This window comes from Amycolatopsis sp. FU40, assembly GCF_021903635.1.
Classification (GTDB): Bacteria; Actinomycetota; Actinomycetes; order Mycobacteriales; family Pseudonocardiaceae; genus Amycolatopsis; species Amycolatopsis dendrobii.
Window position 1 is genome coordinate 282,884 of the sequence record NZ_CP091381.1, and the last position, 55,604, is coordinate 338,487.

Sequence of the window (55,604 nt, forward strand, 5' to 3'; positions counted from 1 at the left end):
CCGGGAGCGCGCCGCGCCCCGGGAGCGGACGAAGCCGCGGGGACCGCCGACGGGCCGCCACGACGCCGGACAGGGAGTCACTTTCGTGACCGTTGCAGGAGAAGGCCAAGTGCCTGTGGAGAAGCTGCTCGGCCGCCCGCCCAAGCGGCCGCGCTGGTCGTCGGGCTGGCGGGCGGCGTTGCGCTGGCGGGACTGGAGCCTGCCGGTCAAGCTGTCCGCGGTCACGATCGTCCCCATCGTGCTCGCGCTCGTCCTCGGCATCACCGCCATCGCGGGCCAGGTCTCGCGGTCGAGCGACTACCAGCGGATCGACCGGCTCGTCGCGCTGAGCACCCAGTTGCGCGCGCTCACCGACGGGCTGCAGCGCGAACGCACCCAGACCGCCGTCCAGCTCATCGCGGGCACCTCGGGCGTCACCCCGGAACTGAAGTCCGCCCGCGCGGCCACCGACGCCGCGGTCGCGCCGTTCACCGAGGCGGCCGCCCGCGTCGGGGCCGACGGCTCCAGCGTCTCCGGCGCGGTGAACTCGGCGACCGCGCAGGTCAACGAGATCGCGGTGATCCGCCAGCAGGTCGGGGCAGGCCTGCTGAACGCGGCCGAGGCGGTCGGCGACTACAACGCCGTCACCACGGCGCTGATCGGAGCCGACACCGCGGTGTCGGCGGGCGCGAGCGCCGACGCGCTCGGCAGCACCCCGAGCGCGCTGCACGACCTCGAAGCGGCCAAGGAACAGGTGTCGGTCACCCAGTCCCTGGTGGGCTACGGCATTTCCGCGGGCACGCTGACGCCGCAGCAGCTGAGCGACGTGCGCGACGCGGAACTGCGCTACGACGACCGCGTCGCCGACTTCAACGCGGCCGCCACCGCGCCGCAGCGCCTCGACTTCGAGAGCACGATCAAGCCGGACACCTCCTACGACCGCAAGCGGATGCTCGGCACCGTGCTCGGCGGGCAGGGCATCTCCACCGACGACGCGCTCAAGCGGATTTCGGCGCAGGAGTGGAACAACGCCTCGAACGCGGTGACCTCGCAGCTGACCGAGGTCTCCGGCCGGATGAGCGCCGACCTCACCGCCGCGTCGTCCCAGCTGGTCGAGGACGCCGGCAGCAGCGCCGGTCTGCTGGCCGTGCTGCTGTTCGCGGCGCTCGCCGCGGCGGCCGCGGTCGTGTTCGTCATCGCCCGCCAGCTGCTGCGCTCGCTGAAAGTCCTGCGGCGCTCGGCGCTGGAGGTCGCGGAGAAGGACCTGCCCGAGGCGGTCCGCAACATCCAGGAGGGCCGCGCGCAGAGCGTCGAGGTCGAGCCGGTGCCCCTCCAGGTGCAGGACGAGGTCGGCGAGGTCGCGCGGGCGTTCGAGAAGGTGCACAGCCAGGCGCTGAAGCTGGCGACCGAACAGGCCGCCATGCGCGCCGGCTACTCCAGCGTGTTCGTCAACCTGTCGCGGCGCAGCCAGAGCCTCGTGCAGCGGCAGCTGCAGCTGATCGAGCGGCTGGAGCGCGACGAGGAGGACGCCGACCAGCTCGCCACGCTGTTCCAGCTCGACCACCTCGCCACCCGGATGCGGCGCAACAACGAGAACCTGATGGTCCTCTCCGGCGCCGAGCCGGGCCGCCGCTCCGGCCAGCCGGTCGCCACGCACGACGTGCTGCGCGCCGCGGTGTCGGAAATCGAGCAGTACCAACGGGTTTCGGTGCAGCACCCGCCCGCGGTGAAGATCGTCGGGTTCGCCGCGAGCGACGTCCAGCGGCTCATCGCGGAACTGCTCGACAACGCGACCGCGTTCTCCGCGCCGGAAACGCAGGTGACGGTCGCGACGCGGCTCGCCGAGGACGGTTCGCTCAACGTCGACATCCTCGACAAGGGCATCGGCATGAACGAGTACGAGGTGGTGGAGGCCAACGGCCGCCTCACCGACTCGGGCTCGGTCGACCTCGCGACCTCGCGCCGGATGGGCCTGTTCGTGGTCGGCCGCCTCGCCGGCCGCCACCGCATCGGCGTTTCGCTGCACGGCGGCAAGGACATCGTCGGCGTGCGGGCCACCGTGGTGGTGCCGCCGGAGCTGGTGATGACCGGGCTGGCCACGGCGCCGGGCGACCGCGCCGAACCCGGGCAGCTGCCCGGCCCCAAGGCGAGCCTCGCAGCACCGCCCGCGGCTCCCGGCGGACTGCCGCGGCGCCAGCGTCCGGCTTCCAACGGTTCGGCCGTGCCGGGTCTCGTTCCGCAGCAGGGCAGCAACTCCGAGGAAACGCAGCGGTGGCCCTCGGCCGGCGACCTCGCCGGTTTCTCCGGGGACAAGGTCGCGCGTCCGCCGTCCGACCTCGAGGTGTCCGGCACCGCGCTGTTCAGCCCGATCCCGCGAGACGACGACACGCCCGCCCCGCCGCCGCCCGCGCCGAAGCTGCCGCAGACCTTCGACGTCCCGCCGCCGCGTCCGGAACCGGAACCGGCCGCGGAAACCCGCGACGAGCGCGACGGCGAACTGCCCTCGGGCAAGGACCTCTTCTCCGCGGCCAACGCGACGACGCTGAGCGACTGGTGGAACCAGGCCGCGCAGCAGGTGCCGGAGGTCCCGCCGCCGTCCGCGGCCGAGACGACGATCGAGAACACGCCGATCTTCGACGAGATGCTGTCGGCCTGGTTCCGTTCGCCCGCGCAGCCGCCGCCCGCGGCCGCTTCCCCGGCTGCTTCGCCCGCGTCCGGCAAAGCCGCCGCGGAACCGGAGGCGGACGAGGAACAGCAGCAGCGCAACTGGGATTTCGCGAGCGACGAAAACTGGCGGACGGTGCAGGCACTGTCCCAAGTGGAGCCGACCGCGTTCACCAAGTCGGGCCTGCCCCGGCGCCGTCGCGGCGAACAGCTCATGCCGGGCAGCGCCACGCCGGAACCGGCGGCTCCCTCGGCCGAGACGCCGAGCAGCGAGCTCCCGGTCCGCGACCCAGCGGACGTGCGGGGACGGCTGAACAGCTTCCAGCGCGGGGTGACGCGCGGACGTCAGGAAGTCCGCGGCACCGCGCCGGAAACCACTGGCACCGCGGCGGATTCCGGAGCTGCGGACGCTTCGAACGCCACGACCTCGCCGGAGCGGGCTCGTGCCCACGACGCGGCGGTCCGGCGGCGGCAGACGGTCGCGGGCGCGTTCGGCGTTCCCGCTGACCCGAACCGTCCGGGCGGGATGCCGCAGCGCACCCCGGGCGCGACGTCCCAGCCCGGTTCCGGTGCGCCGGACGCGCCCGCCGGGTTCGGCGAACGGCCCGCGGACGCGGACTCGTCGAACGAGACGGCGCCCGTGCAGGCCGTGCCCCCGGCGTTCGACCCGGACGGCGGCTGGCCGCGCCAGGAACCCGCCGCGCGCACGGAACTGCCCGCGCCGCAGCCGAACCGGACCGTCCGGCCGGACAAGCCCGACAGCCTGCCGACCCGTCGCAAGGGCGCGAGCAGCCTGCCGCCCGCTCCGCCGACCGCCGACCCGAACCAGGTCCCGGCGGCCGTGGCCGGGCTCGAAGCCGCGGTCTCCGGCACGGGGCAGACTCCCGCGTCGCAGGCGGCACAGGCTTCGGCCAACGGCCAGACCGCCGCGCCGGAGAAGACGGACAGCCCGGCTTCGGCGAACGGACAGGCTTCCGCGCCCGCCGAGTCCCCGGGCACGGAGCAGACCTCCTTGTGGGGCAAGCCCGCCGAGAACCCTGGCCAGGCTTCGCCGTTGACGACGTGGCGTGCCGCGCAGGCTCCGGCCGCCGCACCGGGCAAGCCCGCGGAGAACGCGGAGCAGTCCGGCACGACGGCGGACCCGGCCTCGGCTCCGGCTGCTCCGGCTCCGGCGGCTTCGGCTCCGGCGCAGGGGCTGGCCGGGGGACTGGGCCAGACCCGGGTGCCCGGACAGAACGTCCCGGGCCAGTCCGGAACGCCGGGCCAGACCGCGGCGCCGGGGCAGACCGGGCTGTGGGGTCAGCCGCTGGTGCCGGGACAGGCTCCGTCGCGGCAGTCCTCCGCCGGACAGGACGCCCCGCAAGCCCCGCAGGCTCCGGCCGCGCCCGCCGGTTCCGACGGGCCGGCCAGCCCCTCCACGACTCCTGCCGAAACCACCACTGAGTGGAACTTCGGTTCCGACGAAGGGTGGCGGACGGTCCAGTCGGTGTCCCAGTCGACACCCGCTTCCTTCACTTCGGCAGGATTGCCTCGGCGCCGCCGAGGAGAACAGCTTCTTCCCGGCAGCGCACCGCCGCCCGCCGGGTCGGCGAGCCCCCGTCCGTCCCGCGATGCGCACGACGTGCGCGGTCGCCTGAGCAGTTTCCAGCAGGGGATCCAGCGCGGCAGGCACCGCACCGCGCAGGCCGCTGAGAAGAACCACGAAACATTGGAGGGTGAATGACCTCGCCGAATGCGGCCCAGCCGCAGCAGAACCAGTTCGGCTGGCTGGTGAACGACTTCGCCGACCGCGTCCCGGGCGTCGCGCACGCGGTCGTCGTGTCGGCAGACGGTCTCCTGCTGACGGCCTCCAACCGGCTGCCGCTCGACCGCGCCGACCAGCTCGCCGCCGTGGCGTCCGGGCTCGTCAGCCTCACCCAGGGGGCCGCCCGCTGTTTCGAGGCGGGCTCGGTGCGCGAGACCGTCGTCGAGATGGAACTCGGCATCATGGTGCTGATGTCCATCAGCGACGGCTCCTGCCTGGCGATCCTCGCCGCGCCCAACTGCGACATCGGGCAGGTCGCCTACGAGATGACGATGCTCGTCGACCGCGTCGGCCAGATCCTGACCCCGGAGCTGCGCGCGCAGCTGCAGGGCGCCGGGGGCTCGCTGATCGGCGAACCGGTGGGATGATGGCGCGATGAGCCAGGGGTCCGGATTGTTCGGCGAAGAGCCCGGTACCGGCGGCGAACCCCCGCGCGGGGAGGAGCCCGCCGCCGGGGACGACGGCACGTTCGCCGACGTCCTCAACGGGTTCAGCCTTGATTCGGGCCGCTCGCGCAAAAAACGGAAGAAGAGCGGCAAAGAAAAGAAGGAATCCCAGTCCCCAGTGCCGCCCGCCGCGGGAGCGCACGCGGCAGCGGACCCGCCTGCGGCACCCGTGCCGCAGGCCGACCAAGGAGATGGTGTGACCTCTCTCGTCTCTCCACCGGGCAGTACGGACTCCGACGGCCCCAGACCAGGCGGGCTCTTCGACCCGGGACCGCCGAGCGGCGAGTTCTCGATGCCGTCGGCGATCGTCCGGCCCGAGCGCCACGATCGGGTGGACCCGGCCGAGGAGACGTCGATCGTGCGCCCGTACGCTCTCACCGGCGGGCGCACCCGGGCGAACTACGCGCTCGAACTGGAGACGCTGATCTCCACCAAGGACCATGTCGCCGCGGGGGGCTTCCCCCAGGCGGCGGCGGAGCAGATCGAGAGCATCTCGATCATGGAAGCGTGCCGGACCCCGCGTTCGGTGGCGGAGATCGCCGCGGTGCTGTCGGTGCCGCTGGGGGTGGCACGGGTGCTGATCAGCGACGCGGCCGACGCCGGCCTCGTCACCGTGCACCGGACGATCTCGGGCCAGGACGGCGCCGAAGCACACTTGATGTTGATGGAAAGGGTTTTGAGTGGACTCCGTCGGCTTTAAGGCACCGCGGGAAACCGCGCCCCCGACCATGACATCGGCGAAGATCGTGGTGGCGGGCGGCTTCGGAGCGGGCAAGACGACCTTCGTGGGCTCGGTGTCGGAAATCGTTCCGCTCACCACCGAGGCGATGATGACCGACGCCAGCCGCGGCATCGACAACCTCGACCAGACCCCGTACAAGACGACCACCACGGTCGCCATGGACTTCGGCCGCGTCTCGCTCGACGCGGACCTGATCCTCTACCTGTTCGGCACGCCCGGCCAGCAGCGGTTCTGGTTCATGTGGGACGACCTGGTGCGCGGCGCCATCGGAGCGGTCGTGCTCGCCGACACCCGCCGCCTCGCGGACTCGTTCGCGCCGATCGACTTCTTCGAGGACCGCGGCCTGCCCTACATCGTCGGCGTGAACACGTTCGACGGCGTGCTGGAACACGACATCAATGATGTGCGCGAGGCGCTGTCGATCGATGCGAGCATCCCGATCGTCCGGTGCGACGCCCGGGAGCGGGAATCGACGAAGCAGACGCTGATCACGCTGGTCGAGTACGCGATGCGGCAGTGGATCGCGTTGCGCGCGGCGAAAGCGCACCAGTAAGCGAAAACCGGGTCACGCTTGGGTGACCCGGTTTTTCTCTGCCTTCAGCGCTTCGTGCGGTAGCGCAGCAGGACGACCGTGTTGTCGAAGGTGCGGGTTTCGACCAGCTGCAATTCCGTGCGGTCGGCGCCTTCGGCGAAGGGGCGTTTGTCTCCGCCCAGGACTACCGGGTGGACGCAGACGAGGTACTCGTCGATGAGCCCGCGGCGGCCCAGTTCGGCGGCCAGCGCGTAGCCGCCCATCAGGACGATGTCGCCGTCCGCGGCTGCTTTGTGGTTGGCGACTTCCTCGGCCAGGTCGCCGCTGGCGATCTCGGTGTTCCAGTCCGCCGACGCGAGGGTGCGGGAGAAGACGAGCTTCGGCTTCTCCCGCCACAGCGGGGCGAAGGCCAGGTCGTGCGGATGGTCCGAAATGGACTCCGCGTCGGGCCAGTAGCTCGACATCATTTCCCATACGCGGCGGCCGTAGGCGAACATCGCGGCGCGCTCGGACAGTTCGTTCGAGTAGTCCGAGAGCTCCTGGCCCATGAGGGGCCAGTCGAATTCTCCTGCGGGGCCTTCGACGCAGCCGTCCAGCGACGTGTGGACGAGGTAGACCAGGTCGGCCATGGCGGGCTCGCTTCCTTGATGAGTGCCGGTCACCAGAGGGTCGGCGCCACCATGGCTGCCTGGACATCGTCGCCCGAGAAAGTTTTCAGTACTCGTCGTGGCGGCGCCACCAGCTGCTGGGGGCGTCCGTGCCGCGCGGCTCTTCCTCCCACGCCTCCTGCCGTCCGAACGGGGTGACGTCGAGGTACCGCAGCGTGCCGACGAACTGGTCGCCGCCGCGGCCGTCGGTGAAGTAGGTGCGGTAGACGTCGTCGCCGTCGCGGAGGAACACGCTCACGCCGAAGCCGCCGTCGATGCCGCAGTCCGCCGGGAAATCCGTGCCTGCGGCGGAAACCCACGGGATCGTCCAGCCCATCCTGGCCCAGTACCGCTCGATCTCCGGCGGCGTCGCGGGCGCGATGACCTTGAGCGTGACGTCGCGGGCGTGCAGGTGCGCCGGGTGGCTCATGTTGTCCACGAGCAGGGAGCAACCGGGGCAGCCCACCTCGTCGCCGGGGTACAGCATGAAGTGGTAGACGATCAGCTGGCGGCGGCCGTCGAACAGGTCGAGCAGGCTTTGCGTGCCGTCCGGGCCGGCGAGTTCGTACTGCTTCGCGAAGCGGACCATGGGCATCCGGCGGCGCTCGGCGGCCAGCCGGTCGCCCGCGCGGGTGTGTTCCTTTTCCTTGCGCAGCAGGGCTTCCCGGGCGCTGGCCCATTCTTCCGGCGAGACGACGCGGGGGAGTGCGGCGGTCATTTCAGGTCCTCCAGGGTCTTGTCGAGATCTTCGAAACCGGATTGCCAGCCGTCGAGGTGGCCGTCGCGCTCGGCCGTATCCGGGAACGGGGCTTGGTGGAACGTCATCGAGGTTTTGCCTGCCAGCTCGGCCAAATCGATGGTCACGAGCGTTTCGCCGACTTCGTCCTCCGGGTGCTGCCAGCGGAAGGTGAACACGAGCCGGGACGGTGCCGAAACCTCGCGGTAGACGCCGGACACCCGGCGGTCGACGCCGTGCTCGGCGCTGGTGATCCGGCTGTGCCAGGCGCCGCCGGGGCGCGGGTCCGTGCTGGTCTCGGACGCGACGAAGCCGTGCGGGCCGAACCAGCTCGCGAGGTGCGCCGGGTCGGTCCAGGCCCGGAACACCAGTTCCCGCGGCGCGTCGAAGACCCGCACGATGGTCAGCTCGCTCATTCGGTCCCCTCCCGCAGTTGCCGCAGATGCTCGTCCAAGCGGTCGAATCCGGACTCCCAGAACCGCCGGTACTCCGCGACCCAGCCGGCGACGTCCGCGAGCGGACCCGCCTCCAGGCGGCACGGCCGCCACTGCTTGGTGCGGCCCCGGCTGATCAACCCGGCCTGCTCCAGCACTTTCAGGTGCTTCGACACCGCTTGCAGGCTCACCTCGAACGGCTCGGCCAGCTCGTTGACAGTGGCCTCGCCGCGGGTGAGCCGGGCGAGGATCGCTCGCCGCGTCGGGTCCGCCAGCGCGGCGAACGTGGTGCTCAGCTGATCTGTCGGCATCGGTGCTCAATCACTTGGTTAATTAACTAATGGGTTGAATATAGCCCGGATGTCAACCCTTGAGAGCCGGGTCACTTCGGGCTCGGGTTTCCAATAGTAGGAAGTCCTAGTAAATTGGGGGGATGAGCGGCAGCGACCTGTACCGTCCCGCGAACCCGGTCCGGTTCGTCACGGCGTCCAGCTTGTTCGACGGCCACGACGCCTCGATCAACATCATGCGCCGGATCCTGCAGTCCCAGGGCGCGGAGGTGGTGCACCTCGGCCACAACCGTTCCGTCGACGAGGTGGCCACGGCCGCGATCGCCGAGGATGTCCAGGGCGTCGCCATCTCCGCCTACCAGGGCGGGCACGTCGAGTACTTCAGCTACCTCGTGGAGCTGCTGAACGAGCGCGGCGCGGGGCACATCAAGGTGTTCGGCGGCGGCGGTGGCGTCATCGTGCGCGAGGAGATCGACCTGCTGCATTCGCGCGGCGTGGCACGGATCTTCTCGCCCGAAGACGGTTACGAGATGGGCCTGCCCGGCATGATCAACATGATGATCAAGGCCTGCGACAGCGACCTGTCCGCGCAGCCGCCCGCCTCGGTCGACAAGCTGCTCTCCGGCGACGTGCCGGCGCTCGCGCGGGTGATCACCCAGCTGCAGCGCGAAAACCTGCCCGAGGAATGGCTGTCGGCGATCACCGAGGCCGCCGGGCAGAAGCAGGTGCCGGTCCTGGGCATCACCGGCACCGGCGGTTCCGGCAAGTCCTCGCTGACCGACGAGCTGATCCGGCGTTTCCGGCTCGACCAGGAAGACAAGCTGCGCATCGCCGTGCTCGCGGTGGACCCGTCGCGGCGCAAGGGCGGCGGCGCGCTGCTCGGCGACCGCATCCGGATGAACTGCCTGGACGGCTCGCCGGTGTACTTCCGATCGCTGGCCACCCGCACCACCAGCGGCGAGATCCCGACCGGGCTGAGCGAGTCGATCCTCGCCTGCAAGGCGGCCGGATTCGACCTGGTGATCGTGGAGACGCCGGGCATCGGCCAGGGCGACGCGGGCATCGTCGACTACGTGGACGAGTCGCTGTACGTGATGACGCCGGAGTTCGGCGCCGCGTCGCAGCTCGAGAAGATCGACATGCTCGACTTCGCCGACGTGGTCGCGATCAACAAGTTCGAGCGCCGCGGCGCCGAGGACGCGCGTCGGGACGTCGCGCGTCAGCTGGTGCGCAACCGCGAGGCGTTCGGCTCCGCGCCCGAAGAGATGCCGGTGTACGGCACGAGCGCGGCGAAGTTCAACGACGACGGCGTGACCGCGTTGTACCAGCACCTGCGCGACATGCTCGCCGACCGCGGGCTGTCGGTGTCGGCCGGTACGCTGCCGGAGGTTTCGGGCAAGGTCTCGACGGACGCCAGCACCATCATCCCGGGCAACCGGGCGCGCTACCTCGCCGAGATTTCCGAGACGGTGCGCGGATACCACGAGCAGACCGAGAAGCAGGTCGCCGCGGTCCGCAAGCGCGAGCACCTCGCCGAGGCCAAGGCCGCGCTGTCGGAAGTGGACGCGAACACCGACGCGCTCGACGGCCTGCTCGCCGCCGCGGAGTCCGATGTGGACGGCGAGACGACCAAGCTGCTCGAACGGTTCCGGGCGCTCGCCGCGGACTACCGGCAGGACGAGCTGGTCGTGAAGATCCGCGACAAGGAGCTGCGCACGCAGCTGTGGCGGGAAACCCTGTCCGGCAACCGGATCCCGCGCGTCGCGCTGCCGCGCTACACCGAGTCCGGCGAGCTGCTTTCGTTCCTGCGCCGGGAAAACCTGCCCGGCTACTTCCCGTACACCGCGGGCGTCTTCCCGTTCAAGCGCGAGGGCGAGGACCCGGCGCGGATGTTCGCCGGCGAAGGCGACGCGTTCCGCACCAACCGCCGGTTCAAGCTGCTGTCGGCCGATTCCGAGGCCAAGCGGCTGTCGACGGCGTTCGACTCGGTCACGCTGTACGGCCACGACCCGGACACCCGCCCGGACATCTACGGCAAGGTCGGCACCTCCGGCGTCTCCATCGCGACGCTGGACGACATGAAGGCGCTCTACGACGGTTTCGACCTGACCGCGCCGAACACCTCGGTGTCGATGACGATCAACGGGCCCGCGCCGACGATCCTCGCGTTCTTCCTCAACACCGCGATCGACCAGAAGTTCGCCGCGTTCCGCGAGGAGCACGGGCGCGAGCCGTCCGAGACCGAGGCCGCCGAACTGCGCGAATGGGCGCTGAAGAACGTCCGCGGCACGGTGCAGGCGGACATCCTCAAGGAAGACCAGGGCCAGAACACCTGCATCTTCTCCACCGAGTTCAGCCTGCGGATGATGGCCGACATCCAGGAGTGGTTCATCCAGCACGGGGTGCGCAACTTCTACTCGGTGTCGATCTCCGGCTACCACATCGCCGAGGCCGGGGCGAACCCGATCTCGCAGCTGGCCTTCACGCTCGCCAACGGGTTCACCTACGTGGAGTCGTACCTGGCGCGCGGCATGGACATCGACGATTTCGCGCCGAACCTGTCCTTCTTCTTCTCCAACGGGATGGACGCGGAGTACTCGGTGCTGGGCCGGGTCGCGCGGCGGATCTGGGCCGTGGCGATGCGCGAGCGGTACGGCGCGAACGACCGGTCGCAGAAGCTCAAGTACCACGTGCAGACCTCCGGCCGCTCGCTGCACGCGCAGGAGATGAGCTTCAACGACATCCGCACCACGCTACAGGCGCTGTGCGCGCTGTACGACAACGCGAACTCCTTGCACACCAACGCGTTCGATGAGGCGATCACGACGCCTTCGGAGTCCTCGGTGCGCCGCGCGATGGCCATCCAGATGATCATCAACAAGGAATGGGGCCTGTCGAAGAACGAGAACCCGCTGCAGGGCTCGTTCGTCATCGACGAGCTGACCGACCTGGTCGAGGAGGCCGTGCTCACCGAGTTCGACCGGATCTCCGAACGCGGCGGCGTGCTCGGCGCGATGGAGACCGGCTACCAGCGCGGCCGCATCCAGGACGAATCGCTGCTGTACGAACGCAAGAAGCACGACGGCTCGCTGCCGATCATCGGCGTCAACACCTTCCGCAACCCGAAGGCGGGCGAGGACGACGTCGAGGTGGAGCTGGCCCGCGCGACCGAGGACGAGAAGCAGTCCCAGCTGCGCAGGCTCGCCGATTTCCAGCAGGGGCACCGCGAGGAGGCCCAGCAGGCGCTCAAGGCGCTGCGCGACGCGGCCACCCGCGGCGGCAACCTGTTCGACGTGCTGATGGATGCCGCGCGGGTGTGCTCGCTCGGTCAGATCACCGAGGCGTTCTTCGAGGTCGGCGGCCAGTACCGGCGCAACGTCTGACCCGTCACGCCCGGTCGGCGGCCAGCCGCCACATCGGGACGAGGACCCGGCCCTGCTCGTCGACGTCCAATGCGTCGAGCGCGGTCGGGTCCGGCTTTTCCTCCTCCGAAACGGCGGAGACCGCGGCGATCAGGCCCTCGCGGCTCATCGCGGTGGTGTAGACGGCTGGTTCGAGCACGCTGATCGTCCAGCCGTTGCCGACCGTTTCGCGCAGATTCTGCTCGGTGATCCGGTACGGCACCGGGAAGTTCGCCGGCACCTCGTCCGAGAAACAGAATATGTTCAGCCGTGCGCCGGGTTTGGTCGCGCGCACGAGTGCCGCCACGTACGCGTGCCGCTGTTCTTCGTCGAGACAGTGGTAAAGCGCGCTGTCCAGGACCGCGTCGAAGCGGCCTTCGTATCCCTCGAGCCGGGTCGCGTCGGCCTGGGCGAAGGTGAGGTCCAGGCCGCGCTTCGCGGCGGTTTCGCGGGCACGCGCGAGTGCGGTCGGCGCGCCGTCGAGACCCGTGACGCGATGTCCGCGAGACGCGAGGAACATCGCGTTTTCGCCCAGGCCGCAACCGATGTCGAGCACTTCGCCGTGGAATCCGCCGTCCGCTTCGAGCGCGACCACCGCGGGCTGCGGGCCGGCGATGTCCCACGGGACCTTCTCCCCGATCGGGGTCTTGCCTTGGTACATCTCCTCGAAGTCGACGTCCGTCACGTCCATCCGGAGCCTCCTATTCAACGGGTGATGATTTAACGCTAGCGGACGGGGCCGGTGATCTGTCAACAGCCCGCGGGAATACCTGCCCGATCCGCGGAGTAGAAGGAGGCATGGATTTCGGCATCTCGACGTTTGTGACCGACGAAGGCATCCGCCCCGACGTGCTCGGCGAGGCGGCGGAGGAGCGCGGCTTCGCGTCCCTCTTCCTCGCGGAGCACTCGCACATCCCGACGAGCCGCGAAACGCCGTACCCCAGCGGGGGCGAGCTGCCGCGGGTCTACTACCGCACGCTCGACCCGTTCGTGGCATTGACGGCCGCCGCGGTGAACACCTCGAACCTGGTGCTGGGCACCGGTGTCGTGCTGCTCATCCAGCGCGACATCATCCACACCGCGAAGGAGGTGGCGTCGCTCGACCTGATCTCGCGCGGCCGGTTCGCCTTCGGCGTCGGGGCGGGCTGGAACCGGGAGGAAATGGTCAACCACGGCACCGACCCGAAGACCCGGGGCGCACTGCTGAACGAGCAGATCGCCGCGCTGAAGGCGATCTGGACGCAGGACGAGGCCGAGTTCCACGGCAAGCACATCGACTTCGACCCGATCTTCGCGTGGCCGAAGCCGGTGCAGACGCCGCATCCGCCGATCTACGTCGGCGGCGCGAGCGACGCGGCGCTGAAGCGGTTGATCGAGCACGGCGACGGCTGGATCCCGAACCCCGCGGTGTCGCCGGACGACGTGCGCCGCGTGCGTCAGCAGCTGGCGGACGCGGGTCGCGGGGACATGCCCTCGCAGCTCTTCGGCGGACCGGCCGACGCGGACGCGGTCAAGCAGTACGCCGACGCCGGGCTGGACCACTACGGGTTCATGCTGCCGACGCTGCCGGAGGCGGAAACGCTGGCGCTGCTGGACGAATACGCCCGTCTCGCCGCGGCTTTTCGGGCCGAATGACGTGTCGTGAAGGGCTCCTCGATTCCCACGAGGAGCCCTTCACGGATCTTCAGCGGGGGAGGCCGAGCACTCGTTCGGCGGCGGCGGACAGCAGGACTTGCGTGGTGCCGCCCGCGATGGACAGGCAGCGGGTGAGCAGAAACTCTTGCGCCGCCTGCGTGTCCGCGACCAGCTCCGGTGCGAGATCGAGCGCGAACTCGGCTGTTTCCTGTCGATGCCGTACGCCCAGCAGCTTCGCGACCGACGATTCCGCGCCCGGTCCGAGGCCGTCCAGCCGCCGCAGCGTCGCCCGCAGGTCGAGCACCGAACACGCGCTGCCTTGTCCGATCAACGCGCCGAGCCGGTCGCGATCCACGTCTGCGGGCGCGGATTCCAGCAGTGCCTCCACGTTCTCGCCCACCGCGGAACCGCGGCCCAGCGCCACGCGTTCGTTCGCCAGCGTCGTGCGCGCGAGCTTCCAGCCCGCGCCGGGTGCGCCGACGACATCGGCGTCCGGAACGAAGACGTCGTCCAGGAAAACCTCGTTGAACACGCTCCGTCCGGTGATCTCGCGCAGCGGTCGCGTGGTGATGCCGTCGGCGCGCATGTCGACCAGGAAGTACGTGATTCCCTTGTGCTTCGGCACATCCGGGTCGGTGCGCGCGAGGCAGATCGCCCAATCCGCTTCGTGGGCAAGCGACGTCCACACCTTCTGGCCGGTCAGCAGCCAGCCGCGGTCGGTCCGGCGCGCCACGGTGCGCAGCGACGCGAGATCCGAGCCAGCGCCGGGCTCGCTGAACAGCTGACACCAGGTCACTTCGCCGCGCAGGGTCGGCTTGGCGAAGCGTTCGCGCTGGTCGTCGGTGCCGTGCGCGAGAATCGTCGGCACGGCCCAGCCGCCGATGACCAGGTCTGGCCGCCGGATGTCCGCCGCGGTCAAGGCGGCGTCGATCCGCAGCTGCGTCGCCGCGTCCGCGCCCATGCCGTAGGGCTGGGGCCAGTGCGGGGCCAGCAATCCCGAGTCCGCGAGCGCGGTGCGGCGCTTTTCTTCTGGCAGGGCAGCAATTTCCGCGACCAGCCGGGTCACCTCGGCATCCTCGCCGACATTCACCCCGAGCGTCCGCCGCTTCCCGGCCAACGCCAGGTCCGCGGCCCGCTGACGCCACTTCTGGGAACCGCCGAGCCATTGCCGCAACGCCAGCGCGCGCCGCAGGTACAGATGCGCTTCGTGTTCCCAGGTGAACCCGATTCCGCCGAGCACCTGGATGCAGTCCTTCGCGTTCTCGACGGCAGCGTCCAACGCCACCGCCGCAGCGCTCGCGACGGCCAGCGGGTCGCCGACTGACGAAGCCGCGTCCCACGCCAGCGCCTCGGCCGCTTCGGTGCGGCACAACATCTCCGCGCACAGGTGTTTCACTGCCTGGAAAGCGCCGATCACCTGGCCGAATTGCTCCCGGACCTTGGCGTACTCGACGGCCGTCGTCAGGCACCAGCGCGCCACGCCCGCCGCTTCCGCGACCGCGAGCGTCGCCGCCAGATCGCGGACGTCCGGCAGATTCAGCACCTCGCCCGGCGCGTCGGCCTTGACCCGGCCCAGCGACCGGGAAAAGTCGAAGGGGGTCAACGGTTCCACCGCTGCGCCGGGCGGGACCAAGACGTACTGATCGCCGCGCGGTACAAGCAGCCATGCTTTTCCGTCCGCGCCGGGTACGGTCGCCGATTCTTCCAACTGCACCGCGACCTGCGCGGCTCCGTCGGCGATCTCGGCGGCGAGTTCCTTCGAGTGTTCCGCCAGCAGCAATCCGGCCAGCGCGGTGCTCAGCAGCGGCCCGGGGACCAGCGCTTCCGCCGCGGCGGCGAGCCCGGCCGCGAGATCCGCGACGGTCCCGTCCGCGCCGTTCACCGACGCGGGCAGTGCGATGCCGGTGAGGCCGAGCGCGGAGAACCCGTCCGGCAGGCTGGCGCCCGCGGTTTCGGCCGCGCGCACGGCGGCGACTGGATCGTGTGCTGCCGCCCAGGCCCGCACGGCGGCGGCTAGCGCGGTTTGGTCCTCGGTGAGCGCGACCGGCATCGGTCTCCTCCTCGCGGGGTACAGAGCTACTGGCGAGTGTAGAACGTGTTACAGTTTTTCCGCCAGGCGGTCGAGAGTTGAACCTTTCTCCAGGGCAGGTACGCTTAGCCGGAAACTGGAACGAGTTCCGCAAGACGGCTTGCGTGACGACAGAGGGGAATGCGATGCCGGGGAAGGCGAAGACGCCGGCGAAAACGCGGGCGAACGGCCTCGGCGCGATGGGCGAGGAACTGGGCTCCGCGGCCCAGCGGGACCGCCGCCGCCGCATCATCGACGCGACGCTCTCGCTGGCCTCCAAGGGCGGCTACGACGCGGTGCAGATGCGCGCAGTCGCCGAAAAGGCCGACGTCGCGCTGGGCACGCTCTACCGGTATTTCCCGTCGAAGATTCACCTGCTCGTGTCGGGTCTTGCGCAGCAATTCGAGGCCGCGCACGAGAAGATCCAGCGCAGCGCGATCCCCGGCGAGACCCCCGCTGAGCGGCTGATGTTCGTCCTGGGCCGCAACACCCGCCTCATGCAACGCGATCCGCACCTCACCGAGGCGATGGTGCGCGCGTTCATGTTCGCCGACACGTCCGCGGCCGCCGAGGTGGAACTGGTCGGCAGGCTGATGGAGGACATGTTCGCGAGCGCGATGGGCATCGACGACCCCACCGAGGCGGACCGCGACATCTTCCACGTGGTGGCCGACGTGTGGATGGCGAACCTGGTCGCCTGGGTGACCCGCCGCGCCTCCGCCGCCGATGTGGCCAGCCGCCTGGAGCTTTCCGTCCACCTGCTCCTGGACAAGTAGCCGTCCGTGCGGGACACCCTCATCGACTCTGATTCCCCCAGGGTCGCCCTCGCGACCAGCCGCCCGGCATCCGCCGAAATGCGCCCCAATGTGGCATTGGGTGCGTGGGACGCACCCAATGTGGCGTTCGGTGCGTGGGACGCACCCAATGCCACATTGGGGCGCTAGCCCCGCCCGCCTACGACACCGCAGCCGCTGCACCCACCCAGCGAGGCACCCAGCCCTTCCCCCAACCCCGATACGAAGCCTCCCTGCGGTTCGGGGGTGCTTGTCAAGGCATCTTTCCCGCCTTGACAAGCACCCCCGAACCGTCAGCACAATCAACCTTCGGGGTGCCCCCCGCAACCCAAGACGGCCGATGTCGCCACCAGGCGACGAGCAGAACTGTCGGACCCAAGCGTTACCGTGCGTGGGTGGAGTTCGACCAGACCACCCAAGCCACCTACCTCCCCTCGGATCCCCCGCGAGAGGGAGTTCTGGCGCTGTGGGGCGACGAGATCGAGGGCGACACCCCGATCCAGCTCGTCCTGCCCGGCGGCGGGAAGTTCGCCCGCACCGAGGTAGTAGCGCGACTCGTGCCGCTGGCGCAGGCGATCCCGCGCCTCCTGGTCGTACCGGACGAGACGAGCCCGGCGATGGCGGCGTGGTCGGCGGTGGTCAACGCCGGAGTGAATCTCGTGGCGCGCGGCCGCTTGCGCCCGGCGTCGACCCCGAGCGGCCTGGGCACCTGGCGTGTGGGTCCGCTGGACTCATCCGACGAAGAACTCCTGCGCGGACTAGCCGCCGCGCTGCCGCCGGAAGCGCACGCGCTGCCGTTGTCCGGCGTGAAACGAATCCGCTTGCACTCACCGGAATCACTGGTCCGCGCGGTATGGGACGCCGCGGCGGACGTCCTCGTGCGCAGTCCGGCAGCGGCAGTCGGGTCCGGCGGGGCGGCGTTCGCGGAATCTCAGCCCACGCTGCTGGACCCGGACGGCGCGGCCTGGCTCACCGAGCTGGAAGCCCGCAGCCCGGACGGCGCGCAACTGTTGCTGCGCATCGAAGCGACCGACGAGGAATTCTCCGGCGTCCTGGCCGTTCGTTCCACTCTTGAACCGAGCCTGGTCGTCGAAGCGGCCACGTTGTGGGACGCTCCCGAAGCGGTACTGCATCGGCTGGGCGACCAGGTGGAAACTCAGCTTCTGCTGGGGCTGCGGCGAGGTGCCCGAGCCTGGCCGCCGCTGGGCCGGATCCTGTCCGAACCGGCGCCCACCACGCTCCCGCTGTCGGACGACGAGGTCGTCGACCTGCTCGGCGCCGGGGCCCGTGACCTGGGCGGCGCGGGCATCGAGGTGCTGTGGCCCAAGGATCTTTTCTCCGGCGAGGTGCGGGCGAAGGCGAGCGTCACGCAGGCTCCGGCGAGCGAATCCGGTCCCGCGTTCCCGCTCAACGGCCTGCTGGAGTTCCGCTGGCGGCTCAGCCTCGGCGGCAGCGAACTCACCGACGAGGAGGTCGCGGCGCTCGCCGAAGCCAAACGTCCGCTGGTCCGGTTGCGCGGGCAGTGGGTGAAGCTCGATCCCGCCTTGCTGGCGCGGATGCGGGCTCGCCGGTCGCGGCTCACCGGCGCGGAAGCGTTGGCCGCGGCGCTCACCGGCGAACTGGAGGTCGACGGCGAACGCGTCGAGTTCGCCCCGCAACCGGCGTTGTCCGGGCTCGCCGAACGTTTGCGGGAAAGGGAACCCGCACCGGTCGAGGAACCGGCGGGGCTCACCGCCACCCTGCGGCCGTATCAACGCGCGGGGCTGGGCTGGCTCATCGCGATGACCGAGCTCGGCCTCGGCGCCTGTCTCGCCGACGACATGGGGCTGGGCAAGACAATCCAGCTCATCGCCCTGCATCTGCACCGCCGCGCGCAGGCCGCGGGGCCGACGCTCGTGCTGTGCCCGACGTCGTTGCTGGGCAACTGGGAACGCGAGTTCGGCAAGTTCGCGCCGGACGTGCCGGTGCGCCGTTTCCACGGTGGCGGACGGCATCTCGACGACCTGGCCCCGGACGAGGTCGTGCTCGCCACGTACGGGGTGCTGCGCCGCGACCGGGAGCTGCTGTCCGAAGTGGACTGGGGCATGGTCGCCGCGGACGAGGCGCAACACGTCAAGAACCCGTTGTCCGCCACGGCTAAAGAACTGCGGCAGGTGCCGGCGGCGGCCCGCGTCGCGCTCACCGGAACGCCGGTGGAGAACCGGCTCACCGAACTGTGGTCGCTGCTCGACTGGACCACGCCGGGGCTGCTCGGTCCGCTGGAGAAGTTCCGGCGCACCGTGGCGCGGCCGATCGAACGGGACCGGGACGAGACGGTCACCGGAAGGCTCGCCGCCACGGTCCGGCCGTTTCTGTTGCGCCGCCGCAAAACCGACCCGGACATCGCGCCGGAGCTGCCGCGGAAAACCGAGACTGACCGGTACGTCCCGCTCACCGCCGAGCAGACCACGCTGTACGAGGCGGTGGTCCGGGAGAATCTCGCGCAGATCCGGGAGGCGCAGGGGGTGCAGCGGCGCGGCCAGGTGCTGAAGCTGCTCACCGAGCTCAAGCAGATCTGCAACCACCCGGCGCACTACCTCAAGGAAAGCACCGGCGCGCTGAGCGGACGGTCGGGCAAGCTCGCCGCGTTCGAGGAACTGCTGGACGTCATCCTCGACGAGGGCGAGAGCGTGCTGGTGTTCAGCCAGTACGTGCGCCTGTGCCGGTTGCTGGAGCGGCGGCTCGCCGAACGCGGGCTGCCCACCGCGCTGCTGTCCGGCGAGGCCGGGCCGAAGCAGCGCGACGAGATGGTGGCCGCGTTCCAGTCCGGCGAGGTGCCGGTGTTCCTGTTGTCGCTCAAGGCGGGCGGCGTCGGGCTCAACCTCACCCGGGCCACGCACGTGATCCACTACGACCGCTGGTGGAACCCGGCGGTGGAGGACCAGGCCACCGACCGCGCGTACCGGATCGGGCAGGACCGGCCGGTCCAGGTGCACCGGCTGATCGCCGAAGGCACGCTGGAGGAACGCGTCGCCGCGGTGCTGGAAACCAAGCGCGGGCTGGCCGACGCGGTCGTCGGCGCGGGGGAGGACTGGATCACCGAACTGTCCGACGACCAGCTCGCCGACCTCGTCCGGCTGGGGAGCGGCTGATGCCGCCGCGGCGGACGTTCGGGCGCCGGTGGTGGGGCCGGGCGTGGGTGGAGGCGCTGGAGCAGCGCGCCAAACTGGATCCGAACCGGTTGCCGCGCGGGCGGACGTACGCGCGCAAGGGCGTCGTGGACCAGCTGGCGATCAGCGCGGGCGAGATCACCGCGTGGGTGCGGGGAAGCCGTCCGGATCCGTACCGGGTCGCGATCCGGATGCGCGAGTTCAGCGCGTCGGAATGGGACAAGCTGCTCGACGTCGCCGGTCGCCGCCTCGGGCATGCTGCCGCGTTGCTCGACGGCGAGCTGCCGGAGGAACTGGCCGTCCAATCACGCGAGGCCGGAGCCGATCTGCTGCCCGGCCCGGGTGATCTGCGGCCGCGGTGTTCCTGTCCGGACAGCGCGAATCCGTGCAAACACGTGGCGGCGGTGTACTACCTGGTCGCCGACGAGGTGGACGCGGATCCGTTCGTGCTGTTCACGTTGCGCGGCCGGGGCCGGGACGAGGTTTTGGCTCAACTGCGCGAATTGCGCACGCCCAGCGCCGCCCGTCCGGCTCGCGCGCCGGAAGTCGGATTGACGCCGAAAAAGGCGTACGCACGGCGAATCGCGCCGCTGCCGCCGCTGCCCGCTGTCCCCGGCGAACCCGGTCCGCCCGCGGTGCTCGATCTCGACCCGCCTGCTCGCTCCGGCCTGACGTCCGCTGGTCTCGCCGCGCTGGCCGCCGACGCCGCGTCGCTCGCGCTCGACCTGCTGCGCACCCGGGATGCCTTGGCGGACTTGACTTTCGCCGAGGACCTGGCTCGCCGGGCCGCCCGGCCGGGCGCGGACGTCTTCGGGCTCGCCGCTGCCGCCGAGGTCGCGCCGTCGGAGCTGATCGTGTCGGCGCAGGCCTGGCGAGAAGCGGGCCGGTGCGGGCTGGCGGCGTTGCGGGACGTGTGGAGTCCCGGCCCCGGTCCGCTGGCGGTGGCTCGGGCGGAACTCGCGGAACTGCCGGGGGAGGCGAAGGTGTGGCGCAACCGGGTGACGGTCGGTTCCGTGCAGCTGCGGTACGGACGGGACAGCCGGTGGTACCGGTTCGTGCGGGTCGCGGGCCAGTGGTGGCCGGACGGGCCTCCGGCGGAGCAGCCGGTCGACCTCGCCTACCCGGCGGAGGGCTGAGCCCCGGACTGAAACGAGACGGTCCGTCTCGTTTTGTGCTAGCGTCTGCGGCATGACGAGAACCTGGGTGATCACCGGAACGAGCCGCGGCCTGGGCCGGGCGCTGGCTGTGGCCGCGGCGGAAGCGGGCGACCGGGTGCTGGCGACCGTCCGCACGCCGGGCAGCGCGCCGGAACACCGGAACGTCGTGGAGCACGTGCTCGATGTGCGGGACCGGGCCGCCGCGCGGGAAGCCGCGCGGCGGGCAGTGGCCGAGTTCGGCCGGCTGGACGTCGTGGTGAACAACGCCGGGTACGGACTGGTCGGCATGGCTGAGGAGGCGAGCGAGGACGAAGCGCGGGACATCCTGGAGACGAACCTGCTGGGCGCGTTGTGGCTGACCCAAGCCGCATTGCCGGTGTTCCGCGAGCAGCGGTCGGGGCACGTCGTGCAGATCTCCTCGGTCGGCGGCGCCGGTTCGGTGCCGGGATTCGGGCTGTACAGCGCGAGCAAATGGGGGCTGGAGGGCATGAGCGAGGCGATCGCACAGGAGGTCGCCGAGTTCGGCGTGCGCGTGAGCATCGTCGAACCGGGCGGGATGGACACCGAATGGGCGACCGGCAGCATGCGGTTCGCCACCCCGGACCCGGCGTACGACGGTTTGCGCGAGCGGATGTTCGGCACGACGACCGTCCCGTGGGCCGCCACCGGCACCGGCGGCGGCACCCCGCCCGCGGAGATCGCCGCTGAGATCCTGCGGCACGTCGACGACCCCGCCGACCAGCGATTGCGCGTCCTGACCGGTGCCGACGCCCCCGGCATGGTCGCGACCGCGCTGTCTGGACGCCTCACGGATTACCGTCAGGACAAGCGTTTCTCGGACGCGGAGATCTGACATGGCACGCGCCAGCACCCGAGCCCGAGTGCACGCCGCGGTGCTCTCGCTAGCCGCCGAATCCGGCTTCGGCGGCCTGACCATGGAGGGCATCGCGGCTCGCGCGGGCGCCGGGAAGCAAACGCTGTACCGCACGTGGTCCTCGCCCGCCGCGGTGTTGCTGGACGCGCTGCTGGAACAAAGCCTCGACGCTGCCGGCGAAGTCGCTGTCCCGGACACCGGCGATCTTCGGGCTGATCTGGAGACCCTGGTCCGCGGCATGATCGCCGAACTGGCCGATCCGGCGACAGACCGCCTGCTCCGCGCGGTGACCGCCGAACTGCAAACCGATCCGGCTATCGGCGCTGAAGTCTTGGATCGCCTGCTGGGCCCGCAACTGCGCGCGATCGCCGACCGCCTGGCCCGCGCCGCGGTCGCCTGCCCGGAGGACGGTGCGGAACTGCTGCTGGGCCCGGTCTTCCACCGATGGCTGCTGCGCACCCGGCCGTTCACCGAAGACTGGCCCTCCGCCCACGTCGCGCGGGTGCTGCGCGCGGTGTCGTCGGGCGGCTAGCTTGGCGAGAAAGACAGCGCCCGACACCTGGGCGCAGCAACGCCCGCGCATGCTCGACCTCTGTCAAGCCTGGAACGCAGACCTGGAAACCCGCTTTCCCGCGCGAAATGTCGTCGTGGAGCTGCACCCCGAGTCACCCCCGGCGCCGACCACCCCGTGGAACTGGTTCCTCGCCTTCGCCATCGACGGCGCCGAATTCGAAGCGCTGGTCGTCCACGATCTCTCCGCGGCCGTCTTCGAAGCCGACACCGGTGTCTTCGAAGATCACGTCAAGCTCGAAGACGTCCCCGCCTGCCTCGCCCGCAGGCTGGAGCAGACCGGGTCAGCTATCGCCTGACTCGGACCCTCGAAGCTCCACGCAACACCCGCCGTCGCGAGGCGCGACCCGGGCCGTCGAGACTCCTGGCACCTGGAGTCCTTCCACGACCCCGTTCAGGAACCGGTCCGTCATCCCGCACACCAGCTCCGGCGCGCGTCCCGCCAACGGCTGGAACGGGCAGTTGCGCAGCCGCAGGCACACCGGCGTCTCGCGGTTCGGCTCGAAACCGTGGCGGGCCAGGACCGCGCTCGTCAGTGTCAGCCCGCGTTCCGTGCCCAGCCTGCCCGGACGGGAGCGTTCGCGTTCAGCCGCGCCGGCCGCGGAGCCGTGCCGTCCGGCCTCGCGGAGCGCAGCGTCCCGGGCCGGTTCGCCGGGGGCCGCCGAGGCGACGGCGTCCACCAGGATCGCGGCCAGGACGTCGGGGTGCCGGGGCGGGATGGTGATCGCGAAGTCGGTCCCCGCGGGTTCGTAGACCTTCGGGGCGCGGCCCACCTTCCGGACGCCGCCGACCGTCTCGTAGCGGGCGCGCAGGAGGCCGGCCGTCACGAGTTTGTCCAGGTGGAACGCGGCCAGCTTGCGCGAGATGCCGACCGCCGCGGCCGCCTCCTCGCGCGTCACCGGGCGGCCTGCGTCGCGGATGAAGGAGTACATCCCCCGGCGCAGGTCCTCGTCCAGCGCCGCTACCGCGCGGATGGTCGCCAGGTCACTCGTCACACGCCCACGATAACGCCTAGCGAGGTTCCCCGATCCCAGTACCTGGCTTGTTCACCTGGTCACATTGACTCCGCCGGGCAATAAGACAAAGATTTATCGGCGAAACCCCGTCCCGCCGCCTCCCGAAGCCCGAGGATCGCCCATGCAGTCGTCCGGAACCGCCCTCCGCGTCGTCCACGAGCCCGTTCCCGGCTTCGACCTGGCCGCGGCCGAAAACGCGGCGGGGGACTTCCTGCGCGCGCTCGGCATCAGCCTCGACTCGGAGAGCCTGCGCGGCACCCCCGGCCGGATGGCCCGCGCGTACGCCGAACTGTTCACGCCGCGCTCGTTCGACCTGACCACGTTCCCCAATGACGAGGGCTACGACGAGCTGGTGCTGGCCCGCGACATCCCGGTCCGGTCGGTCTGCGAACACCACCTGCTGCCGTTCATCGGGGTCGCGCACGTCGGGTATCTGCCGGGCGAGCGGATCCTCGGCCTGTCGAAGCTGGCGCGGGTCGTCGAGCATTTCGCGTGCCGCCCGCAGGTGCAGGAACGGCTGACGAAGCAGATCGCGGGATGGCTCGGCGACCAGCTGTCCCCGAAGGGCGTCGGCGTGGTGATCGAGGCCGAACACACCTGCATGACCCTGCGCGGCGTGCAGGCGACCGGCTCGTCCACGGTGACGTCCACGCTGATGGGCACCCTTCGCGAGGATGCCCGTTCGCGTCAGGAGTTCTTCTCGCTGACCGGGGTCAACGCCTGAGCGTGGGCCCAGTCGAGGAAGTGCTCGACGCCGCGTACGACGTGGGTGCTGCGGATCGACGGGAACACGTCGAAGGCGTGCTGCGCCCCGGCGAGTTCCGCGTACGCGACCGGGTGGGCGGACTTGGCGCGCAGCCGGGCGACGAACTCCCGCGCCTCCGCGACCGGCACGAGCGAATCGTGCTTGCCGTGGATCACGAAGAACGGCGGCGCGTCCTCGGCGATCCGGTCCAGCGGGGACGCGGCGAGGTAGTCGTCCAGGCGGTGCTCCGGGGCGAACACCCGGCGCGCCATCAGGCTTTCCAGGCGGTACCGGCTTTCCTCCTCGCCGGTCGACGCGGCGATGTCGTACACGCCGTAGTGCGGCACGCAGGCCTGCACGCTCGTGTCCGCCTCCTCGAACCCGGGCTGCAGCGCCGGGTCGTTCTGGCTCAGCGCGAGCAGCGCGGCCAGGTGCCCGCCCGCCGAACCGCCGGTCACCGCGACGAAGCGCGGGTCGCCGCCGTACTCGGCGATGTGCTCGCGGATCCAGGCGAGCGCTTGCTTGGCCGCGACGATGTGCGCCGGCCAGCGCGAGGCGGGGGAGAGCGGGTAGTTGATCGCGACGCAGACCCAGCCGCGGCGGGCGAGGTGGCGCATCAGCGGCAGGCCCTGCTGTTCCTTGTTGCCGATCGTCCACGCGCCGCCGTGGATCTGCAGCAGCACCGGTGCGTCGCGGACTGTTTCGCGCGGACGGTAGACGTCCAGCAGGAACCGTTTGCCGCCAGGGGCGTACGCGACATTCCGGTCGCGTACGACGTCCGGCTCGTGCATCCGGAACGGCATCAGCAGGCGTCCCCACGGCGTCGAGAAGTCCGAGGGGTTCTCCAGGCGGTCCCGGTAGTCCTCGCCGAGCGCTTCGACGAGCGCGGCCTCCACCTCGAGGCGTGCCTTCAGCGAGGTCCCGATGAGCGACGCGAAACCGGCCGCGGACAGCCCGGCCAGCGCCAGCCCGATCCGGTCGCTGGGGCGGCGCACCCCGTGGCGCGCGACGTGCTGCACGGTGTCGGCCGCGGTGAGCGCGAGCAGGTGCGGCGCGAGTTCGCCGGTGAGCCAGCCGGCGAAGAACACCGGGATCGAGGTCGGCCGCGGTTTCGGCGGCCGCAGGGCGAGCGCGGCGAGACCGAGCTGCGCCGCCCGGCGGGTCACGAAGTCCGGTTTCACCTTCCCGATGCTACCTCCGCCGAGCGCCCCGGCCAGGGTTCTGCCTTACCCTGGCAGACATGCAGCGACTGAGCGGGCTGGACGCGAGCTTCCTCTACCTGGAGACGCCCTCGCAGGTCCTGCACGTCTGCGGCCTGCTCACCCTCGACGGCTCGACCATGCCCGGCGGCTACGCGTTCCCGGAGTTCAAGCGCCGCCTCGCCGAACGCGTCGCGCTGATCCCGGCGTTCCGCCGCAAACTCCACAATCCACTCTGGAACCTGAACCATCCGGTGTGGGTCGAGGACGAGGATTTCGACCTCGACAACCATGTGCACCGGATCGGCCTGCCCGCGCCGGGCGACGACCGCGAGCTCGCCGAGATGTGCGCGCACATCGCCGGGCAGCGGCTCGACCGGGCGCATCCGCTGTGGCAGTGCTACGTGATCGAGGGCCTGTCGGACGGACGGCTGGCGGTGCTGCTGAAAATGCACCACGCGAGCGTCGACGGCGTCGGCGGGGCCAGCCTGATCGGCTACCTCGCCGGTCTCGAACCTGACGCGCCGCTGCCGGAACTGCCCGCCGGCGAACGCCGCAACGACGGTCTCCCCACGCGGTTGCGGCTGCTGCGCGAGAGCGCCGATTCGCTGCTGCACCGGCCGTTCGAGATCGCCCGGTTGCTGCCGGAGCTGATCGAGCTGGTCCCGCGGTGGCTCGGCAAAGCCTTGCGCGGCAAGGGAATGCCGGTGCCGTTCACCGCGCCGCGGACCTCGCTGAACGGCACCATCACCGGTCATCGCTCGGTCGCTTTCGCGCAATTGGATCTCGATGCGGTGAAGCAGGTGAAGGACGCTTTCGGCGTCACGGTGAACGACGTGGTGCTGGCGCTCGTTTCCGGTGCCCTGCGGCAATTCCTGCTCGGCCGCGGCGAACTGCCGGGCGACCCGCTGGTGGCGACGGTGCCGGTATCGGTGCACGAACGCACGGAACGCGATCGCGGCAGCAACCGGGTTTCGGCCTTTTTCGCTTCGCTGCCCACACATCTGCCCGACCCGGCGGCGCGCGTGTTCTTCCTGGCCGAGGCGAACCGGCGGGCGAAGGACCACCATTACGACATCGACGCCGACATGCTCGCCGACTGGGCCCAATTTTCCCCGGCGACAGTCTTCGGGCTCGGCGTGCGCGCGTATTCGGCGCTGCGATTGGCCGAACGGCATCCGGTGGTGCACAACCTGATCATCTCGAATGTGCCTGGGCCGCCGATGCCGCTGTATTTGCTGGGGGCGCGGATCACCGGGCTTTATCCGCTGGGGCCGGTGTTCCACGGGGCGGGGCTCAACATCACGGTGCTGTCGAACGACGGCAAGGTCGGGATTGGGTTGCTGGGGGCCAAGGAATTGGTGAAGGATTTGTGGCCGCTGGCGGACGCGTTGCCGGAGGCGATGGACGAGTTGAGCAAGGCCGCGCCGGTTTAACGGCGCTTCTTCTTCGCCGTGTGGGGAATATCCGCGAACTTCAACGTCGCGCGCAAGCTCCGCACCGCTCGGTCCAGCCGCAGCAGGGCGACCTGCGAGAGCGTGAACAACTCGTCCACATTCCATGCCCGTCCCGCGGCGGCGAGCACCACAGTGTCCGGCGCGCCGCCCAGCGTCCGTCCCGGGTCTAAAGCGGACACCTTGTCGGCCAGCTGTGCCAGCGCTTCCGGCTCATCGTGCAGTGCTTCGGCGGACACGAGCGCCTGGGTGTAGAGATGGCTGGCCGCAGTAGCCCGGCCGAGCCATTTGACGTGGATCAGCTCGTCTTCGGGGCCCAGCACGTCGCAGAGTTCGAAGCGCGGATGCAGGTGAGTGCTCGCGAAATCCTTGTCGAGGCACAGGTATCCCGGCGCGAGAGCGGCGACGCGGCGGCAATACCGATGCTCGTCGTCGGGCTGCCCGCTCGGTTTCCACGTGATGTCCGGCCAGACGTGCTTGCGGGCCACCAGATCCCGGACCTGATCCCGCATCTGCGCGACATAAGTCTCGCCGATCCGGTACCAGCGCGCCTGGTGGAATACGTACCGGGTGTGCTCGACGGTCGTCTCGAAGACGAGCCAGCGCGCGGCGGGCAGCGGCGCTCCGGTGGGTTCCGCGCCCGCGTCGTCGGCGCAGGTCGTGATGCGGCCCGCGCGCAGGGCTTTCAGCCGCCGCTCAACGGGAATTCCGCTGAGCCGCGTGGTCAGGTGGTCCAGTTCGAGGCGGCCCGACACGGGGATCGGGCCGCCGGGACCGAGGCCGGTGATGCGGAACGAACCGGCGTTTTCCGCGTCGTTCGCGGCACTCGACGGCCAGGCCAGGCCGAGCGCGTCGCTGCCGCCGAGTGCTTCGGCGAGTCGCCGTTCCAGTTCGGGCACGAGCGGGTGGTGCCGGTCCATCGGGCGGGTCTGGGCGATGAACCGCAGCGCGGAATCCTCGTCCGGTTCGTCGACGACCGCGCCGACGGCGTCGAGGTCGGCCAGGAACGCTTCGGGGTCCTTCGCCAGCGGTGCCCACAGCGAGGTGCCGACGCGGATGCGGTAGCGCTTGCCGGTCACCCGGCCGTAGGTGAGGTCGGTGAGATCCGCCGAACCGGCGAGCCGGTGGACGAGGTCGCCGTATGGTTCGAGCCGGAACGCGGACAGTTCGCCGCCGCCGGGAATCGAGATTTGCGTGGCCCGCGCGGAAACGTCGAGCGCGGCGCTCGCGACGAGGCCGAGGTCGAACGGGTCGAGCCGGCGGATTCCGAAGCGCAGCCCGAAACCCTGTTCGACGTGTTCGTCGTTGAGCACGAGATGTCCCGCGCCCCAGGTGACCGCGTAGGTCCAGGGCGGGCGCGGCACGAGCAGGACGGCGAACGGCAGCGTCGAGGGCAGGTCGAGCGGGCCGCCGCCGAGGGCTTCGGCGTGCTGCAGCCATTGCGGGGCCTCGGTGCGGAACGCGCCCGCGACGATCCGTGCCCGGGCGCCGGGCAGGTCGACCGGGCGGTCGGCGCTGATCTGCTCGGCCGACAACGGGGTCAGCAGGTCGGATTCCGCCGCGGAGCCGTCGAGACGGAAGAGGGACGCCGGACGGCTGGGGGCAGGCATGACCACCACCGTAGGACGGAATTCCAGGACGTCCGGTCAGCCTAAGCGGCGCAGCGGTCCGGCCGGTTAATCACGGAGCGCGAATAGCGTTCGGAATGGTGAAATCCCGTTGAATCGCCCATTCACGGGACGCGGGCACGGCCGATGATAGGGTTCCCTTTCGGGATGCGCCACAGTGGGTTTTCCGAGGCCGGGCAACGGGTAGGTGATCCCGTGATGGCCGTTTACTGGACGCGGAATTGCGAGTGGAATAAATTGCCTGACTCTTCCGAAAGAACCTGTTCGCTGGGCACGGCTGGGCTGACCGGGGTGACAACTCCGCATTTCGGTGACGCACGGTGAGCGTTTCGGCGGACGGGTCGCGCGGCGAATGGGCTAGCCGGGTCGGCCGCCGGTCGCGGGACGGTTCGCGCTGCCGCGCGTGCCCGACTACCCTGGCCGAGTCGTTTCCGGTCGGCCCGCCTGCGGGGGCAGCATGATGACAGTCCCGATGTTCGCGCACGGCGACCGTCTCACGCGTCGGGACCTGGAGACGATCTCGGATGAACGCCGCCGGTACGAGCTGGTGGACGGGACGCTTCTGGTGAGCCCGTCCCCGCGTCCGCTGCACCAGCGGGTGGTCGCGCGCCTCCTCGCCGCGCTCACCCCGGTGTGCCCTGCCGACTGCGAGGTCCTCCCCGCGCCGGTGGACGTGGTGCTCGACGAGTTCACCGTGATGATCCCGGACGTCGTGATCGGGCGGCGCGAGACGTTCACCGAACGCGCCCTGGTCGGCGTCCCGGTGCTGGCGGTCGAGGTGGTGTCGCCGTCGAGCAGGCACATCGACCGCTTCCTCAAACCGGCCCGGCTCGCGCTCGCCGGGTGCCCGTACTACTGGGTGATCGAGCCGAACGAGCCGGCGCTGAGCTGCTTCCGCCTGGTGGACGGCGAGTATGTGCTGGACGGGGAAGCGACCGGAGACGACGTGGTGCGGCTGGAGGTGCCGTATCGGCTGGAGTTGCGGCCCGCGGATCTGGTGTCGACGTACTAGGGCCCTCGTGCGTGGCAATCCCGGTTAGAACCGGGATTGCCACGCACGAGCCGCTACGCCGAGTCCGCGGCCTCCGCCGCCCGTTCCTGCCCGCCGATCGCCGCCTGCACCGAAGTGCACGCCGCCATCAACGCCGCCACGAACTGGTCCGCCGCGAACACGCACGCGGTGTGCCCGGCCGGGATCTCGTACGTCGCCGCCCCCGGAATCCGCCGCGCCAGACTCCGCTGATGTGCGGGCGCGATGAACCCGTCCCGCGAAGTCACCACCACCGCCGCGGGCAGATCGAGCGTGTGCAGCCACGGCGTCGAGTCGAAGCGGCCGATCTCGTCCAGCGCGACCGCGATCGCCCACGGGCTCGTCGAGCGGAATTCCTCCAGTGCCCACCGGTGGTCCTCCAGGCGGGCGAGGCGTTCGCGGCGGGGTTCGCCGGGGACCAGGCCGATGCGGGCCTGGTCGCGCAGCAGGTGCAGGGTGCGGCCGAACAGGTCGAGTGCCACGCGTTGCCGGATGCCTCGCCGGAAGTTGCTCGCTGTCGAGCACAGGACAAGGCCGGTGACGCGGTCGGGATAACGGTGGGCGGTCAGCTGGCCGACCATGCCGCCCATCGAGTAGCCCGCGACCATGAACTCGTCGATGCCCAGCGCGTCGGCGACCGCGACCACGTCGTCCGCGCAGTCTTCGAGGCTGAAGTCGTGCGAGCGGATGCCCTGGCCGTGCCAGCGCTGGTCGAACACCACCACCCGGTGGTTCGCCGACAGCCGCTTCAGCACGGGATACCAGGTGAGCAGCCCGGTGCAGGCGACGGAGTGCAGCAGGATCACCGCGGGTGCGTGCCGCGGGCCGACGTCCACCACGACGGTCTGGCCGCGGCCGGGCAGGGACAGCGGCTTCGGGTCGGGGACGCCCGCGGTGGGCGGGATGGTCGCGAGCTTCCGCGTTGCTTGCCATCCGACGTCGCCCAGCGCTGATTTGAGAACTTGTTCTGCACCCATGCCGGCGTGCCGCCCTCCCTGCTCGTCCTGCCGATCTACCGCCCGGGACCCGGTCCCGGGGGTTGCCGAGCCAGCCCATACCGGCTAAAAATAGAACGTGTTCCACCTAGGTGGAGGGAGACCGGAGTGGACTTCACCCCCGACGATACGCAGGGCGAGATCACCTCGCTCGCCGCGCGAGTGCTCGGGAAGGCCGACGAGCCCGCGGACCAGTGGCGAGCGCTGGCCGACGCGGGCCTGCTCGCCCTGCCCCTGCCCGCCGACCTGGGCGGCGACGGGCTCGGCGTCGACCACGTCGCCCCGGTGCTCACCGAGGTCGGAAGGGCCGCGGCGGCGGTGCCCGCATACGCCGTGCTGGCGCTCGGGATCCTCCCGATCGAGGCCCTCGGCACCCCGGCGCAGCGCGCCGAGTTCCTGCCGCCCGCAGCCGCGGGAGAGACGATTCTCACTGCGGCCTTGCACGAGCCGTCCGCACCGCTGACCTCCATCCCCGGGACCAGCGGTGCGGCGGCGGACGGCGCGTGGGCGGTGACGGGCGTCAAGACGCACGTGCCGTACGCCGCGGAGGCGACGCGCATTCTCACGCCGATCGCGTTGCCGGGAGGCACTGGCGTCGCGCTGGTGGATCCGCGCGCCGACGGGGTCGAAGTGCTGCCTGCGTACAACGCGACTGGCGCGCCGGAGTACACCGTGCGGTTCGACGGTGTGCGGGTGAGCGAAGCGGATTTCTTGCGTGACCGCACGGCAGGACATGCGTTGCAGACGCTGCACCGTTACGCGCTGGCAGGAGCGCTCGCGCTCGGCGACGGCCTGCTCGCCGGAGCCTTGGCGTTAACTGCCCAGCACGTCGGCGAGCGCACGCAATTCGGTCGTCCACTTGCGACATTCCAAGCGGTGGCACAGCAAATCGCGGACGTCTACGTCGCTTCCCGCACCGTGCATCTTGCCGCGGTGTCGGCAGTGTGGCGGTTGGCGTCCGGATTGGACGCGGACACCGAGCTGGACATCGCGGCGTACTGGCTGACCGAGGAAGCTCCGTCCGCGCTGGCGATCTGTCATCACCTGCACGGCGGTGTCGGCGTCGATCGCACCTATCCGCTGCACCGGTATTCCTCGGCGGTGAAGGACCTCGGCCGCGCGGTCGGGGGAGCGGCGCACCGGCTCGGCCGGCTGGGCGAACGAGTGGCGGGATGAGCATGCACATCGAACTGACGGCCGCGCAACAAGAACTGCGAGCGCAGCTGCGCGAGTACTTCGCGGGCCTGCTGACCGCCGACGAACGCCGGGCCTTGCTGCGGGAGCGGCACGGGCAGGTGTACCGCGACGTCGTGCGCCGGATGGGCCGCGACGGGAAGCTCGGCGTCGGCTGGCCCAAGGAGTACGGCGGCGGCGGTTTCGGCGAGATCGAGCAGCACATCTTCGTCGACGAAGCCGCCCGCGCGGATGTCCAGCTGCCGTCGGTGACGCTCCAGACGGTCGGGCCGACGTTGCAGGCGTTCGGCACCGAGGAGCAGAAAGCCATGTTCCTGCCGAAAATCCTGGCCGGCGAAGTGCATTTCGCCATCGGGTACACCGAGCCGGAAGCCGGGACGGACCTCGCCTCGCTGCGCACGCGCGCGGTCCGCGACGGCGACGACTACGTGATCAACGGCCAGAAAATCTTCACCACCGGCGGCCACGACGCGGACTACGTGTGGCTGGCCGTCCGCACGGACCCGGACGCGCCGAAGCACAAGGGCATCTCCATCCTCATCGTGGACACCCGCGACCCCGGCTATTCGTGGACGCCGATCATCACCTGCGACGGTGCGCACCACGTCAACGCGACGTTCTACTCCGACGTCCGGGTGCCGGCGAACATGCTGGTGGGGGAGGAAAACCGCGGCTGGCGGCTGATCACCACGCAGCTCAACCACGAGCGCGTGATGCTCGGCCCGGCCGGGCGCATCGGCGGCCTGCACGACCGCGTGTGGGCGTGGGCGGCGGCGCGCCGGACCCCGGACGGCGCGGCGCTGCTCGACCTTCCGGACGTGCGCGCGGTCTTGGCCGAGACGTTCGCGGTCGCGCGGGTCAACGAACTGCTGAACTGGCAGGTCGCGGCGGCAGCGGCGCACGGGTCGGTCGAGATCGCCGACGCCTCGGCGACGAAGGTGTTCGCCTCCGAGCGAATCCAGCGGATCGGGAGGCTGCTGGAGGAGCTGGTCGGGCGGCACGGCGACCTCGCCGACCCGGACACCGCGGAACTCGCCGAATGGCTCGACGTGCTGGCGAAACGGAACCTGGTGCTGACGTTCGGCGGAGGCGTCAGCGAGATCCAGCGCGAACTGATCGCCTCCGCCGGACTGGAACTGCCGAGGGTGCCGCGATGACGATCGAGGAAGCCGCCGCGAAAATCGCCGCACAGGGCGAAAGCGCGCCGAGGTACGCGCGCGATCCGGTGAACCAGGCGATGGTGAACAACTGGGTCGAGGCGATCGGCGACGCGAACCCGGTCTACACCGACGCGGAGTACGCCGAGACGAGTGTCCACAAAGGACTCGTCGCGCCGCCGGCGATGGCGCAGGTGTGGACGATGCCGGGGCTGCACGGCGTGCGCGGGGACGACGACCCGCTCGGTTCGATCCTGAAGGTGCTCGACGACGCCGGGTACACCTCCATTGTGGCCACCAATTCCGAGCAGACCTATCACCGCTACCTGCGGGCGGGCGAGCACGTTTCGACCACGAACGTGCTGGAGGACGTCACCGGCCCGAAGCGCACCGGGCTCGGCGAAGGCTGGTTCGTGACCACCCGGACGAATTGGTATGTCGACGGGGAACTGGTGGCGGACATGGTGTTCCGCGTGCTGAAGTTCCGTCCGCGCGAACCGGAGCCGCCGCCGTCGCCGGTGCTGCGGCCGGTGATCAGCCACGACACCAAGTTCTTTTGGGACGGCCTGCGCGAGGGAGAACTGCGCGTCCAGCGCTGGGGCGACGTGCTGCGGCATCCGCCCGGCCCGATGCCGCCGGACGGATCGCTCGACACAGTGCCGGACTACGTGGTCGCGAGTGGACGCGGAACCGTCTACAGCTTCGTCGTGCACCACCATCCGGCGGTGCCGGGCAAGCGGCTGCCGTTCGTGGTCGCACTGGTGGAGCTGGAGGAAGGGGTGCGGGTGATGGCCGAACTCCTGGACGCCGACCCGGCCGAGGTCCACATCGGACTTCCGGTGACCGCCGCGTTCGTGCGCGTCGACGACGAATTGACCCTGCCCGCGTGGAAGGTGGCGCGATGACTGCCGCAGTCGGGACCGAACTGCCGCCGATGGTGCTCGAGGCGACGCCGACGGTCGTGATCAGCACCGCGCTGGCGACCCGGGATTTCCAGGACGTGCATCACGACCGCGACGCCGCCGTCGCGCGCGGGTCGAAGGACATCTTCCTCAACATCCTTACCGACACCGGCCTGGTGCAGCGGTACGTGAGCGAATGGGCCGGGCCGCAGGCGCTCATCCGCTCGATCAAGATCCGGCTCGGCGTGCCCTGCTACGCCGGGGACACGCTCACCTTCACCGGCCGCGTCATTGCCCGCGACGGCAACGACGCCGAACTGGAAGTGTCCGCTGTGGACAGTCTAGGTGCGCACGTGACCGGCACGGTTTCGCTGACGCTGCCGGAGGAGGACGCATGACGTTCACCGGGACCACCGCGATCGCCGGGATCGGCGCGACCGAGTTCTCCAAGGATTCCGGACGCAGCGAACTGCGGCTGGCGGCCGAATGCGTCAGCCACGCGCTGGCCGACGCCGGGCTGAAACCGTCCGATGTGGACGGAATGGTGTCGTTCACCATGGACGGCAACGCGGAAATCGCGCTCGCCCGCGAACTGGGAATCCCGGAGCTGACATTCTTCAGTCGCGTGCACTACGGCGGCGGCGCGGCGGCGGCGACCGTGCAGCAAGCGGCGATGGCCGTCTCCAGCGGAATCGCCGACGTCGTGGTCGCCTACCGGGCGTTCAACGAGCGCTCCGGAACGCGGTTCGGGCGCGTGTCGGCGGCCGCGGCCCAGCAGGTGAATACGTCCGGTGTCGACAATGCGTTCCACTACCCGATGGGCATCGCGACCCCGGCCGCGACAGTGGCCATGGTCGCGCAGCGGTATCTGCACGAATACGGGGCGACCAGCGAGGATTTCGGCAAGATCGCGGTCATCGACCGGGCGCACGCGGCGACGAACCCGAACGCCTGGTTCCACGGCAGGCCGATCACGCTGGAGGAGCACCAGGCTTCGCGCTGGGTCGCGGAACCGTTGCACCTGCTCGATTGCTGCCAGGAAAGCGACGGCGGCGTCGCACTCGTGATCACCAGTCTCGAACGCGCGCGCGACCTGCGGCAGGAACCGGTGGTGGTTTCGGCGGCGGCGCAGGGGAGCGGGCCGGACCAGTACGTGATGACCAGCTACTACCGCGACGACCTCGCCGCGCTGCCGGAAATGGGCGTGGTCGGGCGGCAGCTGTGGGCGCAATCCGGGATCGGGCCGTCCGATGTGGACGTCGCGGTGCTGTACGACCACTTCACCCCGTACGTGCTGATGCAGCTGGAAGAGCTGGGCTTCTGCGGTCGCGGCGAGGCGAAGGACTTCATCGCGGGCGACACGCTGACCCTCGGCGGGAAGCTGCCGCTCAACCCGCACGGGGGCCAGCTCGGCGAGGCGTACATCCACGGCATGAACGGCATCGCGGAAGCGGTCCGCCAGATGCGCGGCACGGCGGCTAACCAGGTCGCTGGCGCTGGTACTGCGGTCGTGACGGCAGGGACGGGAGTGCCGACGAGTGGGCTGGTGTTGACTCAGGCCTCGTGAGTGTCTATGCCGGTTAGAACCGGCACGAACACTCACGACGGCCACTCACGACGGCCACTCCCGAGGCTCGGTCGATAGCGGTCTGACCTGCGCTTGTCGGTGTGCGCATAGCCCTTGTGGGTCAACGCGCATCACCTCATTGCTGGCTGGTGTCCTCACCCCGCGCGTGTCACGGTAGTAAGGCCCGTGTGACGCAGCGTGTCCGGAGGAGTGTGCCGAGGTGACTGTCCCGCTGGCGTGGCTGTTCACCGTGCTGTTCGCCTTGCTGGCGCTGCCGTGCGTGCTGCGGCTGGTGAAGCTCGATTACGTCAGCCTCGGCCACCGGGTGCGCAACGGCGACCTCGCCGAACTGCTGCTGGTGGTCGCGATGGTCGCGATGCTGTCCCCGGTCGGCGGCCCGATCCCGGCCGCGGGCTGGCAGGCGGTGCTGGTGCTGACCGCGGGCTGGTTCGCTTTCTCCGCCTGGCGCGGCCGGGCCGAGGGGCACAGCTGCGCACACCACGCGCTGTCGGCGGCGGCGATGCTCTACATGGTCACCGCGATGCCGCACGGGGGCATGGTGCACGGGCCGTGGCTCACGATGTCCACAATGGACGCCAGGCTCGCGTGGCCGGTGGTCGCGATAGGCGCGGCGGCTTACTTCGCGGTGGACGCGGTCCGCTCGGGCGTGGTGGCGATGCAGTCGCGCGGCACGGCGGTGCCTGGGCACGCGTCGCGCACGCTGTGCCGCGCCGCGATGGGCGCGGGCATGGGCGTCATGCTGCTCGCGGCGGTCTGACTCAGCCGATTCGCTGGACTTCGCCGTCCGGCGGGAGTTCGGCCAGCGTCGGCAGCGTGTCCGCGGGATGCGCGGCGACCCACTCGCGAGCCGCGGCGACGTCGCGCCCCAGCGCGTCGATCAGCTCCTGCGCGGAACCGTAAGCCTCCTGGTTCCGCAGGTGCTTGCCGAGCCAGACGGTGAGGCGTTCGCCGTACAGGTCGCCCTCGAAGTCGAGCAGGAAGGCCTCGACCAGCCGGTAGCCGTCGGCTCCGTAGTAGGTCGGGCGGCGGCCGACGGACACGGCGGCGGCCACGCGCGTGCCGTCCGCGCGTTCCGCCCAGCCGGCCCACACCCCGTCGCCGAGTTCGCCGCGCTGGTCGCGCAGCGCGATGTTCGCGGTGGGGAATCCCAGCTCGCGGCCGCGCTTGTCGCCCGGCTCGACTGGCCCGCGCACCACGAAGAAGGTGCCGTCTCGCTCGTCCGCCATGGGACAACCGTATAACGGTCCCGATGCTCAGCGGGGCGTCAGCACTGTGTCGGCCAGCACAGGCGCGTCGTCACGCTCCGGCGCGGTGGTCGTGACCAGCAGACGGCCGTCTTCGCGCCACACGCGCACGCGCAGGTTCTCGCCGGGGAACACGACGCCGGCGAACCTCGTCCCGAATGCCGAGACGCGGCCGGGATCGCCGTCGAGGAACGCGTCGACCACGGCTTTCCCGACCATGCCGAACGTGCACAGCCCGTGCAGGACCGGCCGGTCGAATCCGGCGGCCTTGGCGAACGCCGGGTCGGCGTGCAGCGGGTTGCGGTCGCCGCACAGCCGGTACAAAAGCGCCTGCTGGGGCAGTGTCGCCACGTCGAGCACGGCGTCCGGTTCGCGGGCAGGGACCTCGACCTTGCCCGACGGGCCGCGTTCACCGCCGAAGCCGCCCTCGCCGCGGGCGAAAATGCTGGTCCGGGCTGTCCACAGTGGAGTGCCGGACTCGTCGGCGACCTCGGTCTCCTGCACCAGCACCGCGGCCTTGCCCTTGTCGAAGACGTCGGCGATCCGGGTGCGCGCGACGGCCTTGCCCTCGGGCTCGACCGGCCGGTGCAGTTCGATTTCCTGCTTGCCGATCAGCACTTTCGCCAGGTCGACGTCGACGCCGGGGAACTTCAGCACCGGCGGCTCGAAGGTGCGCAGATTCGCCGCGACGGTGGCGAAGGTCGGCAGCACGCGCAGGTCGCGCTCGTAGGCGTAGCGCAGTTCGCGTTCGTCCAGCGGATCCGCGCCCGCGCCGACGGCCAGGTGGTACAGCAGCACGTCGGAGGCCGTCCAAGCGAAGCTGACCTCGCCGAGATCGGCGCCGATCGCGACCGCGGGGTCGATGGGCACGGGCTCTCCACTCACTCGTAGCTGACGGACACCTCGTCGGTCAACGGTACCGATTGGCAGGCCAGCACGATCCCGTCGGCGATGTCCTCGGCGTCCAGCACCTCGTTGTTCAGCATTTTCACCTCGCCGGAGGTGATGCGGCACGCGCACGCGCTGCACTGGCCCTCGCGGCAGGAGTACGGCGCGTCGAGGCCCTCGGCGAGCAGGTGGTCGAGCAGTTTCCGCTGCCGCGGCCAGGCCAGTTGCCGGGTCTCGCCGTCGAGGTCGACGGTGAGCGCGGTGGTCTCGCCGCCGGTGTCTTCCTCTGGCTCCGGTTCGTCCGCGAAGGGATTCCCGGTGAGCGAGTGGAACTTCTCCACGTGCACGCGTTCCCGCGGCGCACCCAGGTCGCGCAACGCGTCCTGCGCGGCGGCCATGAACGGCGCCGGTCCGCAGAGGAACGCCTCATGCCCGGCGTAAGGCTTGGCCAGCGCCCGCAATGCGGTGACGGCCGGCAAGCCCTGCAAGCTTTCCAGCCAATGCACGACGGTGAGCCGGTCGCCGAACCGCTCGGCCAGTTCGCGCAATTCGGCGGCGAAGATCACCGATTGCTCGTCGCGGTTGGCGTAGACCAGCACCACCTGTCCGTCGCCCTTTTCCAGCGCGGACTTGAGAATCGACATCACCGGCGTGATTCCGCTGCCCGCGGCGAACAACAGGAAATCCGCGTCCAAGGAGGACGGACAGAATACGCCCGACGGCCGGAGCACGTCGATCGTCGCACCAGCGCGAAGTTCGTCGCAGACCCAATTCGAGCCGTATCCGTCGGCCGTCCGCTTGACCGTGACTTGCACCCGGCCCTCGTGCGGCGCGCTCGAAATCGAATAGCACCGCGCGACGGAACCCGTTTGGTCGCTGGGAATCCGCAGCGTGAGGAATTGCCCGGGGGAGTAGGCGAACCGCTCCAGATGTTCGTCCGGGACAGTGAACACAATGGACCGGGCGTCCGCGGTTTCCTCGATCACCTCGGCGACGGTGAGCGTAACGACGTCAGTCATTGCGCACCTGCCCGAAATTGCCGTCGCGGACCGCGCTGTCGATGCTGTCCGCGAGTTTCTCGCAAGTGTCCAGCAGCGCGGTGTTGCCGCCGGAAGCGGCGTGCGCGGCGAACACCGGACAGCTGGTCGCGGCGTCGGTGGTCCACTGGATGCTGGTGTGCTTCAGGCTGTTTTTCTTGACCAGCACACAGGTTCCGCAGCTGCGGCATTCGTGTGGCCGCAGCCCGGAGGTGAGGAATTCGGTCGCTTCGGCCGTCACACCCCAGCCTCCTCCGACTGAGCCGCCGCCTCGGCCTCCGCCCGCTGCCGGGCCAGGTTTTCCTGCACCTCGGCCGCCCACACCTCGTTCGCTTTCGTGGTGTCCACTTCGAACTCGAACCGGCGCGTCATGTCCTCGGTGACGTCCGCGGCGTCCACGTAGAACTGGTCGTACCAGCGGCGCAGCTGGTAGACCGGGCCGTCCTCCTCGCACAGCAGCGGATTGTCGATCTTGGTCTTGTTCTTCCAGATCTCCACGTCCTGGAGGAACCCGACGCCGATGCCCTTGGCCAGCTTCGCGGCGATCTTGTCCGCGTGCTCGTCGGAAATGCCCGGCATCTTCTTGACCATGATGCCCCATTGCAGCACGAACGAGGTCGGCGAAACCGGATAGTGGCAGTTGATCAGCACGTTCTCGATTTCGAAGCCCTGGAAGGAGTTCACCAGCCAGTTGATCATGTAGGAGGGGCCGAAGTACGACGCCTCCGAGCGCAGCAGGTTCTCCTCGCCGCCGTAATTGGACGCCATGCCCATGTCCGGGCGGCCCTTGGTGTTGAGGTACTGGGTGGCGATGTGGCCCTCGAACACGTTCTTGAAATACGTGGGGAAGGCGTAGTGGATGTAAAAGAAGTGCGCCATGTCCACCACGTTGTCGATGATCTCGCGGCAGTTGGCGTTCTCGATGAGGATCGAGTCCCAGGTCCAGTTGCTCCACTCGTCGCTGAACGCGCCCTCGACGCGCGGGATCACGACGTTCTCCGGCGGCGGATTGCCCTCCGGGTCGTGCCAGACGAACAGCTGCTTGTTCTCCTCCAGCACCTGCCACGCCCGGGTGCGCGCCCGCAGCGGGACCCGCTTGGCGTACGGGATCGACTTGCACTTGCCGTTGCCGCCCCAGCGCCAGTCGTGGAACGGGCACGCGATCTCGTCGCCCTTCACCGAACCCTGGGTGAGGTCGCCGCCCATGTGCCGGCAGTACCCGTCGAGCACGTTCAGCTTGCCCGCGGTGTCCGCGAACACGACGAGCTTCGTGCCGAACGCCTGCACCGCGTGCGGTTTGCCGTCGCGGAAGCTGTCGGCGAGCCCGAGGCAGTGCCACCCGCGGGCATACCGCGCAGGGGGCGCCCCCGCGTCGATCGTGCGGATCTCGGATCCATCGGTCTTCGGCGTCACTGCCTGCCTCCCGTGCCGGTCTGATCTTCGTTCGCCAGCGCCTGTGCCGCAAGGTAGCCGAACACCATCGCCGGGCCGATGGTCGCGCCCGGCCCGGCGTAGGTCCGGCCCATCACCGGCGCGCTGGTGTTGCCCGCCGCGTAGAGGCCGGACACGACCGTGCCGTCCTCGCGCAGGACGCGGGCGTTCTCGTCAATCCGCAGCCCGCCCTTGGTGCCCAGGTCGCCGGGCACCACGCGGACCGCGTAGTACGGGGCCTTGGCGAGTTCGCCGAGGCTCGGGTTGGGGCGGTTGCGCGGGTCGCCGTAGTAGTGGTCGTAGGCGCTGAGCCCGCGCTGGAAGTCGTCGTCGACGCCCTTGCGCGCGAAGCCGTTGAACCGCGTGACGGTCTGCTCCAGCGCGTCGGCGGGCACGTCGATCTTCTCGGCGAGCCCGGCCAGCGTCGCGGACTTCGCCACGATCCCGGCCTTGTACCAGCGCCCGGGCAGCGGCTGCCGCGGGCCGAGGCCGGTGAACAGGTAGCGGTCGCGGTAGCGCTGGTCGAACACCAGCCACGCGGGGACGTGCTTGCCGGGGCCGTCGCCGTCGCCGTACATCGCGTGCACAGCCTCGACGTACGGCGCGGATTCGTTCACAAACCGCGTGCCCGCGGCGTCGACCATCAGGCAGCCTGGCCGCGAGCGCTCGGCGAGCGCGAACCACGGGCCGCCGGTGAGCGGGAACGACGGGCCCCACCAGGCGTCGTCCATCAGGTCGGTCGCCGCGCCGAGCTTGAGCCCGGCGTTGATGCCGTCGCCGGTGTTCGCCTCCGCTCCGACGGTCCATTCGGTGCCGATCGGCGCGCGCTGGTACTTGGTGCGCATCTCTTCGTTGTGCTCGAAACCGCCGCAGGCGAGCACCACGCCGCGGCGCGCGCGGAACAGTGTTTCGACCCCGTCGCGGCGGGCCACGATGCCGGTGACGACGTCGTTTTCCACCCGCAGGTCGACCAGCGGCGTGTCGAGCAGCACCTCGACGCCCGCGTCTCGCAGCCCCTTCCGCAGCCCGGCCGCAAGCGCTTGCCCCATGGACAGCAGTTGTTGTCCGCGGACGCGTCCGACCAGCCATTTCATCCCGAGCGACAGCATCCGGGCGAAGCCGCGCGGATGCCGGGCGATCAGGCTCAGCCAGCGATAGTCCGACTGGGTGATCGGCACGCCGAGCGGGGGCGCGCTGTATGGCGGCTCGAGGTCGGCCAGGTCGCTGCCGAGCAGTTTGCCGTCGAGCGGCTTCGGCTCCACCGACCGGCCGCCGGGACGTCCGCCGGGCGCCTCGGGGTGGTAGTCGCTGTAGCCCGGCACCCACTTGAACTCCAGCGGCGTGTTCCGGGTGACGAACTCCAGCACCTCGGGGCCGTGGTCGAGGAAGGTCGTGCGCAGGTGCTCCGGGACGACGTCGCCGACGATCGATTCCAGGTACTGCCTCGCGCGTTCGGGTGGTTCTTCGATGCCCGCGGCCCGCAGCGCGTGGTTGCCGGGCAGCCAGACGCCGCCGCCGGAGCGGGCGGTCGAACCGCCGAAGCGGGCTGCCTTTTCCAGCACCACCACGGAAAGCCCGCGACGGGCGGCGGCGAGCGCGGCGGTCATCCCGGCGGCGCCGCTGCCGGCCACCACCACGTCGTACTCGTCCGACATGCCACCTCACATGTAACGTGTTATCGGCTAAAGCTGGCCTGCTCGGGGCCACTTCCGTCACCATAGACGAGAACGTGTTCCAGTTCTAGGGTGGCGGACTATGGACGAGCTCGGGGCGGACGTCGTGATCATCGGAGCCGGCGCGGCCGGCGTGTGCGCGGCCATCGAAGCGGCCGACGCGGGCGCCGAGGTGCTGCTCGTCGACCGGTTCTCCGGCGGCGGGGCCAGTCGCATGAGCGGCGGCGTGGTCTACGCCGGGGGAGGGACGCCGCAGCAACGCGCCGCGGGCGTCGAGGACAGCGTGGACGCGATGTACGCGTACCTGCGGATGGAAACCGGCGACGTCGTGTCGGAGCGGACGTTGCGGCGGTTCTGCGAGGAAAGCGTCGACATGGTCGCGTGGCTGGAGCGCCAAGGTGTGCCTTTCGAAGGCAGCATGTGCGACTACAAGACGTCGTATCCCAGCAACAAGCACTATCTGTACTACTCCGGCAGCGAACTGTCCGGCGGCTTCCGCGACGTGGCGAAACCCGCGCCGCGCGGACACCGGGTCAAGGGGCCGGGCACGTCCGGGAAGCTGCTGATGAAGCAGTTGCTGGCGGCGGCTCGCGGGCGCGGCGTGAAGGTGCTGCCGCAGACGCAGGCGATGAACCTGATCACCGACGACTCGGGCACGGTCACCGGGGTGCTCACGCACACTTTGCGGGACGCGCCTTCGTGGGTGCGGGCGCGGCATGCGCGGCTCGCGGATTGGGCGGCGAAGCCGGGCATCTACGTGCCCGCGATGCGCCGGTCGCTGCACCAGCGGGTGGAGCGGATCGAGCGCAAGCACGCGCGTGAGCTGCGGATCAGCGCGCGCCGGGGCGTCGTGCTGTCGGCGGGCGGGTTCATCGTGAACCGGGCGATGGTGCGCGAGCACGCGCCCGCGTACCGCGGCGGCCTCGATCTCGGGACCTCGGCCGACGACGGGTCCGGCATCCGGATGGGCGTCGAGGCCGGCGGGCGCACGGCGGAGCTGGACCGGGTGTCGGCGTGGCGGTTCCTGACGCCGCCGTCGGCGTTTCTCGGCGGCCTGCTGGTGGGCGCGGACGGCCGCCGGATCATCGACGAATCCCGTTACGGCGCGGCGATCGGCGAGCGCATGATCGCCGAGCACGGCGGCCGCGGCTGGCTGCTGGTCGACGAGCCGATCGTCGCCGAAGCCCGGCGCGACGGGCGAAAACAAGGCCAATGGTTCGCGACGCTGCAACTGCGCTATCTGCTCGGCAAGGGCCGGGTGACCGCCGGGACGATCGAGGAAGTGGCCGCGCGGGCCGGGATCGACCCGGCCGGGCTGACGGCGACCTATGCCGAGTATCAGCGCGGTCCGGATCCGGCGGGCAAACCGGAGGACTTCGCGCGGCCCTTGGACACGCCGCCGTACTCGCTGATCGACGTGTCGGTGAAACCCAACCTCGGCTATCCGTGCCCGATGCTGACGCTGGGCGGCTTGGTGGTCGACGAGGACACCGGTGCGGTGGCTGGCGTGCGCGGTCTTTACGCCGCCGGGCGCACCGCGGTGGGAATCTGTTCCAGGTCGTATGTGAGCGGGCTTTCGCTGGCTGACTGCGTGTTTTCCGGCCGCCGGGCAGGGTTGCACGGCGCTCGCGGGGTGGACCGCGTCGACAAAAACGAGAACGTGTTCTAGTCTTGAGCGTGTCGAGCGAGAGAGGACGGCCGATGAGCGAGCTGGCTGCCGTGATCGCGGGGGTGCGCGACCTGCTTCCCGTGCTGCGGGAACGCGCACAGGAGACCGAGGATGCCCGTCGGATCCCCGCCGAATCCGTGAAAGCGCTGCAGGAGACCGGATTTTTCCGCCTGCTGCAACCGAAACCGTACGGCGGCTTGGAAGCCGACCCGGTCACCTTCTACACCGCGGTCAAGCTCATCGCGAGCGCCTGCGGGTCCACCGGATGGGTCGCGTCGATTCTCGGCGTGCACCCGTGGCACGTCGCGTTGTTCGACGCGCAAGCCCAGGCGGACGTGTGGGGCGAAGACCACGACGTGCGGATTTCTTCTTCGTACGCGCCGATGGGCAAGGCGACCGTGGTCGAGGGCGGCTACCGGCTGTCCGGGCGGTGGAGCTTCTCGTCCGGAAGCGACCACTGCACGTGGGTGCTGCTGGGCGGGCCCGCGTTCGCCGACGGCAAGCCGGTGGACTTCTGCACGTATCTCGTGCCGATCTCGGACTACTCCATTGTGGACGTCTGGGACACGGTCGGGCTGCGCGGCACCGGGTCCAACGACATCGTCGTCGAGGACGTGTTCGTGCCGAAGCACCGCGCGCTGAGCTTCATGGCGACGTCGAAGTGCAAGACCCCGGGCCAGGAAGTCAACCCGGGCCCGCTGTACCGGCTGCCGTACGGTTCCGTGCACCCGAGCACCATCACCGCGCCGATCATCGGGATGGCCCAGGGCGCGTACGACGCGCACGTCGAGCACCAGGGCAAGCGGGTGCGGGCGGCGTACGCGGGCGAACAGTCCAAAGAGGACCCGTTCTCGAAGGTGCGGATCGCCGAGGCGGGCAGCGAGATCGACGCGGCCTGGCTGCAGCTGACGCACAACATCGACGAGCTGTACCAGCTGGCCTGCAAGGGCGAGAAGCTGCCGTTCAGCACGCGGCTGCGGGTGCGCCGGGACCAGGTGCGCGGCACCGAGCGGGCGATCTCCGCGATCGACCGGCTTTTCGAGAACTCCGGCGGCCGCGCGTTGCAGCGGGGCACGCCGATCCAGCGCTTCTGGCGCGACGCGCACGCGGGCCGGGTGCACGCGGCGAACGACGCCGAGCGCGCGTACGTCATGTTCGGCACCGGCGAGTTCGGTTTGCCCGTCGAGAATGCGATGGTCTGATGGCTCCCGAAGGTTCCTATGCAGACACTGCGGGCGGCATTCGCCTGCACTACCACGAATCCGGCGCGGAGAACGCCGAGACGGTGCTGCTGCTGCACGGCGGCGGCCCGGGCGCCTCGGCGTGGAGCAACTTCGGCCGGAACCTGCCGGTGTTCGGAAAGTCTTACCGGACACTGGCGATCGACCAGCCGGGGTTCGGCCGGTCCGACAAGCCGACGGACCACCCGCAGTACTTCCGGCACAGCTCGGACGCGGTCGTCGGCCTGATGGACCGGCTCGGCATCGAAAAGGCGCACCTCGTCGGCAATTCGCTCGGCGCGGGTGCGGCGGTGCGGCTCGCGCTGAACCATCCGGGACGCGCGGGACGGCTGGTGCTGATGGGCGCGGGCGGGTTGAGCGTCAACCTGTTCGCCCCGGACCCGACCGAAGGCGTGCGGCTGCTGTCCAAGTTCGCCGGGGATCCGACGCGGGAGCGGATGGAAGCGTTCCTCCGGATCATGGTGCACGATCAGGCTCTGGTGACCGACGAGCTGATCGACGAACGGTTCGAGATCGCGCGTTCGCCGGAGTCGCTCGCCGCGATGCGGGCGATGGGCAAGTCGTTCAGCCTGCCGGACTCCTTCGAGGAAGGCATGTTGTGGCGCGAGGCTTACCGCCTGCGGCAACGGGTCTTGCTCGTGTGGGGCCGGGAGGACCGGGTCAACCCGCTCGACGGCGCGCTGCTGGCGTTGAAGACGATCCCGCGCGCGCAACTGCACGTGTTCGGCGGCTGCGGGCACTGGGCGCAGCTGGAGAAGTTCGACGAGTTCAACCGACTCGCCCTCGACTTCCTCGGGAGTTCGTGATGGCTATCCGTTCGCTGGGATATCTGCGCATCGAAGCCACGGACATGGACGCCTGGCGCGTCTACGGGCTGAAGGTGCTCGGCATGGTGGAGGGTTCGGGTTCCGATCCGAACGCGCTCTACCTGCGCATGGACGATTTCCCGGCGCGATTGGTGATCGTGCCGGGGGAAAAGGACCGCCTGGCGGTAGCGGGCTGGGAAGCGGCCGACGCCGCGGAACTGGACGACGTCCGCGCCCGGCTCGACGCGGCTTCGGTGCCGTACAAGGAAGGCACGCCCGAGGAGCTGGCTGACCGCCGGGTGGCGGAGATGATCAGCTTCGCCGATCCGTCCGGCAACACCCTGGAGGTGTTCCACGGGGTCGCGTTGCAGCACCGGCGGGTGGTGAGCCCGTACGGCCATCGGTTCGTGACCGGCGAGCAGGGCCTCGGCCACGTGGTTTTGTCGACCCACGACGACGAGGCCGCGCTGCGGTTCTACCGGGACGTGCTGGGCTTCCGGCTCCGCGACTCGATGCGCCTCCCGCCGCAGATGGTCGGCCGTCCCGCCGACGGCGACCCGGCGTGGCTGCGGTTCTTCGGCTGCAATCCGCGCCACCACAGCCTGGCGTTCCTGCCGATGCCGACGCCGAGCGGGATCGTGCACCTGATGGTGGAGGTCGAGGAGACCGACGACGTCGGGTTGTGCCTGGACCGCGCGAAGCGCAAGAACGTCCCGATGTCGGCGACGCTGGGCAGGCACGTGAACGACCTGATGCTGTCGTTCTACATGAAGACCCCGGGCGGCTTCGACGTCGAGTTCGGCTGCGAGGGCCGTCAGGTCGAGGACGAGGACTGGATCGCTCGCGAGAGCACCGCGGTTTCGTTGTGGGGCCACGACTTCTCCGTGGGCGCGCAATGACAGCCGCCGTCTCCGGCGCCGTGCCGGACCGGTTTCGCGAGGTGCTGGGCCACTTCTGCACCGGGGTGACCGTGGTGACCGGCTACGTCGAGGATTCCTCGGCGGTCGCGCCGACCGGACCGGTGGGTTTCGCCTGCCAGTCCTTCGCCGCGTTGTCGCTGGACCCGCCGCTGGTGCTGTTCTGCGTCGCCCGGACGTCGCGCACCTGGCCCGCGCTGGCCGCGGCGGGCACGTTCGCGGTGAACGTGCTCGCCGAAGACCAGCAGGCGCTCTGCGCCGAGTTCGGCCGGCGAGGCGGCGACAAGTTCTCCGGCGTGACCTGGCGGCCCGCGCCGTCGGGCGCGCCGCTGCTGGACGGGGCGCTGACCTGGGTGGACTGCGAGGTGCAGGCAGTCCACCCGGCCGGGGACCACTACGTGGTGGTCGGCCGCGTGACCGCACTGGGCGAGACGTCCGACGCCCGCCCGCTGCTGTTCCACCGCGGCCAGTACACGGTCACCGAACCGGTGCCGGACGCGCTCACCGCGCTGATGCCCTGGCCCCGTCCGGACGACTGGCTCTGACTCCCTCGTGAGCGGCGATCACGGTTAGAACCGTGCTCGCCGCTCACGAGGTTTATTTCCAGCGGAAGTGCACGAACACCCGCCCGAAGTTGTCTTTGTCCTTCTCGACGCGGTGGTAGAGCGCCTTCACGTCCTTGCGCTCCAGGAACCGCAGCACGTGCTTCTTCAGCTGCCCTGACCCCTTGCCCGGGATGATCTCCACGAGCGGCGCCTTCTTCGCGACCGCCTCGTCGATGACCGCGCGCAGTGCCCGGTCGATCTCCCCGCCGCGGTTGTAGATGTCGTGAAGATCGAGCTTGAGCTTCATAGGTCCTTCCTACCCCACGCATTCATAGTCGACATCGACTACTCTTCTGCGTATAGTCGATCCTGACTAAGGAGCTGTGGTGAAGCGACGCGTGGTGGGGAATCCGCTCGGGCTGGCCGTGCTGGCGGGCTTGCTCGAGGAGCCGATGCATCCGTACGAGATGGCGCGGCGGCTCGTGGAGTACGGCAAGGAGCGGGATTTCAAGTACACCCGCAGCTCGCTGTACATGGTGGTCGGGCAGCTGGAGAAGGCCGGGTTCATCGCGGCGCAGGAGACGCTGCGCGATTCGGCGCGTCCGGAGCGGACGGTCTACGCCATCACGCCTACCGGGCGGCTCGAGCTGCTCGACTGGATGCGCGAGCTCGTCGCCGAGCCGGCCACCGAGTATCCGCTGTTCGGGGCGGCGTTGTCGCTGTTCGTCGTGCTGCCCGTGGACGAACTGCTCAAGCTGCTCCAGCAGCGGCTCGTCGCGCTCGCCGCGATCGCGGACGACATCCGCGCGACGATCGACGCGGGGCGGGAGCAGGGGCTCGCCTGGTGGTTCCTGGTCGAGGAGGACTACCGGCTGACGAAGGTCGAGGCGGAGCGCGGCTTCGTCGAACGGCTCGCCGAGTCGGTCGCCGGGGAGGACTACCGGCAGGCGTGGGAAACCTATTTCAAGGGGAGAACATGAACGTATCAGTGATCGGCGGCGGCATCGCCGGTGCGGCCACCGCGATGGCGTTGCAGCGCGCGGGAATCGAAGCCACTGTCTACGAGGCTTATCCGAAGGCGGCGGACGGAGTCGGCAGCGCGCTGACGCTGTCTCCCAACGGCCGCAACGCTTTGCGGCAGATCGGCGCCGACGACGCGGTGGCCGCGGTCGGCATCGAAGTGCCCGGGATGGTGATGCAGAACCACAAAGGCCGCGTGGTCGGCAGATTCGACGGACTGCCGGACCTGCCGCCGAGCCTGCTGCTGCGCCGGGACCGGCTGTACCGCGCGCTGATGGACGAAGCATTGAGCCGGGGGATCACCGTCGAATTCGGCAAACGGCTGAAGTCCGTCGAGAACAAAGCGGACCAGGCGATCGCGCACTTCGCGGACGGTTCTTCCGCGGCAGGCGACGTGCTGATCGGAGCGGACGGCATCCGGTCGGCAGTCCGGTCCGCTTTGGACCCAGCGGCTGCCGCTCCGCGCTACACCGGACTGCTCGGCCTCGGCGGCTGGATCCACAACCCCGGCCTGCCGGTCACCGGGAACTACCAGCACTTCGCCTTCGGCAAGCGGGCGTTCTTCGGCTACTTCATCGACGCGGACGAGATTCTCTGGTTCAGCAACGTCCCCGCCGCCGACCCGGCCGAGGCGAAAACCGCGCCGCCGCAACACTGGCTCTCGGTGCTGCGCGAACGGCACGCGGACGACGTCCCGGCGCGGGACATCATCGCCTTGCTGAAGCCGGAAGACGTTGGCCGGCCAGGAATCCTGGAGGACATCCCGACGGTGCGGACGTGGCATCGCGGCCGGATCGTCCTGGTCGGAGACGCCGCGCATCCGACGTCGCCGAGTTCCGGGCAGGGAGCGTCGCAGGCGGTCGAGAGTTCGCTCGAACTGGCCCGCGCGCTGCGGGACGCTCCTGACGTGGCAACGGCTTTCGCCCAGTACGAGGCGGCCCGGCGGGAACGGGTCGAACGGATCATCGCGCGAGCGGCGAAGATCAACAACGACAAGGCGGCGGGGCCGGTCGCGCGGATCATGCGCGACTTGCTGATGCCCGTGATGATGAAGACGGCGATGAGCCCGGAGAAGATGTTCGGCGACGTGCACCGGCACCGGGTCGAGTTCGCGGCTTCGTCCGTCCCGGCTTAGCGGGTCAGCCGAGGGTCTGCCACCATCCGTCCACCGGCGGCGGGGCGGACGCGTCGACGCGCTGCCCCGGCTTCGGGATCGCGAGCGGGAGGTCGCTGGCCTTCGCCTCCCGCCACACCCGGTCCGCTGGATCCGACCAGGTGTGCATGGCCAGCGTGAACGTCGCCCAGTGCACCGGGATTAGCAGCCCGCCGCGCACGTCCAGATGGGCGGCGACGCCTTCCTCCGGTGTCATGTGGATGTCCGGCCAGTGCGGGGCGTACGCGCCGACCTGGATCAGCGTCGCGTCGAACGGGCCGTACTTCGCGCCGATCTCGGCGAAACCGGCGAAATATCCGGTGTCGCCGCTGTAGTAGACGCGATGCGCCGGACCGGCGATCACCCACGACGCCCACAGCGTGCTGTCGTTCGCGAGGCCGCGGCCGGAAAAATGCTGCGCCGGCGTGGCGACGAACCGGATCCCGGCCACGAGGGCGTCCTCGTGCCAGTCGAGTTCGATGATCCGCGCGGCCGGGACGTGCCACCGTTCGAGGTGCGCGCCGACGCCGAGCGGGACGAGAAACGGCGCGTCGGTCAGCGAGATCAATGCCTGGACGGTGGGCAGGTCCAGGTGGTCGTAGTGGTCGTGGGAGATCACGATCGCGTCCAGTTCGCCCAGCTCCCGCAGCGAAACCGGGGGAGCGTGCAACCGCCGCGGCCCGGCGAACGCGGCGGGCGAAACCCGGTCGCCCCATACCGGATCGCACAGCACGCGGGCGCCGTCGATCTCCACCAGCGTCGACGCATGTCCGTACCAGGTAAGGAAAAGACCGTCGGCGGAGGAGGCGGCGGGCGAGGAGATCAGCGGGATCGCGCCGCCCGGTCGGCGGAGGGCGTGGTCCTCGCCGAACAGGAACTCGCGCACGAGCCCGCCGGGGGAGGAGGGCGTCGCACGAGTGGCGGCGGCGTTGTGGAAGACGCCGCCGTCGTACTGCGGAGACCGGCGCATCCGCTCAGCACGAGCTCCGGCGGCCTTCGCGCCGAACGCCGCCGGAGTCAATGCTTGGAAGCTCATGCCACCGAGTCTACGAAGCGTTCCTGAGAGGAGCCCCAGCTTCGTGCAGGTGCCGCAGCGTCTGCCGGTACGAGGACACCAGCCCGGTGCGCAGGTACGGGATGCCGATCTCGGCGCAGTACGCCTCCACCACCGGCTGGGCGCGGCGCAGGTGCACCGACGGCATGCTCGGGAACAAATGGTGCTCGATCTGGTGGTTGAGGCCGCCGAGCAGGACGTCGATCACCGGTCCGCCCGCGACGTTCCGGGAGGTGAGCACCTGCTTGCGCAGGAAGTCCAGGTCCGTTTTGCCGGTCAGCGTCGGCATGCCCTTGTGGTTCGGCGCGAAGATCGAACCCATGTAGACGCCCCACAGCCCCTGGTGGACCGCGAAGAACAGCAGCGCGAGCCCCGGCGGGAGGACGATGAACAGCGCGGCGAGGTAGACCGCGAGGTGGGTGAACAGCAGCCCCGCTTCGAGCCCGCGACGGCGCAGGCCGGGGCGCGTGACGGCGCGGATGCCGGACCAGTGCAGGTTGAGGCCTTCGAGGGTGAGCAGCGGGAAGAACAAGAACGCCTGGTGCCGGCCGATGAACCGGGGCACGCCGCGCGCCTCGCGAGCCTGCCGCTGAGACCAGACGAGCACGTCCGGGTCGACGTCCGGGTCCAGTTCCTCGTGGTTCGGATTCGCGTGGTGCCGGGTGTGCTTGTCCATCCACCACCCGTAGCTCATCCCGATGCCGAGGTTCCCGGCGAGACGCCCGGCGATCTCCGCGGGACGGCGCGTCCGGAACACCTGCCGGTGCGCCAGATCGTGCGAAAGCAGGGCGATCTGCCCGAACATGAACGCCTGGAACGCGGCCACGGCCAGCTGCCACCACGAGTCGCCGAGCAGCGCGAACGCGACCCAGCCTCCCGCGAACAGCACGGTCACGAGCGCGATTCGAGCGGTGTAGTAGCCGGGGCGGCGGTCGAGCAGACCGGCGTCGGCGATCCGGCGGCAAAGCCGGGCGAAGTCGCTTCCCGGCCGTGGGGGCGAGGGGAGGACGAGCTTTTCGGTGGTCACCCGGGCGAGTATTGCGGCGCGGCGCCCCGGCGGGAAACCAGCAGACCCGACGGCTCGTGCTGGGGTTGTCCCCACCCCGCTCGTGTGCATTCCGGAAGCGGTGCTGCTCAAGCGCGTGACGAGTCGCCGGGCGAGCGCTCCGGCACGGCCTCCAGGGGCGGCAGGGTTACTCCGGGTGCCAAGGAAATTTCCATCGTTCGGCGGTCCGCCGCCCCTTCCGCCGCCGCTGCGCGAAGCGCCGTTCCTCAGCGCGGTTCGCCGCCGGACCGCCGCCGGGTCACCTCCGCGATGCTCGCCCAGTCGAGGTCCGCGCCGACCTGCTCGACCGCGGTGGCGAACACGTCCTGCAGAACCGGCCCGGCGGGCAGGTCGACGCCCAGTTCGCCGGCGGTGTCCAGCGCGAGCTTCAGGTCCTTCAGCCCCAGCGCGGCGGTGAACCCCGGCGGCGCGTAGGCGCTGTTAGCGATAGCGTCCCCGTAGCCGCGGTAAACGGTGCCGGGGAAGACGGAATCGTTGATCATGTCGACGAACCGCCCGGTGTCCAGTCCGGCGTGCTCCAGCACGGTGATCGACTCGGACAGCGCCTGCAACGCGTGAATGATCAGATAGTTCACCGAAATCTTCGCCGTCGGCGCGGCGTCCACGGCGTCGCCGAACTCCCAGACCTGCCGTCCGATCGCGGCGAGCATCGGCGAGGCTTCGGCACGGGCCTCCGCGTCGCCGGACACCAGCACGGTCAGCTTCCCCGCCACCACGGCTTCCGGACGGCCGACCACGGGTGCGCTCAGATACCGTCCGCCCTGCGCAGCGAACTCGCGGGCCGCTTCCGGGCTGATGGTCGCGTGGTTGACGTGGACGAAGCCCTCCGGAGCGGAGCGGAGCCGCTCGGCGGTGAACACCTGCCGCACCGCGTTCTCGTCGCTCAGCATGGAAAAGACGGTCCCGGCGGCGATCGCGTCCTCGGGAGTTTCGCCCACGTTCGCGCCTCGCGCGGCCAGATCGTCCGCTTTGCCCGCGCTGCGGCTCCACACGGTGACGTCGTATCCCGCGTCAAGCAGGCGACCGGCGATAGCGGCGCCCATCCTCCCGAGTCCGATGAAACCTACCCGGCGAGATGGTTCGGTCATGATCATTCCTCCAGTCATTGACGGCTCACGGCCTCGGTCATCTCTTCGTCGATCTTGCGCAGCAGCGTGCGGTTCGGACGCAGCGTGCCTTCGATGTCGCGCAACTGCCCGTTGTCGTCCACGTCCGCGTCGGTGATGACGGCTTCGACGTGCGTGCCGAGCACTCGCATGTGCAGCCCGTGCAGGACGGTGACGAACTGCTCGGCGGCCTTCCCTCCGCCGCGGGTGCCGTAGGAGAGCAGGCTGGCGGGCCGGTCGCGCCACTCCCGGCAGAGATAGTCCAGCGCGTTCTTGAGCACCCCCGGATAGCCCCAATTGTATTGCGGGAAAACGAAAAAGAACCCGTGATAGCTCTGCACCAGCTCGCTCCAGGCCCGGGTGTGCTCGTGCGCGTACTGCTGCGCCGCGGCCTTGACGGGCTCGTCGAGGAACGGCAACGCGATCTCCGCGAGGTCGACCAGTCCGTAGCCGAGTCCGCTGCCCTCCTGCAGCCGGGCCCGCGTCCAGGCCGCGACATCCCCGCAAATCCGGGAAGGGCGGGTGCTTCCCACGACGACGGCGATGCGTTTCCTGTCTGCCATGGGCGCGTTTCTCCCGTTTGGTTCGTCTAGCGGACTGTTGGTGACACGAACTAAAATAGTTGGTGTCACGAACTAAGTCAAGCTAACCTGGTCCCCGTGACCGTTTCCCCGCCCGCAGACGCCCCGCCGCCGGAGCTGAACCTCACCGACGCCCTCGTCCAGCTGTCGTTCATCGTGCAAGCCGTACTGGGCCGGCTGGCCGGGGAACAAGGACTGTCGGTCACCCAGCTGCGCATGCTCGCCGTACTGGACGACCGCGAGATCGGCATGCGGCAACTGGCCGGAATCCTCGAACTGGAGAAGTCCAGCGTCACCGGGCTGGTGGACCGGGCCGAACGCCGAGGCTTGGTCCAGCGCATCGCAGTCCCCGGCAACCGCCGCGCCGTCCACGTCACGGTCACCTCGGCGGGGCGAGCTGTGGTGCACCAGGTGCGCGACGCGATCGACACCGAACTGGGCCAACTGGCGGCGACCCTGAGCGAAAGCCGCCAGGACACCTTCCGCCGCACCGTCGAATCGCTGATCCACCACTACGCGACCGAACACGCCATCCCGCTGTAAACCTGACCGCGGCGAGGGCTGCGAAACCGGTATGAAACCAACCTGCCGAGAGCCGCCCCTTCTGGCAGCGTGTGCCCATGCGCAGCTACTACCTCCCCCCGATCGTCCCCGTAGTCGCTCTCGTCCTCATGCCGTTCCTCCCCTTCGTCAACTCGTCGGGCCTGTGGCTGGGCTTGCCGAAGATGATGGTGTGGGGCGCTTTCTGGTGTCTCATGTTCACTCCGGCGCTGCTGCTGTCGGAACGGCTCCTGTCCCGCAGCGGCGAGGAGGATTGACGATGATCCTCGCCTTCACCCTCGCCGGCATCGTGCTCATCGGCGTGCTCGGCTTCGTGGGCCGCCGCCGTCCCGCCGCGGACCTCGCGGAATGGACCGTCGGCGGCCGCAAGTTCGGCGCGCTGACCATGTGGTTTCTGCAGGCGGGCGAGGTCTTCACGACCTTCACCTTCCTCGGCATGGCCGGGCTGGCGTTCTCCGGCGGCGTGGCCGCGATGTACGCGCTGCCGTACGTGCCGATCGCCTACGTGGTCCTGTTCTTCCTCGCCAAGCGGATCTGGCGGATGGGCAAGGAACGCGGCTATCTGACCCAGGGCGACTTCCTCGAGGATCGGTACTCGAGCCGCGCGCTGGGCACGGTGTCGGCGATCCTCGGCGTCGTGTTCGTGCTGCCGTACCTGCAACTGCAGATCACCGGGCTCGGGCTGATCGTCCGGCTCGTGACCGGCGACCACGCGTCCGGCACGCTCAGCATGATCGCGGGCAGCGTGCTGGTGGTCGCGTTCGTGCTGTGGGCCGGGCTGCGCGGCGTCGCGGCGACGTCGTACTTCAAGGACGCGATCATGCTCGTCGTCCTGGTGGTGCTGATCATCGCGGTGCCCGCGCACTTCGCGGGCGGCGTGTCCGGGGTGTTCCACAAGATCGACCAGCTGCATCCGGAGAAGCTGTTCGTGCACGCCGGGGCCAACGACCACACGTGGTTCATCACGAGCATGCTGGTCAGCGCGATCGGCGTCGGGCTGATGACGCTGCCGCACACGTGGCCCGCGCTGATGTCCGCGCGCGACCCGAAGGTGCTGCGCCGCAACTACACCTGGATGCCGGTCTACGAGCTGTGCCTGCTGCTGCCGATGATCATCGGATTCGCGGCGATCCTGGTGGTGCCCAAGGGAAGCGACCCGAACGGCGTGCTGCTGTCGTTGAGCAAGGAGGCGCTGCCGGGCTGGGTCACCGGGCTCGTGGTCGTCGCCGCGACAGCCACCGCGATGGTGCCCGCGGCGGGCATCCTGATCGGCATTTCCTCGTTGGTGGCAAGGAACATCACCCGGGTGCGCAGCGAGCGCAAGCAGTTCTGGATCAACCACGGGACGGTCGTGCTGGCCAGCGCGCTCGCCCTCGTGCTCGGCATCTTCCGGCCGGACCTGCTGGCGAACCTGCTGCTGCTCACCTACTCCGGGTCGGTGCAGCTGGCCCCGGCGAACCTGCTGGGCTTCCTGAAGAAGGTCCCGGTCGGCAAGGCCCCGGTGTTCGCCGGGCTGCTGGCGGGCGAGGTCGTGGTGATCTGGCTGACCTTCGTGGACACCAAGCTCGTCGGCACCGTGAACGTCGGGCTGGTCGGGCTCGCGGTCAACGTGGTCGTGCTCGCGATCGCGGCAGCTGTCGAACGGGCCGTGACCCGGTCCGGAGACGTTGTGCAGACAGGAGAACCGGTATGACACGGACCCTTTTCGCCGGCGGCACGGTGTTCGACGGGACGGGCAGCGCGCCCGCGCCCGCGGACGTCGCGGTCGAGGACGGCCGGATCGTCGATGTCGGCACGGGCCTCGACGGCGACCGCGCGGTGGACTGCGCCGGGGCGATGCTGCTGCCCGGGATGTTCGACTGCCACGTGCACGTCACGGTGTCCGACCTGGGGTTGCTGCAGCGGGTCCAGAAGCCGTTCTCGTACCAGTTCTACGAGGCGGCCCGGAACCTGTGGACGACGCTGAAGCTCGGCATCACCACGGTGCGCGACGCCGCCGGGGCCGATCTCGGCATCAAGCAGGCGGTCGCGGACGGCCTGATTCCCGGTCCCCGTCTGGAAATCGCGATCGGCCTGATCAGCCCGACGGGCGGGCACGGCGACGGGTGGATGCCGTCCGGGCATTGCGTCCCGCTGTCGCTCCCGCACCCCGGCCGCCCGAGCGCGCTGGCCGACGGCCCCGACGAGATGCGCCGAGTCGCCCGGACGCTGCTGCGCGCCGGGGCCGACGTGCTGAAGGTCTGTACCACCGGCGGCGTGCTGTCTCCTCGGGACGATCCGCGGCATTCGCAGTTCACGCCGGAGGAACTGGACGTCCTGGTCGCCGAAGCGACCATGCAGGGGCGAGCGGTGATGGCCCACGCACAGGGCGCGGAAGGGGTCAAGAACGCCGTCCGCGCCGGGATCCGGTCGATCGAACACGGCATCTACCTCGACGACGAGGCGATCGAGCTGATGCTCGCGCGCGGCGCCTGGCTCGTCCCGACACTGGTGGCTCCGGTGAACGTCATCCGCGCGGCGGCCGCGGGCGCCGCGCTGCCGGATGCGGTGGTGCAGAAGGCGAAAGAGGTCGCGGAAGTGCATCTCGAGTCGGTGCGCCGGGCCGTCGACGCCGGAGTCCGGATCGCGATGGGCACCGACAGCGGCGTCGGCCCGCACGGGACGAACCTCGAAGAGCTGGAACTGATGCGCTCGGCCGGGATGAGCCCTGCGGACGTGCTGGTCGCCGCCACGTCGTCGGCCGCTCAACTGCTGGGCAAGGACGCCGAACTCGGTCGCCTGG

At 70.0% G+C, this 55,604-nt stretch carries 53 protein-coding genes (1 of these 53 cut by a window edge); 32 read left to right on the forward strand and 21 right to left on the reverse strand.

Annotation, left to right across the window (positions count from 1 at the left end; genetic code table 11):
- Positions 1-85 precede the first annotated feature (85 nt).
- Genes L3Q65_RS02550 through L3Q65_RS02565 form a run of 4 tightly spaced genes read left to right on the forward strand, consistent with a single transcriptional unit; the run spans position 86 to position 6,188 of the window.
- Positions 86-4,366 (forward strand): nitrate- and nitrite sensing domain-containing protein, encoded by a 4,281-nt coding sequence (locus tag L3Q65_RS02550; protein ID WP_237598700.1) that lies wholly within the window; start codon positions 86-88, stop codon positions 4,364-4,366.
- Positions 4,363-4,815, forward strand: a complete 453-nt coding sequence (locus tag L3Q65_RS02555; protein WP_037809909.1) for a roadblock/LC7 domain-containing protein — start codon at positions 4,363-4,365, stop codon at positions 4,813-4,815. Before L3Q65_RS02550 ends, L3Q65_RS02555 begins: the two co-directional genes overlap by 4 nt.
- Before the next feature lie 7 nt (positions 4,816-4,822).
- The gene (locus L3Q65_RS02560) at positions 4,823-5,593 is read left to right on the forward strand and encodes a DUF742 domain-containing protein (protein ID WP_182890740.1); all 771 of its coding nucleotides are present in this window, start codon (positions 4,823-4,825) and stop codon (positions 5,591-5,593) included.
- Positions 5,574-6,188, forward strand: a complete 615-nt coding sequence (locus L3Q65_RS02565) for an ATP/GTP-binding protein (RefSeq protein ID WP_081654960.1) — start codon at positions 5,574-5,576, stop codon at positions 6,186-6,188. Before L3Q65_RS02560 ends, L3Q65_RS02565 begins: the two co-directional genes overlap by 20 nt.
- Positions 6,189-6,232: 44 nt before the next feature.
- On the opposite strand, the gene L3Q65_RS02570 is transcribed toward L3Q65_RS02565, so the two are convergent.
- The 4 genes from L3Q65_RS02570 to L3Q65_RS02585 form a co-directional block, all read right to left on the reverse strand.
- Positions 6,233-6,796 carry a dihydrofolate reductase family protein gene (locus tag L3Q65_RS02570; RefSeq protein ID WP_182890739.1) on the reverse strand — a complete coding sequence of 188 codons (564 nt, stop codon included), beginning with the start codon at positions 6,794-6,796 and terminating at the stop codon, positions 6,233-6,235.
- An 85-nt stretch (positions 6,797-6,881) separates the two neighbouring features.
- Entirely contained in the window at positions 6,882-7,532 is a 651-nt protein-coding gene (locus L3Q65_RS02575; RefSeq protein ID WP_237598701.1) for a DUF899 domain-containing protein, read from the reverse strand.
- Positions 7,529-7,966, reverse strand: a complete 438-nt coding sequence (locus tag L3Q65_RS02580; RefSeq protein ID WP_182890737.1) for an SRPBCC domain-containing protein — start codon at positions 7,964-7,966, stop codon at positions 7,529-7,531. The genes L3Q65_RS02575 and L3Q65_RS02580 overlap by 4 nt, the downstream gene beginning before the upstream one ends.
- Positions 7,963-8,295, reverse strand: coding sequence for a helix-turn-helix transcriptional regulator (locus tag L3Q65_RS02585; RefSeq protein WP_182890736.1), 333 nt, complete (start codon positions 8,293-8,295; stop codon positions 7,963-7,965). Before L3Q65_RS02585 ends, L3Q65_RS02580 begins: the two co-directional genes overlap by 4 nt.
- A 122-nt stretch (positions 8,296-8,417) precedes the next feature.
- Between L3Q65_RS02585 and icmF the strand changes: the two genes are divergently transcribed.
- Positions 8,418-11,657, forward strand: coding sequence for a fused isobutyryl-CoA mutase/GTPase IcmF (icmF, locus tag L3Q65_RS02590; RefSeq protein WP_182890735.1), 3,240 nt, complete (start codon positions 8,418-8,420; stop codon positions 11,655-11,657).
- Positions 11,658-11,661: 4 nt separating this feature from the next.
- On the opposite strand, the gene L3Q65_RS02595 is transcribed toward icmF, so the two are convergent.
- Complete coding sequence (locus L3Q65_RS02595) at positions 11,662-12,366, reverse strand: class I SAM-dependent methyltransferase (protein ID WP_182890734.1); 705 nt, start codon at positions 12,364-12,366, stop codon at positions 11,662-11,664.
- 107 nt (positions 12,367-12,473) lie between these two features.
- Here L3Q65_RS02595 and L3Q65_RS02600 point away from each other — a divergent pair, with 107 nt between their 5' ends.
- A complete protein-coding gene (locus L3Q65_RS02600) occupies positions 12,474-13,310 on the forward strand; it encodes an LLM class F420-dependent oxidoreductase (protein WP_237598702.1) in 837 nt (278 codons plus the stop codon).
- 49 nt (positions 13,311-13,359) lie between these two features.
- Here the strand turns inward: L3Q65_RS02600 and L3Q65_RS02605 are convergent, their stop codons facing one another.
- Entirely contained in the window at positions 13,360-15,360 is a 2,001-nt protein-coding gene (locus L3Q65_RS02605; protein WP_182890732.1) for an acyl-CoA dehydrogenase, read from the reverse strand.
- 164 nt (positions 15,361-15,524) lie between these two features.
- Between L3Q65_RS02605 and kstR the strand changes: the two genes are divergently transcribed.
- The 6 genes from kstR to L3Q65_RS02635 all read left to right on the forward strand — a co-directional run bounded on the left by kstR (position 15,525) and on the right by L3Q65_RS02635 (position 22,221).
- Positions 15,525-16,154, forward strand: coding sequence for a cholesterol catabolism transcriptional regulator KstR (kstR, locus tag L3Q65_RS02610; protein ID WP_067579674.1), 630 nt, complete (start codon positions 15,525-15,527; stop codon positions 16,152-16,154).
- Between the two features lie 413 nt (positions 16,155-16,567).
- On the forward strand, positions 16,568-19,303 hold the full coding sequence (locus tag L3Q65_RS02615) for a DEAD/DEAH box helicase (protein WP_182890731.1): 2,736 nt from the start codon (positions 16,568-16,570) through the stop codon (positions 19,301-19,303).
- Complete coding sequence (locus tag L3Q65_RS02620) at positions 19,303-20,457, forward strand: SWIM zinc finger family protein (RefSeq protein ID WP_237598703.1); 1,155 nt, start codon at positions 19,303-19,305, stop codon at positions 20,455-20,457. The genes L3Q65_RS02615 and L3Q65_RS02620 overlap by 1 nt, the downstream gene beginning before the upstream one ends.
- A 52-nt stretch (positions 20,458-20,509) precedes the next feature.
- On the forward strand, positions 20,510-21,331 hold the full coding sequence (locus L3Q65_RS02625; protein ID WP_182890729.1) for an SDR family NAD(P)-dependent oxidoreductase: 822 nt from the start codon (positions 20,510-20,512) through the stop codon (positions 21,329-21,331).
- A 1-nt stretch (position 21,332) separates the two neighbouring features.
- On the forward strand, positions 21,333-21,884 hold the full coding sequence (locus L3Q65_RS02630; protein WP_182890728.1) for a TetR/AcrR family transcriptional regulator: 552 nt from the start codon (positions 21,333-21,335) through the stop codon (positions 21,882-21,884).
- 115 nt (positions 21,885-21,999) lie between these two features.
- Positions 22,000-22,221: a hypothetical protein gene (locus L3Q65_RS02635; protein ID WP_237598704.1), complete on the forward strand. Its 222-nt coding sequence runs from the start codon at positions 22,000-22,002 to the stop codon at positions 22,219-22,221.
- On the opposite strand, the gene L3Q65_RS02640 is transcribed toward L3Q65_RS02635, so the two are convergent.
- On the reverse strand, positions 22,207-22,917 hold the full coding sequence (locus L3Q65_RS02640; protein WP_182890726.1) for a metalloregulator ArsR/SmtB family transcription factor: 711 nt from the start codon (positions 22,915-22,917) through the stop codon (positions 22,207-22,209). The two genes, L3Q65_RS02635 and L3Q65_RS02640, sit on opposite strands and share 15 nt — an antisense overlap.
- 142 nt (positions 22,918-23,059) lie before the next feature.
- Here L3Q65_RS02640 and folE point away from each other — a divergent pair, with 142 nt between their 5' ends.
- A complete protein-coding gene (gene folE, locus L3Q65_RS02645; RefSeq protein WP_182890725.1) occupies positions 23,060-23,662 on the forward strand; it encodes a GTP cyclohydrolase I FolE in 603 nt (200 codons plus the stop codon).
- On the opposite strand, the gene L3Q65_RS02650 is transcribed toward folE, so the two are convergent.
- Positions 23,626-24,864 (reverse strand): alpha/beta hydrolase, encoded by a 1,239-nt coding sequence (locus L3Q65_RS02650; protein WP_182890724.1) that lies wholly within the window; start codon positions 24,862-24,864, stop codon positions 23,626-23,628. The genes folE and L3Q65_RS02650 overlap by 37 nt on opposite strands.
- Before the next feature lie 59 nt (positions 24,865-24,923).
- Between L3Q65_RS02650 and L3Q65_RS02655 the strand changes: the two genes are divergently transcribed.
- The gene (locus L3Q65_RS02655) at positions 24,924-26,318 is read left to right on the forward strand and encodes a wax ester/triacylglycerol synthase family O-acyltransferase (RefSeq protein WP_237598705.1); all 1,395 of its coding nucleotides are present in this window, start codon (positions 24,924-24,926) and stop codon (positions 26,316-26,318) included.
- Here the strand turns inward: L3Q65_RS02655 and L3Q65_RS02660 are convergent.
- Positions 26,315-27,946, reverse strand: a complete 1,632-nt coding sequence (locus L3Q65_RS02660) for a TIGR04141 family sporadically distributed protein (RefSeq protein WP_237598706.1) — start codon at positions 27,944-27,946, stop codon at positions 26,315-26,317. The genes L3Q65_RS02655 and L3Q65_RS02660 overlap by 4 nt on opposite strands.
- 490 nt (positions 27,947-28,436) lie before the next feature.
- On the opposite strand from L3Q65_RS02660, the gene L3Q65_RS02665 reads away from it, so the two are divergent.
- Positions 28,437-28,976 carry a Uma2 family endonuclease gene (locus L3Q65_RS02665; RefSeq protein WP_182890915.1) on the forward strand — a complete coding sequence of 180 codons (540 nt, stop codon included), beginning with the start codon at positions 28,437-28,439 and terminating at the stop codon, positions 28,974-28,976.
- 53 nt (positions 28,977-29,029) lie between these two features.
- Here L3Q65_RS02665 and L3Q65_RS02670 read toward each other — a convergent pair whose 3' ends face one another.
- A complete protein-coding gene (locus L3Q65_RS02670) occupies positions 29,030-29,971 on the reverse strand; it encodes an alpha/beta fold hydrolase (RefSeq protein ID WP_237598707.1) in 942 nt (313 codons plus the stop codon).
- 126 nt (positions 29,972-30,097) lie between these two features.
- Here L3Q65_RS02670 and L3Q65_RS02675 point away from each other — a divergent pair, with 126 nt between their 5' ends.
- From L3Q65_RS02675 to L3Q65_RS02700, 6 genes are all read left to right on the forward strand, one after another.
- Positions 30,098-31,165, forward strand: a complete 1,068-nt coding sequence (locus L3Q65_RS02675) for an acyl-CoA dehydrogenase family protein (protein ID WP_237598708.1) — start codon at positions 30,098-30,100, stop codon at positions 31,163-31,165.
- A gap of 2 nt (positions 31,166-31,167) precedes the next feature.
- Entirely contained in the window at positions 31,168-32,340 is a 1,173-nt protein-coding gene (locus L3Q65_RS02680; protein ID WP_237601032.1) for an acyl-CoA dehydrogenase family protein, read from the forward strand.
- The gene (locus tag L3Q65_RS02685; protein ID WP_182890719.1) at positions 32,337-33,245 is read left to right on the forward strand and encodes a bifunctional MaoC family dehydratase N-terminal/OB-fold nucleic acid binding domain-containing protein; all 909 of its coding nucleotides are present in this window, start codon (positions 32,337-32,339) and stop codon (positions 33,243-33,245) included. The genes L3Q65_RS02680 and L3Q65_RS02685 overlap by 4 nt, the downstream gene beginning before the upstream one ends.
- Positions 33,242-33,640 (forward strand): MaoC family dehydratase, encoded by a 399-nt coding sequence (locus L3Q65_RS02690; protein WP_237598709.1) that lies wholly within the window; start codon positions 33,242-33,244, stop codon positions 33,638-33,640. Before L3Q65_RS02685 ends, L3Q65_RS02690 begins: the two co-directional genes overlap by 4 nt.
- Entirely contained in the window at positions 33,637-34,809 is a 1,173-nt protein-coding gene (locus tag L3Q65_RS02695) for a lipid-transfer protein (protein WP_237598710.1), read from the forward strand. Before L3Q65_RS02690 ends, L3Q65_RS02695 begins: the two co-directional genes overlap by 4 nt.
- A 220-nt stretch (positions 34,810-35,029) precedes the next feature.
- Positions 35,030-35,587 (forward strand): DUF5134 domain-containing protein, encoded by a 558-nt coding sequence (locus tag L3Q65_RS02700; protein ID WP_182890716.1) that lies wholly within the window; start codon positions 35,030-35,032, stop codon positions 35,585-35,587.
- Between the two features lies 1 nt (position 35,588).
- On the opposite strand, the gene L3Q65_RS02705 is transcribed toward L3Q65_RS02700, so the two are convergent.
- Genes L3Q65_RS02705 through kstD form a run of 6 tightly spaced genes read right to left on the reverse strand, consistent with a single transcriptional unit; the run spans position 35,589 to position 41,085 of the window.
- Positions 35,589-36,056 carry a riboflavin kinase gene (locus tag L3Q65_RS02705; protein WP_182890715.1) on the reverse strand — a complete coding sequence of 156 codons (468 nt, stop codon included), beginning with the start codon at positions 36,054-36,056 and terminating at the stop codon, positions 35,589-35,591.
- Between the two features lie 27 nt (positions 36,057-36,083).
- Positions 36,084-36,944, reverse strand: a complete 861-nt coding sequence (locus L3Q65_RS02710; RefSeq protein WP_237598711.1) for a MaoC/PaaZ C-terminal domain-containing protein — start codon at positions 36,942-36,944, stop codon at positions 36,084-36,086.
- Positions 36,945-36,955: 11 nt separating this feature from the next.
- Complete coding sequence (locus tag L3Q65_RS02715) at positions 36,956-37,981, reverse strand: ferredoxin--NADP reductase (RefSeq protein WP_237598712.1); 1,026 nt, start codon at positions 37,979-37,981, stop codon at positions 36,956-36,958.
- Positions 37,974-38,240 (reverse strand): hypothetical protein, encoded by a 267-nt coding sequence (locus tag L3Q65_RS02720; RefSeq protein ID WP_237598713.1) that lies wholly within the window; start codon positions 38,238-38,240, stop codon positions 37,974-37,976. Before L3Q65_RS02720 ends, L3Q65_RS02715 begins: the two co-directional genes overlap by 8 nt.
- Complete coding sequence (locus L3Q65_RS02725) at positions 38,237-39,412, reverse strand: Rieske 2Fe-2S domain-containing protein (RefSeq protein WP_237598714.1); 1,176 nt, start codon at positions 39,410-39,412, stop codon at positions 38,237-38,239. Before L3Q65_RS02725 ends, L3Q65_RS02720 begins: the two co-directional genes overlap by 4 nt.
- Positions 39,409-41,085, reverse strand: coding sequence for a 3-oxosteroid 1-dehydrogenase (gene kstD / locus L3Q65_RS02730; protein ID WP_182890710.1), 1,677 nt, complete (start codon positions 41,083-41,085; stop codon positions 39,409-39,411). The genes L3Q65_RS02725 and kstD overlap by 4 nt, the downstream gene beginning before the upstream one ends.
- A gap of 100 nt (positions 41,086-41,185) precedes the next feature.
- On the opposite strand from kstD, the gene L3Q65_RS02735 reads away from it, so the two are divergent.
- The 5 genes from L3Q65_RS02735 to hsaB are packed head-to-tail and all read left to right on the forward strand — an operon-like array spanning position 41,186 to position 46,281.
- Positions 41,186-42,772 (forward strand): FAD-binding protein, encoded by a 1,587-nt coding sequence (locus L3Q65_RS02735; RefSeq protein ID WP_237598715.1) that lies wholly within the window; start codon positions 41,186-41,188, stop codon positions 42,770-42,772.
- Positions 42,773-42,804: 32 nt separating this feature from the next.
- Positions 42,805-43,974, forward strand: a complete 1,170-nt coding sequence (gene hsaA / locus L3Q65_RS02740) for a 3-hydroxy-9,10-secoandrosta-1,3,5(10)-triene-9,17-dione monooxygenase oxygenase subunit (RefSeq protein ID WP_043829213.1) — start codon at positions 42,805-42,807, stop codon at positions 43,972-43,974.
- Positions 43,974-44,819, forward strand: a complete 846-nt coding sequence (hsaD, locus tag L3Q65_RS02745) for a 4,5:9,10-diseco-3-hydroxy-5,9,17-trioxoandrosta-1(10),2-diene-4-oate hydrolase (protein WP_182890708.1) — start codon at positions 43,974-43,976, stop codon at positions 44,817-44,819. Before hsaA ends, hsaD begins: the two co-directional genes overlap by 1 nt.
- Positions 44,819-45,718 carry an iron-dependent extradiol dioxygenase HsaC gene (gene hsaC, locus L3Q65_RS02750; RefSeq protein ID WP_182890707.1) on the forward strand — a complete coding sequence of 300 codons (900 nt, stop codon included), beginning with the start codon at positions 44,819-44,821 and terminating at the stop codon, positions 45,716-45,718. Before hsaD ends, hsaC begins: the two co-directional genes overlap by 1 nt.
- On the forward strand, positions 45,715-46,281 hold the full coding sequence (hsaB, locus tag L3Q65_RS02755; RefSeq protein WP_182890706.1) for a 3-hydroxy-9,10-secoandrosta-1,3,5(10)-triene-9,17-dione monooxygenase reductase subunit: 567 nt from the start codon (positions 45,715-45,717) through the stop codon (positions 46,279-46,281). The genes hsaC and hsaB overlap by 4 nt, the downstream gene beginning before the upstream one ends.
- A gap of 52 nt (positions 46,282-46,333) precedes the next feature.
- Here hsaB and L3Q65_RS02760 read toward each other — a convergent pair whose 3' ends face one another.
- Complete coding sequence (locus L3Q65_RS02760) at positions 46,334-46,588, reverse strand: Smr/MutS family protein (RefSeq protein WP_009075408.1); 255 nt, start codon at positions 46,586-46,588, stop codon at positions 46,334-46,336.
- Positions 46,589-46,667: 79 nt separating this feature from the next.
- On the opposite strand from L3Q65_RS02760, the gene L3Q65_RS02765 reads away from it, so the two are divergent.
- Positions 46,668-47,261: a PadR family transcriptional regulator gene (locus L3Q65_RS02765; RefSeq protein WP_237598716.1), complete on the forward strand. Its 594-nt coding sequence runs from the start codon at positions 46,668-46,670 to the stop codon at positions 47,259-47,261.
- Entirely contained in the window at positions 47,258-48,436 is a 1,179-nt protein-coding gene (locus L3Q65_RS02770; protein ID WP_237598717.1) for an NAD(P)/FAD-dependent oxidoreductase, read from the forward strand. The genes L3Q65_RS02765 and L3Q65_RS02770 overlap by 4 nt, the downstream gene beginning before the upstream one ends.
- 4 nt (positions 48,437-48,440) lie before the next feature.
- On the opposite strand, the gene L3Q65_RS02775 is transcribed toward L3Q65_RS02770, so the two are convergent.
- The 4 genes from L3Q65_RS02775 to L3Q65_RS02790 all read right to left on the reverse strand — a co-directional run bounded on the left by L3Q65_RS02775 (position 48,441) and on the right by L3Q65_RS02790 (position 52,243).
- On the reverse strand, positions 48,441-49,490 hold the full coding sequence (locus tag L3Q65_RS02775) for an MBL fold metallo-hydrolase (RefSeq protein WP_237598718.1): 1,050 nt from the start codon (positions 49,488-49,490) through the stop codon (positions 48,441-48,443).
- Between the two features lie 10 nt (positions 49,491-49,500).
- Positions 49,501-50,535 carry an acyl-CoA desaturase gene (locus tag L3Q65_RS02780; protein ID WP_182890702.1) on the reverse strand — a complete coding sequence of 345 codons (1,035 nt, stop codon included), beginning with the start codon at positions 50,533-50,535 and terminating at the stop codon, positions 49,501-49,503.
- 245 nt (positions 50,536-50,780) lie between these two features.
- Positions 50,781-51,662, reverse strand: a complete 882-nt coding sequence (locus L3Q65_RS02785) for an NAD(P)-dependent oxidoreductase (protein WP_237598719.1) — start codon at positions 51,660-51,662, stop codon at positions 50,781-50,783.
- Between the two features lie 14 nt (positions 51,663-51,676).
- Positions 51,677-52,243 carry an NADPH-dependent FMN reductase gene (locus tag L3Q65_RS02790; RefSeq protein WP_182890700.1) on the reverse strand — a complete coding sequence of 189 codons (567 nt, stop codon included), beginning with the start codon at positions 52,241-52,243 and terminating at the stop codon, positions 51,677-51,679.
- Between the two features lie 96 nt (positions 52,244-52,339).
- Between L3Q65_RS02790 and L3Q65_RS02795 the strand changes: the two genes are divergently transcribed.
- The 4 genes from L3Q65_RS02795 to L3Q65_RS02810 all read left to right on the forward strand — a co-directional run.
- Complete coding sequence (locus L3Q65_RS02795) at positions 52,340-52,804, forward strand: MarR family winged helix-turn-helix transcriptional regulator (protein ID WP_182890699.1); 465 nt, start codon at positions 52,340-52,342, stop codon at positions 52,802-52,804.
- Positions 52,805-52,881: 77 nt separating this feature from the next.
- Positions 52,882-53,079: a hypothetical protein gene (locus L3Q65_RS02800; RefSeq protein ID WP_037713222.1), complete on the forward strand. Its 198-nt coding sequence runs from the start codon at positions 52,882-52,884 to the stop codon at positions 53,077-53,079.
- A 2-nt stretch (positions 53,080-53,081) separates the two neighbouring features.
- Positions 53,082-54,515, forward strand: coding sequence for a sodium:solute symporter (locus L3Q65_RS02805; RefSeq protein ID WP_182890698.1), 1,434 nt, complete (start codon positions 53,082-53,084; stop codon positions 54,513-54,515).
- Positions 54,512-55,604, forward strand: the 5' portion of a protein-coding gene (locus L3Q65_RS02810; protein WP_182890697.1) for an amidohydrolase family protein. The gene runs 110 nt beyond the window's last position; 1,093 of the gene's 1,203 nt are visible here — the first part of the coding sequence; it begins with the start codon at positions 54,512-54,514; its stop codon lies off the right edge, out of view. The genes L3Q65_RS02805 and L3Q65_RS02810 overlap by 4 nt, the downstream gene beginning before the upstream one ends.

Bases quoted from the DNA above. Each gene is read 5' to 3' on its own strand.
- L3Q65_RS02625 (WP_182890729.1), top strand. From the start codon at position 20,510: ATGACGAGAACCTGGGTGATCACCGGAACGAGCCGCGGCCTGGGCCGG.
- L3Q65_RS02570 (WP_182890739.1), bottom strand. From the start codon at position 6,796: ATGGCCGACCTGGTCTACCTCGTCCACACGTCGCTGGACGGCTGCGTC.
- hsaA (WP_043829213.1), top strand. From the start codon at position 42,805: ATGAGCGAGCTGGCTGCCGTGATCGCGGGGGTGCGCGACCTGCTTCCC.
- L3Q65_RS02595 (WP_182890734.1), bottom strand. From the start codon at position 12,366: ATGGACGTGACGGACGTCGACTTCGAGGAGATGTACCAAGGCAAGACC.
- L3Q65_RS02665 (WP_182890915.1), top strand. From the start codon at position 28,437: ATGTTCGCGCACGGCGACCGTCTCACGCGTCGGGACCTGGAGACGATC.
- kstR (WP_067579674.1), top strand. From the start codon at position 15,525: ATGCCGGGGAAGGCGAAGACGCCGGCGAAAACGCGGGCGAACGGCCTC.
- L3Q65_RS02705 (WP_182890715.1), bottom strand. From the start codon at position 36,056: ATGGCGGACGAGCGAGACGGCACCTTCTTCGTGGTGCGCGGGCCAGTC.
- kstD (WP_182890710.1), bottom strand. From the start codon at position 41,085: ATGTCGGACGAGTACGACGTGGTGGTGGCCGGCAGCGGCGCCGCCGGG.
- L3Q65_RS02655 (WP_237598705.1), top strand. From the start codon at position 24,924: ATGCAGCGACTGAGCGGGCTGGACGCGAGCTTCCTCTACCTGGAGACG.
- L3Q65_RS02800 (WP_037713222.1), top strand. From the start codon at position 52,882: ATGCGCAGCTACTACCTCCCCCCGATCGTCCCCGTAGTCGCTCTCGTC.
- L3Q65_RS02630 (WP_182890728.1), top strand. From the start codon at position 21,333: ATGGCACGCGCCAGCACCCGAGCCCGAGTGCACGCCGCGGTGCTCTCG.
- L3Q65_RS02585 (WP_182890736.1), bottom strand. From the start codon at position 8,295: ATGCCGACAGATCAGCTGAGCACCACGTTCGCCGCGCTGGCGGACCCG.
- L3Q65_RS02680 (WP_237601032.1), top strand. From the start codon at position 31,168: ATGCACATCGAACTGACGGCCGCGCAACAAGAACTGCGAGCGCAGCTG.
- hsaB (WP_182890706.1), top strand. From the start codon at position 45,715: ATGACAGCCGCCGTCTCCGGCGCCGTGCCGGACCGGTTTCGCGAGGTG.
- L3Q65_RS02670 (WP_237598707.1), bottom strand. From the start codon at position 29,971: ATGGGTGCAGAACAAGTTCTCAAATCAGCGCTGGGCGACGTCGGATGG.
- L3Q65_RS02580 (WP_182890737.1), bottom strand. From the start codon at position 7,966: ATGAGCGAGCTGACCATCGTGCGGGTCTTCGACGCGCCGCGGGAACTG.
- L3Q65_RS02685 (WP_182890719.1), top strand. From the start codon at position 32,337: ATGACGATCGAGGAAGCCGCCGCGAAAATCGCCGCACAGGGCGAAAGC.
- L3Q65_RS02760 (WP_009075408.1), bottom strand. From the start codon at position 46,588: ATGAAGCTCAAGCTCGATCTTCACGACATCTACAACCGCGGCGGGGAG.
- L3Q65_RS02575 (WP_237598701.1), bottom strand. From the start codon at position 7,532: ATGACCGCCGCACTCCCCCGCGTCGTCTCGCCGGAAGAATGGGCCAGC.
- L3Q65_RS02555 (WP_037809909.1), top strand. From the start codon at position 4,363: ATGACCTCGCCGAATGCGGCCCAGCCGCAGCAGAACCAGTTCGGCTGG.
- L3Q65_RS02775 (WP_237598718.1), bottom strand. From the start codon at position 49,490: ATGAGCTTCCAAGCATTGACTCCGGCGGCGTTCGGCGCGAAGGCCGCC.
- L3Q65_RS02690 (WP_237598709.1), top strand. From the start codon at position 33,242: ATGACTGCCGCAGTCGGGACCGAACTGCCGCCGATGGTGCTCGAGGCG.
- L3Q65_RS02715 (WP_237598712.1), bottom strand. From the start codon at position 37,981: ATGACTGACGTCGTTACGCTCACCGTCGCCGAGGTGATCGAGGAAACC.
- L3Q65_RS02735 (WP_237598715.1), top strand. From the start codon at position 41,186: ATGGACGAGCTCGGGGCGGACGTCGTGATCATCGGAGCCGGCGCGGCC.
- icmF (WP_182890735.1), top strand. From the start codon at position 8,418: ATGAGCGGCAGCGACCTGTACCGTCCCGCGAACCCGGTCCGGTTCGTC.
- L3Q65_RS02785 (WP_237598719.1), bottom strand. From the start codon at position 51,662: ATGACCGAACCATCTCGCCGGGTAGGTTTCATCGGACTCGGGAGGATG.
- L3Q65_RS02770 (WP_237598717.1), top strand. From the start codon at position 47,258: ATGAACGTATCAGTGATCGGCGGCGGCATCGCCGGTGCGGCCACCGCG.
- L3Q65_RS02600 (WP_237598702.1), top strand. From the start codon at position 12,474: ATGGATTTCGGCATCTCGACGTTTGTGACCGACGAAGGCATCCGCCCC.
- L3Q65_RS02660 (WP_237598706.1), bottom strand. From the start codon at position 27,946: ATGCCTGCCCCCAGCCGTCCGGCGTCCCTCTTCCGTCTCGACGGCTCC.
- L3Q65_RS02695 (WP_237598710.1), top strand. From the start codon at position 33,637: ATGACGTTCACCGGGACCACCGCGATCGCCGGGATCGGCGCGACCGAG.
- L3Q65_RS02805 (WP_182890698.1), top strand. From the start codon at position 53,082: ATGATCCTCGCCTTCACCCTCGCCGGCATCGTGCTCATCGGCGTGCTC.
- hsaC (WP_182890707.1), top strand. From the start codon at position 44,819: ATGGCTATCCGTTCGCTGGGATATCTGCGCATCGAAGCCACGGACATG.
- L3Q65_RS02605 (WP_182890732.1), bottom strand. From the start codon at position 15,360: ATGCCGGTCGCGCTCACCGAGGACCAAACCGCGCTAGCCGCCGCCGTG.
- folE (WP_182890725.1), top strand. From the start codon at position 23,060: ATGCAGTCGTCCGGAACCGCCCTCCGCGTCGTCCACGAGCCCGTTCCC.
- L3Q65_RS02620 (WP_237598703.1), top strand. From the start codon at position 19,303: ATGCCGCCGCGGCGGACGTTCGGGCGCCGGTGGTGGGGCCGGGCGTGG.
- L3Q65_RS02790 (WP_182890700.1), bottom strand. From the start codon at position 52,243: ATGGCAGACAGGAAACGCATCGCCGTCGTCGTGGGAAGCACCCGCCCT.
- L3Q65_RS02560 (WP_182890740.1), top strand. From the start codon at position 4,823: ATGAGCCAGGGGTCCGGATTGTTCGGCGAAGAGCCCGGTACCGGCGGC.
- hsaD (WP_182890708.1), top strand. From the start codon at position 43,974: ATGGCTCCCGAAGGTTCCTATGCAGACACTGCGGGCGGCATTCGCCTG.